This window comes from Microbacterium sp. NPDC055903 (assembly GCF_053615555.1).
On the sequence record NZ_JBSHCA010000001.1, the window covers coordinates 545,222 to 600,628 of the forward strand.

At 69.8% G+C, this 55,407-nt stretch carries 57 protein-coding genes and 1 tRNA gene (2 of these 58 only partly in view); 24 read left to right on the forward strand and 34 right to left on the reverse strand.

The genetic code is table 11. The features are described from left to right. The 3 genes in view from ACWGJP_RS02505 to sigJ are tightly spaced (at most 50 nt apart) and all read right to left on the reverse strand, a layout consistent with a single transcriptional unit that may run on beyond the window. On the reverse strand, positions 1-1,150 hold the 5' portion of the coding sequence (locus ACWGJP_RS02505) for an MFS transporter (protein WP_452328170.1). 305 nt of this gene lie to the left of the window's left edge; the window shows 1,150 of its 1,455 coding nt (coding positions 1-1,150); the start codon lies at positions 1,148-1,150; its stop codon lies beyond the left edge, outside the window. Further along, complete coding sequence (locus tag ACWGJP_RS02510) at positions 1,147-2,490, reverse strand: M20/M25/M40 family metallo-hydrolase (RefSeq protein WP_452328171.1); 1,344 nt, start codon at positions 2,488-2,490, stop codon at positions 1,147-1,149. Before ACWGJP_RS02510 ends, ACWGJP_RS02505 begins: the two co-directional genes overlap by 4 nt. Before the next feature lie 50 nt (positions 2,491-2,540). Continuing rightward, positions 2,541-3,410 carry an RNA polymerase sigma factor SigJ gene (gene sigJ / locus ACWGJP_RS02515; RefSeq protein ID WP_452328172.1) on the reverse strand — a complete coding sequence of 290 codons (870 nt, stop codon included), beginning with the start codon at positions 3,408-3,410 and terminating at the stop codon, positions 2,541-2,543. 320 nt (positions 3,411-3,730) lie between these two features. Here sigJ and ACWGJP_RS02520 point away from each other — a divergent pair, with 320 nt between their 5' ends. The 5 genes from ACWGJP_RS02520 to ACWGJP_RS02540 all read left to right on the forward strand — a co-directional run bounded on the left by ACWGJP_RS02520 (position 3,731) and on the right by ACWGJP_RS02540 (position 7,578). Next, positions 3,731-3,949: a hypothetical protein gene (locus tag ACWGJP_RS02520; protein ID WP_452328173.1), complete on the forward strand. Its 219-nt coding sequence runs from the start codon at positions 3,731-3,733 to the stop codon at positions 3,947-3,949. Continuing rightward, positions 3,946-4,692, forward strand: a complete 747-nt coding sequence (locus ACWGJP_RS02525) for an SDR family oxidoreductase (protein WP_452328174.1) — start codon at positions 3,946-3,948, stop codon at positions 4,690-4,692. The genes ACWGJP_RS02520 and ACWGJP_RS02525 overlap by 4 nt, the downstream gene beginning before the upstream one ends. Before the next feature lie 46 nt (positions 4,693-4,738). After that, positions 4,739-5,560 (forward strand): acyl-CoA thioester hydrolase/BAAT C-terminal domain-containing protein, encoded by an 822-nt coding sequence (locus ACWGJP_RS02530; protein WP_452328175.1) that lies wholly within the window; start codon positions 4,739-4,741, stop codon positions 5,558-5,560. A gap of 202 nt (positions 5,561-5,762) precedes the next feature. Then, positions 5,763-6,563, forward strand: coding sequence for a 23S ribosomal RNA methyltransferase Erm (gene erm / locus ACWGJP_RS02535; RefSeq protein ID WP_452328176.1), 801 nt, complete (start codon positions 5,763-5,765; stop codon positions 6,561-6,563). A gap of 4 nt (positions 6,564-6,567) precedes the next feature. Beyond that, complete coding sequence (locus tag ACWGJP_RS02540) at positions 6,568-7,578, forward strand: FUSC family protein (RefSeq protein WP_452328177.1); 1,011 nt, start codon at positions 6,568-6,570, stop codon at positions 7,576-7,578. 4 nt (positions 7,579-7,582) lie between these two features. On the opposite strand, the gene ACWGJP_RS02545 is transcribed toward ACWGJP_RS02540, so the two are convergent. Further along, the gene (locus tag ACWGJP_RS02545; protein WP_452328178.1) at positions 7,583-8,065 is read right to left on the reverse strand and encodes a MarR family winged helix-turn-helix transcriptional regulator; all 483 of its coding nucleotides are present in this window, start codon (positions 8,063-8,065) and stop codon (positions 7,583-7,585) included. A 39-nt stretch (positions 8,066-8,104) separates the two neighbouring features. Here ACWGJP_RS02545 and ACWGJP_RS02550 point away from each other — a divergent pair, with 39 nt between their 5' ends. Together ACWGJP_RS02550 and ACWGJP_RS02555 are read left to right on the forward strand one after the other, a co-directional pair. Next, a complete protein-coding gene (locus ACWGJP_RS02550; RefSeq protein WP_452328179.1) occupies positions 8,105-8,995 on the forward strand; it encodes a DMT family transporter in 891 nt (296 codons plus the stop codon). A 16-nt stretch (positions 8,996-9,011) separates the two neighbouring features. Beyond that, positions 9,012-9,284, forward strand: coding sequence for a thioredoxin domain-containing protein (locus ACWGJP_RS02555; RefSeq protein ID WP_452328180.1), 273 nt, complete (start codon positions 9,012-9,014; stop codon positions 9,282-9,284). Between the two features lie 22 nt (positions 9,285-9,306). Here ACWGJP_RS02555 and ACWGJP_RS02560 read toward each other — a convergent pair whose 3' ends face one another. After that, a complete protein-coding gene (locus tag ACWGJP_RS02560; RefSeq protein ID WP_452328181.1) occupies positions 9,307-10,236 on the reverse strand; it encodes a LysR family transcriptional regulator in 930 nt (309 codons plus the stop codon). Positions 10,237-10,306: 70 nt separating this feature from the next. On the opposite strand from ACWGJP_RS02560, the gene ACWGJP_RS02565 reads away from it, so the two are divergent. Beyond that, a complete protein-coding gene (locus ACWGJP_RS02565; protein WP_452328182.1) occupies positions 10,307-12,037 on the forward strand; it encodes an L-aspartate oxidase in 1,731 nt (576 codons plus the stop codon). Positions 12,038-12,062: 25 nt separating this feature from the next. Here the strand turns inward: ACWGJP_RS02565 and ACWGJP_RS02570 are convergent, their stop codons facing one another. The 5 genes from ACWGJP_RS02570 to ACWGJP_RS02590 form a co-directional block, all read right to left on the reverse strand. Beyond that, a complete protein-coding gene (locus ACWGJP_RS02570; RefSeq protein ID WP_452328183.1) occupies positions 12,063-12,443 on the reverse strand; it encodes a VOC family protein in 381 nt (126 codons plus the stop codon). A 97-nt stretch (positions 12,444-12,540) separates the two neighbouring features. Beyond that, positions 12,541-12,927 carry a hypothetical protein gene (locus ACWGJP_RS02575; protein WP_452328184.1) on the reverse strand — a complete coding sequence of 129 codons (387 nt, stop codon included), beginning with the start codon at positions 12,925-12,927 and terminating at the stop codon, positions 12,541-12,543. 112 nt (positions 12,928-13,039) lie between these two features. Next, positions 13,040-14,443, reverse strand: a complete 1,404-nt coding sequence (thrC, locus tag ACWGJP_RS02580; protein ID WP_452328185.1) for a threonine synthase — start codon at positions 14,441-14,443, stop codon at positions 13,040-13,042. Positions 14,444-14,535: 92 nt separating this feature from the next. Continuing rightward, positions 14,536-15,024, reverse strand: coding sequence for a methylated-DNA--[protein]-cysteine S-methyltransferase (locus ACWGJP_RS02585; RefSeq protein WP_452328186.1), 489 nt, complete (start codon positions 15,022-15,024; stop codon positions 14,536-14,538). Positions 15,025-15,033: 9 nt separating this feature from the next. Further along, positions 15,034-16,206 (reverse strand): MFS transporter, encoded by a 1,173-nt coding sequence (locus ACWGJP_RS02590; protein ID WP_452328187.1) that lies wholly within the window; start codon positions 16,204-16,206, stop codon positions 15,034-15,036. 56 nt (positions 16,207-16,262) lie between these two features. On the opposite strand from ACWGJP_RS02590, the gene ACWGJP_RS02595 reads away from it, so the two are divergent. Then, the gene (locus ACWGJP_RS02595) at positions 16,263-16,820 is read left to right on the forward strand and encodes a Chromate resistance protein ChrB (RefSeq protein WP_452328188.1); all 558 of its coding nucleotides are present in this window, start codon (positions 16,263-16,265) and stop codon (positions 16,818-16,820) included. Position 16,821: 1 nt separating this feature from the next. Here the strand turns inward: ACWGJP_RS02595 and ACWGJP_RS02600 are convergent, their stop codons facing one another. Beyond that, a complete protein-coding gene (locus ACWGJP_RS02600; RefSeq protein ID WP_452328189.1) occupies positions 16,822-17,661 on the reverse strand; it encodes a helix-turn-helix transcriptional regulator in 840 nt (279 codons plus the stop codon). A 102-nt stretch (positions 17,662-17,763) separates the two neighbouring features. Between ACWGJP_RS02600 and ACWGJP_RS02605 the strand changes: the two genes are divergently transcribed. Next, entirely contained in the window at positions 17,764-18,711 is a 948-nt protein-coding gene (locus ACWGJP_RS02605; protein WP_452328190.1) for an SDR family oxidoreductase, read from the forward strand. A gap of 28 nt (positions 18,712-18,739) precedes the next feature. Here the strand turns inward: ACWGJP_RS02605 and ACWGJP_RS02610 are convergent, their stop codons facing one another. From ACWGJP_RS02610 to ACWGJP_RS02625, 4 genes are all read right to left on the reverse strand, one after another. Continuing rightward, on the reverse strand, positions 18,740-19,624 hold the full coding sequence (locus ACWGJP_RS02610; RefSeq protein ID WP_452328191.1) for an aminoglycoside phosphotransferase family protein: 885 nt from the start codon (positions 19,622-19,624) through the stop codon (positions 18,740-18,742). A gap of 94 nt (positions 19,625-19,718) precedes the next feature. After that, positions 19,719-20,846, reverse strand: coding sequence for a variant leucine-rich repeat-containing protein (locus ACWGJP_RS02615; protein ID WP_452328192.1), 1,128 nt, complete (start codon positions 20,844-20,846; stop codon positions 19,719-19,721). Then, a complete protein-coding gene (locus ACWGJP_RS02620; protein ID WP_452328193.1) occupies positions 20,843-21,064 on the reverse strand; it encodes a hypothetical protein in 222 nt (73 codons plus the stop codon). Before ACWGJP_RS02620 ends, ACWGJP_RS02615 begins: the two co-directional genes overlap by 4 nt. A 101-nt stretch (positions 21,065-21,165) precedes the next feature. Then, positions 21,166-21,732: a class I SAM-dependent methyltransferase gene (locus ACWGJP_RS02625; RefSeq protein ID WP_452328194.1), complete on the reverse strand. Its 567-nt coding sequence runs from the start codon at positions 21,730-21,732 to the stop codon at positions 21,166-21,168. Between the two features lie 158 nt (positions 21,733-21,890). Here ACWGJP_RS02625 and ACWGJP_RS02630 point away from each other — a divergent pair, with 158 nt between their 5' ends. The 5 genes from ACWGJP_RS02630 (at position 21,891) to hrpB (ending at position 29,934) form a co-directional block, all read left to right on the forward strand. Beyond that, the gene (locus tag ACWGJP_RS02630) at positions 21,891-22,889 is read left to right on the forward strand and encodes a restriction endonuclease (protein WP_452328195.1); all 999 of its coding nucleotides are present in this window, start codon (positions 21,891-21,893) and stop codon (positions 22,887-22,889) included. A gap of 833 nt (positions 22,890-23,722) precedes the next feature. Beyond that, the gene (locus ACWGJP_RS02635; RefSeq protein ID WP_452328196.1) at positions 23,723-24,160 is read left to right on the forward strand and encodes a MarR family winged helix-turn-helix transcriptional regulator; all 438 of its coding nucleotides are present in this window, start codon (positions 23,723-23,725) and stop codon (positions 24,158-24,160) included. A gap of 78 nt (positions 24,161-24,238) precedes the next feature. After that, positions 24,239-25,576 (forward strand): DUF222 domain-containing protein, encoded by a 1,338-nt coding sequence (locus ACWGJP_RS02640; RefSeq protein ID WP_452328197.1) that lies wholly within the window; start codon positions 24,239-24,241, stop codon positions 25,574-25,576. A 123-nt stretch (positions 25,577-25,699) separates the two neighbouring features. Beyond that, entirely contained in the window at positions 25,700-27,280 is a 1,581-nt protein-coding gene (locus ACWGJP_RS02645; RefSeq protein ID WP_452328198.1) for an SPFH domain-containing protein, read from the forward strand. Then, positions 27,277-29,934, forward strand: a complete 2,658-nt coding sequence (hrpB, locus tag ACWGJP_RS02650) for an ATP-dependent helicase HrpB (protein ID WP_452328199.1) — start codon at positions 27,277-27,279, stop codon at positions 29,932-29,934. The genes ACWGJP_RS02645 and hrpB overlap by 4 nt, the downstream gene beginning before the upstream one ends. Here the strand turns inward: hrpB and ACWGJP_RS02655 are convergent. Genes ACWGJP_RS02655 through ACWGJP_RS02675 form a run of 5 tightly spaced genes read right to left on the reverse strand, consistent with a single transcriptional unit; the run spans position 29,931 to position 34,336 of the window. Further along, positions 29,931-30,659 (reverse strand): ABC transporter permease, encoded by a 729-nt coding sequence (locus ACWGJP_RS02655; protein ID WP_452328200.1) that lies wholly within the window; start codon positions 30,657-30,659, stop codon positions 29,931-29,933. The genes hrpB and ACWGJP_RS02655 overlap by 4 nt on opposite strands. Next, positions 30,656-31,405, reverse strand: coding sequence for an ABC transporter ATP-binding protein (locus ACWGJP_RS02660; RefSeq protein ID WP_452328201.1), 750 nt, complete (start codon positions 31,403-31,405; stop codon positions 30,656-30,658). Before ACWGJP_RS02660 ends, ACWGJP_RS02655 begins: the two co-directional genes overlap by 4 nt. 30 nt (positions 31,406-31,435) lie before the next feature. Further along, the gene (locus ACWGJP_RS02665) at positions 31,436-32,188 is read right to left on the reverse strand and encodes an AAA family ATPase (protein ID WP_452328202.1); all 753 of its coding nucleotides are present in this window, start codon (positions 32,186-32,188) and stop codon (positions 31,436-31,438) included. Then, complete coding sequence (locus ACWGJP_RS02670) at positions 32,188-33,687, reverse strand: L-serine ammonia-lyase, iron-sulfur-dependent, subunit alpha (RefSeq protein ID WP_452328203.1); 1,500 nt, start codon at positions 33,685-33,687, stop codon at positions 32,188-32,190. The genes ACWGJP_RS02665 and ACWGJP_RS02670 overlap by 1 nt, the downstream gene beginning before the upstream one ends. Positions 33,688-33,742: 55 nt before the next feature. Beyond that, positions 33,743-34,336 (reverse strand): TetR/AcrR family transcriptional regulator, encoded by a 594-nt coding sequence (locus ACWGJP_RS02675; RefSeq protein ID WP_452328204.1) that lies wholly within the window; start codon positions 34,334-34,336, stop codon positions 33,743-33,745. Positions 34,337-34,443: 107 nt separating this feature from the next. On the opposite strand from ACWGJP_RS02675, the gene ACWGJP_RS02680 reads away from it, so the two are divergent. Together ACWGJP_RS02680 and ACWGJP_RS02685 are read left to right on the forward strand one after the other, a co-directional pair. Next, positions 34,444-34,875 carry an Ohr family peroxiredoxin gene (locus tag ACWGJP_RS02680; RefSeq protein WP_452328205.1) on the forward strand — a complete coding sequence of 144 codons (432 nt, stop codon included), beginning with the start codon at positions 34,444-34,446 and terminating at the stop codon, positions 34,873-34,875. Between the two features lie 24 nt (positions 34,876-34,899). Then, positions 34,900-35,475 carry a hypothetical protein gene (locus ACWGJP_RS02685; protein ID WP_452328206.1) on the forward strand — a complete coding sequence of 192 codons (576 nt, stop codon included), beginning with the start codon at positions 34,900-34,902 and terminating at the stop codon, positions 35,473-35,475. 98 nt (positions 35,476-35,573) lie between these two features. Here ACWGJP_RS02685 and ACWGJP_RS02690 read toward each other — a convergent pair. Together ACWGJP_RS02690 and ACWGJP_RS02695 are read right to left on the reverse strand one after the other, a co-directional pair. Next, positions 35,574-35,646 (reverse strand) — tRNA-Arg (locus tag ACWGJP_RS02690). Between the two features lie 76 nt (positions 35,647-35,722). Further along, positions 35,723-36,286: an asparagine synthase gene (locus ACWGJP_RS02695; protein WP_452328207.1), complete on the reverse strand. Its 564-nt coding sequence runs from the start codon at positions 36,284-36,286 to the stop codon at positions 35,723-35,725. A gap of 93 nt (positions 36,287-36,379) precedes the next feature. Here ACWGJP_RS02695 and ACWGJP_RS02700 point away from each other — a divergent pair, with 93 nt between their 5' ends. Further along, the gene (locus ACWGJP_RS02700; protein ID WP_452328208.1) at positions 36,380-37,213 is read left to right on the forward strand and encodes an SDR family NAD(P)-dependent oxidoreductase; all 834 of its coding nucleotides are present in this window, start codon (positions 36,380-36,382) and stop codon (positions 37,211-37,213) included. Between the two features lie 3 nt (positions 37,214-37,216). On the opposite strand, the gene ACWGJP_RS02705 is transcribed toward ACWGJP_RS02700, so the two are convergent. The 6 genes from ACWGJP_RS02705 to ACWGJP_RS02730 form a co-directional block, all read right to left on the reverse strand. After that, positions 37,217-38,077, reverse strand: a complete 861-nt coding sequence (locus ACWGJP_RS02705) for a hypothetical protein (RefSeq protein ID WP_452328209.1) — start codon at positions 38,075-38,077, stop codon at positions 37,217-37,219. Further along, positions 38,074-38,319, reverse strand: a complete 246-nt coding sequence (locus ACWGJP_RS02710; protein WP_452328210.1) for a hypothetical protein — start codon at positions 38,317-38,319, stop codon at positions 38,074-38,076. The genes ACWGJP_RS02705 and ACWGJP_RS02710 overlap by 4 nt, the downstream gene beginning before the upstream one ends. 50 nt (positions 38,320-38,369) lie before the next feature. Beyond that, the gene (locus ACWGJP_RS02715) at positions 38,370-39,056 is read right to left on the reverse strand and encodes a GntR family transcriptional regulator (RefSeq protein WP_452328211.1); all 687 of its coding nucleotides are present in this window, start codon (positions 39,054-39,056) and stop codon (positions 38,370-38,372) included. A 94-nt stretch (positions 39,057-39,150) separates the two neighbouring features. Beyond that, on the reverse strand, positions 39,151-40,020 hold the full coding sequence (locus ACWGJP_RS02720; RefSeq protein WP_452328212.1) for a sulfurtransferase: 870 nt from the start codon (positions 40,018-40,020) through the stop codon (positions 39,151-39,153). 89 nt (positions 40,021-40,109) lie between these two features. Then, positions 40,110-40,553, reverse strand: coding sequence for a Fe-S cluster assembly sulfur transfer protein SufU (sufU, locus tag ACWGJP_RS02725; RefSeq protein WP_452328213.1), 444 nt, complete (start codon positions 40,551-40,553; stop codon positions 40,110-40,112). After that, on the reverse strand, positions 40,550-41,857 hold the full coding sequence (locus ACWGJP_RS02730; RefSeq protein ID WP_452328214.1) for a cysteine desulfurase: 1,308 nt from the start codon (positions 41,855-41,857) through the stop codon (positions 40,550-40,552). The genes sufU and ACWGJP_RS02730 overlap by 4 nt, the downstream gene beginning before the upstream one ends. A 113-nt stretch (positions 41,858-41,970) precedes the next feature. On the opposite strand from ACWGJP_RS02730, the gene ACWGJP_RS02735 reads away from it, so the two are divergent. From ACWGJP_RS02735 to ACWGJP_RS02750, 4 genes are read left to right on the forward strand one after another with little or no spacing between them, the layout of a single operon-like run. Continuing rightward, entirely contained in the window at positions 41,971-42,858 is an 888-nt protein-coding gene (locus ACWGJP_RS02735) for an RNA polymerase sigma-70 factor (RefSeq protein WP_452328215.1), read from the forward strand. Continuing rightward, positions 42,855-43,301 carry a hypothetical protein gene (locus ACWGJP_RS02740; RefSeq protein WP_452328216.1) on the forward strand — a complete coding sequence of 149 codons (447 nt, stop codon included), beginning with the start codon at positions 42,855-42,857 and terminating at the stop codon, positions 43,299-43,301. Before ACWGJP_RS02735 ends, ACWGJP_RS02740 begins: the two co-directional genes overlap by 4 nt. A gap of 44 nt (positions 43,302-43,345) precedes the next feature. Further along, positions 43,346-44,104, forward strand: coding sequence for an SDR family oxidoreductase (locus ACWGJP_RS02745; protein ID WP_452328217.1), 759 nt, complete (start codon positions 43,346-43,348; stop codon positions 44,102-44,104). After that, entirely contained in the window at positions 44,101-44,862 is a 762-nt protein-coding gene (locus ACWGJP_RS02750; RefSeq protein WP_452328218.1) for an SDR family oxidoreductase, read from the forward strand. Before ACWGJP_RS02745 ends, ACWGJP_RS02750 begins: the two co-directional genes overlap by 4 nt. A gap of 73 nt (positions 44,863-44,935) precedes the next feature. Here ACWGJP_RS02750 and ACWGJP_RS02755 read toward each other — a convergent pair whose 3' ends face one another. From ACWGJP_RS02755 to ACWGJP_RS02765, 3 genes are all read right to left on the reverse strand, one after another. Continuing rightward, positions 44,936-45,256, reverse strand: a complete 321-nt coding sequence (locus ACWGJP_RS02755; RefSeq protein ID WP_452328219.1) for a DUF7882 family protein — start codon at positions 45,254-45,256, stop codon at positions 44,936-44,938. A 142-nt stretch (positions 45,257-45,398) separates the two neighbouring features. Then, on the reverse strand, positions 45,399-46,337 hold the full coding sequence (locus tag ACWGJP_RS02760) for a helix-turn-helix transcriptional regulator (RefSeq protein WP_452328220.1): 939 nt from the start codon (positions 46,335-46,337) through the stop codon (positions 45,399-45,401). A 4-nt stretch (positions 46,338-46,341) separates the two neighbouring features. Then, positions 46,342-46,683: a DUF6804 family protein gene (locus tag ACWGJP_RS02765; protein WP_452328221.1), complete on the reverse strand. Its 342-nt coding sequence runs from the start codon at positions 46,681-46,683 to the stop codon at positions 46,342-46,344. A gap of 80 nt (positions 46,684-46,763) precedes the next feature. On the opposite strand from ACWGJP_RS02765, the gene ACWGJP_RS02770 reads away from it, so the two are divergent. After that, positions 46,764-48,272, forward strand: a complete 1,509-nt coding sequence (locus tag ACWGJP_RS02770) for a DUF222 domain-containing protein (RefSeq protein WP_452328222.1) — start codon at positions 46,764-46,766, stop codon at positions 48,270-48,272. Positions 48,273-48,408: 136 nt separating this feature from the next. Continuing rightward, positions 48,409-50,568, forward strand: a complete 2,160-nt coding sequence (helR, locus tag ACWGJP_RS02775; protein ID WP_452328223.1) for an RNA polymerase recycling motor ATPase HelR — start codon at positions 48,409-48,411, stop codon at positions 50,566-50,568. Positions 50,569-50,634: 66 nt separating this feature from the next. Here the strand turns inward: helR and ACWGJP_RS02780 are convergent, their stop codons facing one another. The 3 genes from ACWGJP_RS02780 to ACWGJP_RS02790 all read right to left on the reverse strand — a co-directional run. Beyond that, entirely contained in the window at positions 50,635-51,675 is a 1,041-nt protein-coding gene (locus ACWGJP_RS02780; RefSeq protein WP_452328224.1) for an aldo/keto reductase, read from the reverse strand. A gap of 63 nt (positions 51,676-51,738) precedes the next feature. After that, positions 51,739-53,043, reverse strand: a complete 1,305-nt coding sequence (locus ACWGJP_RS02785) for a cellulase-like family protein (protein ID WP_452328225.1) — start codon at positions 53,041-53,043, stop codon at positions 51,739-51,741. Then, positions 53,040-55,407 carry the 3' portion of a DUF5107 domain-containing protein gene (locus ACWGJP_RS02790; RefSeq protein WP_452328226.1) on the reverse strand. The gene runs 887 nt beyond the window's last position, so only the last 2,368 of its 3,255 coding nucleotides appear in the window; the start codon falls outside the window, past its right edge; its stop codon occupies positions 53,040-53,042. The genes ACWGJP_RS02785 and ACWGJP_RS02790 overlap by 4 nt, the downstream gene beginning before the upstream one ends.

The following is a 55,407-nucleotide window of genomic DNA, read 5'->3' on the forward strand; positions in this document are numbered from 1 at the left end:
CCAGAGCACCGGAGCCGAGGCCGGCGATCACCATGTTCGTGACCGTCTGCAGGTAGGTGTCGTGGAACGGCAGGAAGAGGAGGTAACCGGCTCCCACGAGCAGCGAAGCGCCGATGAGGGTGAGACGCGGGGTGGTGAGCCTGGCGATCCACGGGTAGGCGAGCGCACCCGTGATCATGCCGATGAGGTACACCCCGATGAGCAGCGAGGTCATGAACCCGGCCGTCCCCAGCCCGTAGCCGTAGACCTCGGGATCCGTGCGCGCGAAGGTGGACAGCGGCGCCTGCGCGCCGAGCACGCTGACGCCGAAGAGCCCTGCGGTGAGGAACACCGGCCCGAGCGCGGGTGAACGGAACATCCGCACGTCGACCAAGGGATCGTCACAGCGCAGCTCCCACCGCACGAAGGGGATGACGAGCAGGAGGCCGATCACCACGACCGCCCACGACCAGGGGTTCGTGAGGCCCCCCTCGAGGCGCAGCAGGCTGAGCCCGCCGGTGAAGCAGAGCAGCGCCAGCGAGATCAGCACCAGGCCGACTGTGTCGAAGACGCCGCCGGTCTGATCCGGCGACTCCTTCACCCCGAACAGGATGACGAAGAAGCACGCGATGACGAGGATCGCCGGAACGAGCAGGACGACGGTGAGGGGAAGCGCATCGATCAGCGCACCGCCCAGGAGCGCTCCGCCGATCGCCCCGATCTCCAGGGCGGCGACGAGGATGCCCGCCGCTTTCGCCGTGATGACCGAGCGTCCTTCCATGCGCCGTGAGCGCGACCAGATGAGGGCGATCTCCAGGGGCAGCCAGACGACGTAGAAGCCCATCAGGGCCCATGCCACGAGGAAGACAGCGAACGAGTCGGTGAACGGCAGCACGAGCGCCGCAGCCCCCGTGAGAGCGGTGGAGACGAGAAGCATCCGCTTGTGCCCGACCATGTCGCCGAGCTTGGCCAGCGCCGGTACCACGAGGGCCGAGAGCATGAGCTGCGCGCCTTCGAGCCAATTCACGTCGGCATCGTGGATGCCCAGGTGCCTGGCGATGTCCGTGAGCATCGGAGTGTAGTAGCCCTGCAGCACTCCGCTGGTGAACTCGACGAAGGCGAGGAAGCCGACGACAGAGGCGAGCGCGCCGATCGACGCCGCGCGCGTCATCGCGCACCGCCGAGTCGTTCGATGAGCGTCCGATGGAAGATCTCGCCGCGCTCCAGCGACGCGATCTCGACCCGCTCGTCGATGCCGTGGATGCCGGCGCGCTGCGCGGCGGACATCCGCAGCGGGGCGAAGCGGTACACCTCGGGGAACAGGCGATGGAAGTACCGGGCGTCGGATGCCTGCATCATCACGTACGGCACGGCAGGAACGCCGGGGTACGCGACACCGAGCGCCTCGCCGATCAACGCGAACTGCGCATTGTCGGCGTGCGATTCCGGTGACGGGTCGCTGCCCTCGATGACCTCCACGCGCACCTTCTCATCGGCCACCCGCCGGCGGACGCGCTCGGTCACGCTCTCGACCGTCTCCCCCAGAGCGATCCGCAGGTTGAGGGTGGCGGATGCCTGTGAGGGGATGACATTGACCGCGGTGCCGCCATCCTGCATGGTGGCAGCGATCGTCGTGCGCACCATCGCGGCCGGCTCTGCACCCATCACGGCGAACAGCCGCGCGGTGAGGGGAGGGACCGCGCTCAGCACGCGCAGCAGCAGTCGCGAGGCACCGGTCGCCTGGGCGGCGAGCGCGCCGAGCATCCCGGTCACCGCTTTCGGAGCCCTTGGCCGGAACGTCGAAGGGCTCAGCCGGTTCACGGCGCGCGCGATCCGGCGCACCGCCGTGTACGCGGGTGGTGCCGATGCATGACCTGGTTCGTCGCGCACCGAGAGCCGCAGACTGACGATGCCCTTCTCCGCCAGGCCGATCATCGCCGCGTCGCCCTTGACGAACGACAGCGGTGCGTCGACGACGGCGCCGCCCTCGTCGATGACGAGCCACGGCCTGACCCCGCGGTCGTGCAGCGTCTGCGCGATCACCCGCGCTGCGTCGCCGTAGGTCTCCTCGTTGCCGCCGAAGGAGAGGTAGACGTCCCGTGGGGGCGTGAACCCGTCGGCGAGGAGGTTCTCGACCGCCTCGAGAACGACGATCAAGGGCCCCTTGTCATCGAGCGTGCCCCGCCCGAACACCCAGCCGTCTTCGACGCGGCCATCGAAGGGGGGATGCGTCCAGGGGTCGCTCTCGTCGACCGGCACCACGTCGTAATGCGCCATCAGCACGACGGGGTCGGCGGCGGCCTCCCCGCGCCAGTGGAACAGCAGACCGAAGTCGGTGTGCCGCTCCACGGCGAGGTGCTCGTGGGTCAGCGGATACAGCTCGGCGATGAGGTCGACGAAGCTCTCGAAGGGCTCCTTCCCCCGTGCGTCCAGCTCCGCCGAGACCGTCGGGATGCGGATCATCCTGGCCAGCCTCTCGGCGATGCCCGACCGTGCCGTCGATGCGCTCATTCGCACATCGTATCGACGGCGACGCCGATGCGGCGATGCTCGGCGGAGGCTCAGCGCCAGAGCGTCAGCTTGTCGGGATTGCGCACGATCTGCACCTCGGTGATGCGATCGCCATCGACGACGAGGGAGACGAGCGAGTCCGCACGCCCATCGACCGTGCCGAGGAACGCGATGCCGTCTCCGGCGACCACCGGCGACAGCATGAGCCGCGGCTCCAGCCGCGGGATCCCGAGCAGGAATCGGCCGACGCGATCCGCTCCGAGCACGGGCTTTCGCGCGGCCGAGACCTTGCCTCCGCCGTCGGAGCGGAGCACGACGTCCGGATCGAGGAGCTCGACCAGCCTGTCGAGCTCGCCGGTCTCGGCTGCTTCGGCGAACGCCAGGGCGACGGCATCGTGCTGCGCTCTCGTAGCGAGCCCGGCACGCCGCTCGCCCACCCGCCGGCGCGCCTGCGACGCCAGCTGGCGGGCAGCATCGGCACTGCGGCCGATTGTCTGCGCGACCTCGGCGAACGGCACCCCGAACACGTCGTGCAGCACGAAGGCCACCCGCTCCGCAGGCGTGAGCGCATCGAGGATGACCATGAGCGCCATGCCGACCGATTCGTCCTGTGCCACGCGGTCGAGCGGATCGACGGATGCCGGAGCAGCCCAGTCCCCCGGCACGGGCTCCGGCAGCCACTCGCCGACGTACTTCTCCCGTCGGGCCCTTGCCGAGCCCAGCATGTCGAGGCACACACGACCGGCGACCCGCGTCAGCCATGCGGCGGGATTGCGGATGGCCATCCGCTCGTCCTCCGACAGCCGGTACCACCGCACATAGGTCTCCTGCACGGCATCCTCGGCGTCGGCGACCGTGCCGAGCAGCCGGTACCCGAGCGCCATCATCGAGCGGCGTTCGCGCTCCAGCACCTCATCCATCGCGCCCATCCTCTCGCGATCGGTGGACGTCGGGGGCGAATGCTCACATTCCGCGTGGCTGCATCGTCGAAGAGTCATGAGCATGTTCTGGAAGCGCGCACTGCTGGCGCCGACCGCCGCGGTCGGCGCATACGTGGGCCTGTGGGCTGCGATCTGGCCCGAGGGCTTCTATCGCGCGTTCCCCGGCTTCGGCCGGATCTGGATCGCCGTCGACGGGCCGTTCAACGACCACCTGATCCGCGACGTCGGGGGGGCTCTATCTCGGACTCGCCGCGGCGAGCGCCGTCGCCGTCTTCGCCCGCGGCCCCGAGGCCGCCAGGGTGATCGGGGTCGCCTGGACCGTCTTCGGCGTGCCGCACCTGATCTACCACGCGTCGCAGTTCGGGGGGATGGCGATGATCGATGTGATCGGGAACGTCATCGGCCTCGGCGGGAGCCTCATCCTCGGCATCCTGCTCATGCTGCCGGGGCCGCGCGCGAGAAGATCGCACCAGAGCCGTCATGAGCAGGACCACGAAGAGAAGGAGAGCAGGATATGAGAATCGCCGTCGCCGGAGGAACCGGAGTCGTCGGGAGCCGCACGGTCGAGGCCGTCCGGGCAGCCGGTCACGAGGCGGTGACGCTGAGCCGCGCGAGCGGGGTGGACCTCGTCACCGGCGCGGGGCTGGTCGAGGCCCTCTCGGGAGCGGATGCCGTCATCGACACCTCGAACATCTCGACGCTCAAGGCATCCGCGGCCATCGAGTTCTTCACCGCCGCGACGGGCAATCTCGTCTCCGCCGCGGTGGAGGCCGGCGTGCAGCATGTCGTGCTGCTGTCGATCGTGGGTATCGACCGCATCCCCTACGACTACTACGCGGGCAAGGTCGCGCAGGAGAAGGTGCTCCAGGCGTCGTCCGTCCCCTGGACGATCCAGCGCGCCACGCAGTTCCACGAGTTCGCCGCCCAGATGTACGAGCGCGCGAAGCTCGGCCCGCTGCGTCTCGCGCCGAATGCCAGGACGCAGCCAGTGGCAGCACGGGAGGTCGGCGAACGCCTCGCCGCGATCGCCGTCGGCGCGCCGCGCGGGCGAGCTGTCGACTTCGCCGGCCCCCGCGAGGAGAGCCTGGCGGAGATGATCCGCGGCTACGCCACGGTCGAGGGACACCGCGGGTGGATTCCTACGGTCAACCTGCCGACGCGTCAGATGAAGGGGATGCGGGAAGGCCTCGCCCTCCCGGGCGCCGAAGCGGACCTCGGCCGCCAGACCTTCGCGGAATGGCTGGTCGGGCGCACGCGCTGACCCCCGGATGTCGACCGTCCACCGACCCGCACGGCAGGATGGAGGCATGCACGCGATCGCCGCCACCGACCGGTACGAGGCGTTGCCGGATGCCGAGGCGCCGACCGGCATCCTCGTGCTCGCCGGATCCAGCGGACGCGTCGAGACCGAGCGGGCGGATCTCCTCGCCCGCCACGGGGTGCGCGCGCACGCGATCCGATGGTTCGGCGGCGAAGGTCAGCGCCCCGTTCCGCATGAGGTGCCGATCGAGGCGTTCTTCGCCGAGCTCGACCGGCTGCGTGAGATGTGCGACCGGGTCGCCATCCTCGGCACCTCGTTCGGAGCGGAGGCGGCGCTCCTGACGGCTTCGCTCGCGGTAACGGATGCCGCCATCGCCATCGCACCCACGTCCGTGGTGTGGCCCGGCATCCACGAAGGACAGTGGTCCTCGCACTGGACCATCGCCGGCGAGCCGGTGCCCTGGGTGCCGTTCGTCTCGGACTGGGTCGCCGAGACCGACCCGCCGGAGTTCCGCCAGCTGTACGCGCGAAGTCTGGCGGCGGACACGGAGACGTCGGCGCGCGCCGCGATCCCGGTGGAGCGGATCGGCGGCGAGCTCCTGCTCGTCGCCGGCGGCGACGACCGGGTGTGGCCGAGCGTCACGTTCACCGAGCGGATCGTCGCGCGCCGGGCGGCTGCGGGCCTCGACACGAACGTCCGCACGCATCCGGATGCCGGACATCGCGTGCCTTTCCCCGGGGAGCGCGTTCCGACCGGCGGGCAGCGCATGGCGCGCGGCGGCGATCCGACGGCGGATGCAGAGCTCGGCGCGTCGGCCTTCGACGCCCTGCTGCGCATTCTCGGCGCGGACGGACGGCGCGCAGGGTAGGCTCGTCGGCATGGGAATGATCAAGAGTGCGCGCGTCGGCGCGCAGCAGCTGCTCTTCCGCGACCGCCGCGCCTGACGGCGCGTTGATGGTCGTATAGCTTCGCGCGTCGTCGTTCCGGATGCCCACGCACCCGGAGGCGCGATCTCGCGTGCCCGCGCACGCTCGCCAGCCGGGTGCTCCTTCCGATCCCAGGAGCGCACCATGCCCTCGCCCCGACCACGACCGACTTCCCATCTCGGTGGACGACACGAACTCGGCCAGAACTTCCTCGTCCACCAACCCACCCTGCAGCGCCTCGCCGCGTTGACCGCGGCCACACGCGGCCCGATCCTGGAGATCGGTGCCGGCGATGGCGCCCTCACACGGCACCTGATCCACCTCGGCCGTGATCTGCGCGCCATCGACATCGACGAACGCCGGGTCCGCCACGTCCGGGATCGTATCCCCGGCGTCGACGTACGGCACGCCGACGCGCTGCACCACCCGCTCGATCGCCCCGTGATCGTCGGCAACATCCCCTTCCACCTGACCACGCCCATGCTCAGACGCCTGCTGGATGCGGGAGGCTGGCGGCATGCCATCCTGCTCACGCAGTGGGAGGTGGCACGCAAGCGCGCCGGCATCGGCGGCTCCACGATGATGACCGCGCAGGCCGCGCCGTGGTTCGCCTTCCACCTGCACGACAGGGTGCCGGCCCGCGCCTTCCGCCCCATGCCCGCGGTCGACGGCGGCATCCTGTCGATCGAGCGCCGCCGCACGCCGCTCGTCGATGAACGGGATCGCCGCGCCTACGCACGCTTCGTCGGACAGGTGTTCCGAGGAACCGGCGGAGGAATGCGACAGATCCTCCGGGGAGGGGCGCATTCGGCATCCGCGATCGACCGCGCGCTCGGTGACGCGGGCATCCGCCGCAACGGCCTGCCGAGAGAGCTCTCGCCGCCGCAGTGGGCCGCCCTCTTTCATGCTCTCGTCGATCGGAGGCGCCGGACGGGGAGAGAATAGTCAGGTGAGTCTGTTCGCGTTCGGCCCGTCGCGCGGTCCACGCTGGCAGATCGGCCTTCAGGCGGCCCTCGGGCTCGCCGTCCCCATCGCGGTGATGACGCTGCTCGGCGAGCCCTCGCTCGGGTACGTGGCGGCATCCGGAGCGTTCACCGTGCTGTTCGTCTCCTCCGCTCCCGTCGTCGAGCGCGCCAAGACGCTGCCGTTCGTCGCGGCAGGTCTGGTGGTGTGCGCGGCGCTGGGTGTGCTCGTCACGCCCAGTGGTTGGCTGGTGACCGTCGGCGTGATCGTCGTCGCCATCGGGAGCGCCGCCACGGCCTTCGCCTTCCGGCTGGGGCCGCCGGGGCCGCTCTTCTTCGTGCTCGTCTTCGGCTTGTCCGCGCACGTGGTCGGCTCCTCGGCCGTGCTGCCTGGCACCTACCTCGCCGCTTTCACGGCGGGATGCGCCTTCTCCTATCTCGTGGCCGTCGCTCCGCTGGTCGTCCCGCGCGTCAGAGCGGTGCCCGCCCGTGCGCTGCGGGAGCTGCTCCCCGGCCCGTCCCTGGACGCGGATGCCAGGATGCTGCTGCTGCGGGTCGCGCTCGTGGCCGTCATCGGCTCCGCGATCGCGATGTTCGTCGACCAGGACCGCAGCTACTGGATCGTGGGCGCCGGCGTCGCCGTGATCGGGGTCGCCGCTGCCCGAAGGGCTGCTCTCCAACGCGGCCTGCACCGCCTGCTCGGCACGGTCGTCGGTGCGGGCGCCTATGCGCTGCTCGCCCTGCTGCATCCCTCCGGTCTCTGGCTGGCTCTGCTGCTGGGCGTCCTGCAGTTCAGCATCGAGCTCGTCGTCATCCGGCACTACGCCCTGGCCCTGGTGTTCATCACGCCGCTCGTGCTCCTGCTCACCGGTGCGGCCACGGGAGAGATCGGCGATATGTCGGTCGCCGTCGAACGGATCGTGGACACGTTGTTCGGCGCCGCGCTGGGCGCAGCGTCAGGGCTTCTGCACCCGCGCACTGGCACGAACTCGTCCTGAGCGATCAGCCCTCGGCGAGCTTGCGGAGCAGGGCCTCCAGCTGAATCCGCTCGCCAGCGGAGAGCGGGGCGAGCAGCTCCTCCTCGACGCTCAGATGCGCCGGATAGGCCTCGTCGATGAGTCGACGGCCGGATGCGGTCAGCGAGACGATACGGCCGCGGCCATCGTTCGGTTGAGCGTTCCGCGAGACGAGCCCCGCGCGTTCGAGTCGGTCGACGCGCTTCGAGGTCGCACCGGCGGTGACCATGGTGTGCCCGGCGATCTCCCCCAGCGGGAGGGCGAAGGGCTCGCCGGCTCGGCGCAGCGCGCACAGCGCGTCGAACTCGCCTTCGCCGATGCCGAAGCGCCGGTAGTTCTCGATGAGCACCGCCGTGAAGTCGTCCGTGATCCTGCGCATGCGCCCGATGATCGCCATGGGGCTCGGGTCGAGATCCGGGCGCTGGGCGCGCCACTGCTCGACGAAATGGGCGACGCGGTCTGTGCTCATCGTGCCATTGTACTTTCCATGGAAGCTATACTTGTTTCCATGGAAAATGAATTCGAGATCCGGCGGATCTGGCGCAGCATCCGATGGCCGCTCGTCGCCGCGGTCGGCCCGATCGTGTTCGGGTCGACCTACTGGGTCACGAGGAACTTCCTCCCCGCCGACTCTCCGCTGTGGGGATCGGCGATCCGCGCGCTGCCCGCCGGCCTGGTGCTGCTGCTCATCGCCCGCAGGCTTCCGCGCGGGGCGTGGTGGTGGCGCTCGATCGTACTGGGCACCCTGAACATGGGCGCGTTCTTCTTCCTCGTCTATGTCGCAGCGCAACTGCTGCCGTCCAGCGTCGCCGCGTCGCTCATGTCGCTGAGCCCGCTCGTGATCGCAGCCGCCGCCTGGCTGATCATCCACGAGCGCCCGACGATGCGCGTGGTGCTCGGCGCCGTCGTCGGCGCGGGCGGGGTTCTGCTCATCGTCGGCACCGCATCCGGACGCCTCGACGGCTGGGGCATCGCCGCATCGCTGGGCGCTATGGCGTTGTCGTCCGTCGGAGCCATCCTCACCAAACGCTGGGACGACGGGACGCCGGTGCTGACCGTGACCGCCTGGCAGCTCGTCGCCGGAGGGCTCGAGCTGCTCGCGGTGGCCGCCATCTTCGAACGCACTCCCCCTGCGATCACCCCGAGCGAGGCGATCGCCTTCGCCTATGTGAGCCTCGTCGCGACCGCGCTGGGCTTCTTCTGCTGGTTCACGGGATTCCGACACCTGCCGGCCGGCGTCGTCGGCGTGATCGGCCTGCTCAATCCGGTGACCGGCGTCGTGCTCGGCGTGGCCTTCGCCGGCGAGGTGCTCACCGCCTTCCAGGGGCTCGGGATCGTCCTGGTGCTCGTGAGCGTGCTCATCGTGAACCTGCGCCCCAGGGAACAGCTTCGCCAGTGACCGTGTTGCACCGGAGGTGGAACTGACCCTGGTGACCTCCGCGTTCTGCGGAGCATGCACGCGCACGCGCGCGGTTGTCGCGGATGCCGCACGGTTCCTGCCGGATGCCCGGATCACCGAGATCGACGTCGCGCAGGACCCTGATGCCGCCGAAGCGCTCGACATCACGCACACCCCCACGGTGATCATCCGCGATGCTGCCGGCGCACAGGTGTTCCGCGCCGAGGGGGTGCCCACCGTTCCTCAGGTGCTGGCCGCCGCCGTCATGGCGCTTCCAGCGAAGGCGTAGCCCGACGGCAAGGGCCCGCGCCTCAGTCGGCGAGCCGCAGCGTCTCCGGCGAGGCGGCGGCGAGATCTGCAGCGCTGGTGAGGATGAACTCCCGCATGGCGACGGCCGCTCTGGTGGGGTTCACATCCGACCGGTGGGCGATGCTGATGGTGCGGGTGAGCTGCGGAGCATCCAACCGCACCGAACGCAGCGCAGGACGGTCGACGAGGACGGTCGCGGGGACGACGGCGACGCCGAGGCCGCGCTCGACGAAGCGCAGCACGGCATCCATCTCCGCACCCTCGACGACGGGCTCGGGCTGAAGACCGGCGACCCGGAACGCCGTATCCGTCGCCGAGCGGAGGTCATAGCTCTCGGCGAAGGAGATCAGCGGAAGCTCCGCAAGACGCTCGAGGCCGATGGCTTTCTCGGACGACGGCTCTGCCGTTGCGGGGTATGCGACGACGAGCTCCTCGACGAGCAGAGGGGCGCGCACGAGGGCCTGCCCCTCCTGCTCGAGCCCCTCGGAGACGGTGATGAGCGCGAGATCGAGCGCACCGCCGGCGAGCTGCTCGATGAGAAGGTGCGAGCCGCCTTCGATGAGCTGCAGCTCGATGCCGGGATGCTCGGCATGGAAGGCCGCCATCGCCTCGGCGACGAGGCTGACGCAGAGCGTGGGCGTCGCGCCCAGTCGCACGCGCCCGCGCTGGAGCCCGGCGAGCTCCGCCATCTCGACACGGATGGCCTCGGCATCGGCCAGCATGCGCCTGGCACGCGGGAGCAGTGTGCGCCCCGCAGGCGTGAGGGCGATGTGCCCCCTCGCCCTGTGGAAGAGCTCGGCACCGAGCTCCTTCTCGAGCGACGAGATCTGTCGGCTGAGCGAGGGCTGCGCGAGGTGCAGGCGTTCGGCCGCACGGGTGAAGTGGGCGACGTCCGCAACCTCGACGAAGCCGCGGAGCTGTTCGAGGTTCATGCGTACAGGCTATCGTAAACAGACTAACAATGCATTGGAGTTATCGTCGGCGCGTTCCTACCGTGGAAGTATGACAGCCCGCGAACGACAGATCTCCACCACCGTCCTCATCATCGGCACCGGGGGCTCCGGCCTCCGCGCCGCCATCGAGGTCGCCGAGCACGGCGTCGACGTGCTCGCCGTCGGCAAACGCCCCCGCAACGACGCGCACACCTCCCTGGCCGCCGGGGGCATCAACGCGGCGCTCGGCACGATGGACGCCGAGGACAGCTGGCAGCAGCACGCCGCCGACACGATCACCGAGAGCTACCTGCTCGCCAACCCGCACACGGTCGAGGTCGTCACCCGCGGCGCCGAACGCGGCATCCAGGACCTCGAGCGCTGGGGCATGGACTTCGCCCGAGAGGACGACGGCCGCATCTCGCAGCGCTTCTTCGGCGCGCACACGTATCGGCGCACGGCATTCGCGGGAGACTACACCGGACTCGAGATCCAGCGCACGCTCGTCCGCCGGGCCGAGCAGTTGGACGTGCCGATCCTCGACGGCGTGTACATCACCCGCATCCTCGTGAAGGACGGCGTCGTCTTCGGCGCATACGGCTTCGATCAGTCCGACGGCACCCGGTATCTCATCCACGCGGATGCCGTGATCCTCGCCGCCGGCGGGCACAACCGGATCTGGCGGCGCACCTCCTCACGACGGGATGAGAACACCGGAGACTCCTTCCGCCTCGCCGTCGACGCCGGGGCACGCCTGCGCGATCCCGAGCTCGTGCAGTTCCACCCCTCGGGCATCATCGAGCCGGAGAACGCTGCCGGAACCTTGATCTCCGAAGCAGCTCGGGGCGAGGGCGGAATCCTCCGCAATGCCCTGGGAGAACGGTTCATGTCCTCCTACGACCCGGAGCGGATGGAGCTCTCCACCCGCGACCGAGTCGCCCTCGCCGCCTACACCGAGATCCAGGAGGGACGGGGCACCCCGAACGGCGGCGTCTGGCTGGACGTCTCGCACCTGCCGCGCGAGACGATCATGAGCCGTCTCCCCCGGGTCTACCAGACGATGCTCGAGCTTCAGATGCTCGACATCACGACGGATCCCATCGAGATCGCGCCGACCGCGCACTACTCGATGGGCGGGGTCTGGGTGCGCCCGGAGGACCACGGCACAGACGTCGACGGCCTGTACGCGATCGGAGAGGCATCCAGCGGGCTGCACGGCGCGAACCGGCTGGGCGGCAACTCGCTCATCGAGCTGCTGGTGTACGGCCGGATCGTCGGCCAGGCGGCCATGGCTCACGCCGCCGGCCTCGATACGCAGCAGAGGTCGGCGGAAGCCGTCGCCACCGCACGCGCGGAGATCGACGATCTGCTCGCCGCGGACGGCAGGGAGAACGTGCGCGCCCTGCAGCGGGCGATCCGCAACACGATGACCGAGCACGCCGGCGTCGTCCGCTCCGAGGAGGGGCTGAAGGCGGGGCTCGCGGAGATCGACATGATCGAGGGCCGCATGGAGGACATCGGCATCCACCCCGACATCGCGGGTTTCCAGGACCTCGCGCATGCCTTCGACCTGAAGGCCTCCGCACTCGCGGCGCGGGCGACCCTGGAGGCCGCCCTCGAGCGACGAGAGACCCGTGGATGCCACAACCGCAGCGACTTCCCCGACACCGACCCGACGCTTCAGGTGAACCTGGTGTGGTCGCCGTCGACGGGGGTCACCCGCGAGGAGATCCCTCCGGTGCCCGCCGAGATCGCCGCGCTCATGCGCGACGTCGACACCGCGGGCAAGCTCGTCGAGTGACGCGCCGGCTTCCCGAGAAGCCGGATCAAACGGAGAGGACGGAGAGGACGTTGCCCGCGGGATCGGCGAACCACGCGATGTCCGGCCCGCGACCGGCAGCCTTGCCTCGCGCGATGCCCTTCTCATCCTGCCCGCTGCCGTCGTAGCGCAGCATGTCCACGCCCTTGGCCGTGAGCTCATCGACCACCGCGTCGATGTCGGCGACGGGGAAGTTCAGCACGGTGAACGTCGCCGGCCGGTGGTCGTCCTTGGGATAGATCAGCACCGCCCCGCCCTTCGGCAGCTGCACCGAGAGCATGCCACCCTGCTCCACGACGGTGAGGCCCAGCACGCTCTCGTAGAAATCGCGCGAGGCGGCGATGTCATCGGTCGACATGCCGCTGAAGGCATCGGAGTTCTCGAACATCTCTGCTCCTCGAATGGGGACGCGGACCGGTTGCCCGCGTCATGACCTCACACTCTCACCGTGCGCCGCCGCTGTCCACGGGCCCTCGCTCGCCCGCTCATCGCCTGGCGGAGAGCACTCCTTCGGCCGAGGCCCAGGGCGCGGCCTTGGCCGCGGCGGACAACGGAGCGGGCCGCCCGCTGAGCACACGCAGCGCCCGGTCGGCGCGTGCATGCGCCGACCGGAGAGCCAGTCCGATCCCGCTGAGCACGGGCATCACGAGAAGGGCGGCCACGATCGGCATCCACACCTCGCCGTAGGAGTACGCGATGGTCAGTACGAGCGAGACGAGCCAGCATGCCACCGCCCCGGCGAGAAGCCCGCCCCGGTTCCACGCTGTCGCGATCATGGCTGCGATGGCGCAGAGCACCGCGGACACGAGACCGGTCGCGCCGACTACCTCGAGCACGCTGGTGACGTCGTTGATCACGAAAGCCGATCCCACCCGTAGTCCTCTTCCCGGCGCGCGCACGCGACGCCTCAGGGAAGAGATCGGAGATTCCGGCGTTCATCACGCGATACTCCCCACGGAGACCGAGAAGGCCCCCGAACAGAGGTCAGCGCAGGGCGTTCGCCTCGATGAAGGCGCGCAGCGCCGCCGCGTCGTCCGGCATCTCCGTGACGTGCTGGGGCGCGGCGAGCATGGCCTGCAGCTCCGGGGAGTAGTCCAGCTCGACGCCGATCGCCTCGCGGATCGTCTCGGCGAACTTCTGGGGCTTGGCCGTCTCGAGCACGAGCATCGGCACACCCGACTCGACGTACTCGCGGGCGACCTTCACGCCATCCGCCGTGTGCGGATCGATGATGTCGCCGGATGCCTCGTGCACCGCCCTGATGGTCTCGAGTCGGTCGGCGTGCGTGGAGGTGCCGCTGACGATCCCGAACTCCTCCTCGAATCGGGCGAGGTCGGCCGAGAAGTCGAAGAACCCCTGGCCGTCGAGGTCGCGCCAGGCGGCGAGCACCCGGTCGGCGTCGCGGCCCGCGAGCTCGAAGATGAAGCGTTCGAGGTTGGAGGCCTTGGAGATGTCCATCGACGGGCTCGAGGTGGCGAGCGTCTGGTCCGCGCTGCGGGGGCGGTAGATGCCCGTGCGGAAGAACTCGTCCAGGACGTTGTTCTCGTTCGTCGCCAGCACGAGGCGCCGGATCGGCAGGCCCATCTCGCGCGCGTAGAACCCGGAGAGGATGTTGCCGAAGTTGCCGGACGGCACGGTGACGCTCAGCTCGGTCCAGCCACCGGCATCCGTCGCGCGCAGCCATGCCCAGAAGTAGTAGACGACCTGCGCCGTGATGCGGGCGAGGTTGATGGAGTTGACCGCGCCCAGGTGCTGAGCACGCTTGAAGTCGAGATCTCCTGCCAGCTCCTTGACAAGGTTCTGGCAGTCGTCGAAGACGCCGTCGACGGCGATGTTGTGCACGTTCTCGTCGTCGAGGGAGAACATCTGCGCGCGCTGGAACGCGCTCATCCGGCCCTGCGGCGAGAGCATGAACACCGAGATCCGGTCCTTGCCGCGCAGCGCGTGCTCGGCGGCGGAGCCCGTGTCGCCGGAGGTGGCCCCGAGGATGTTGAGCACGGAGCCCTTGCGCTCGAGCGCGTACTCGACGACCTGGCCGAGGAACTGCATGGCCATGTCCTTGAACGCCAGCGTCGGCCCCTCCGAGAGCCCGACCAGCGTGATGCCGCCGTCGATGTCGCGCAGCGGCACGACCTCCTCGGGGAAGCTCTCGTAGGCGGCCTCGGTCATCCGGGCGAGGTCTTCACGGGGGATGTCGGTGGCGAAGAGGCCGAGCACCTCGGTCGCGAGCTGCGGATAGGTCAGCGCACGCCAGCGCTCCAGCGTCTCGCCGTCGACGGTCGGCATCGTCTCGGGGACCGCGAGGCCGCCATCGGTCGCGAGGCCTTCGAGCAGGGTGTCGCAGTACGGCAGCGGCTGCATGCCGCCTCGGGTGGAGATGTACTGCACGGGAGGCTCCTCGGTTCGTTCTCGACGCGGACCTCCATTCTCGCAGGTGCAGGAGCGCCGATGACACGGGGACACCTCGTCCGGTCGTGCAGTCAGAACAGGGCCGCCGGCAGCGCACCCTCGTGCTCGAGCAGCCAGCGCTTGGTCTGGAGCCCCCTGCCCGGCGGCCCGCCGGAGTACCCGCCCAGCCCGTCGCCTGCGACGACGCGGTGGCACGGGACGATGATCGGCAGCGGATTCGCACCCATGATCGCGCCGATCCCGCGCGCGGGAACACTCGTCCCGCTGCGTGCCGCGAGTTCGCCGTAGGTGACCGTCTCGCCGTGAGCGACGCCCTCGTGCAGCGCGGTCAGGACCGCGGAGGTCGCGGCCGTCTGCCTCCCGAGATCCACGGGGAGGGCGAAGCGCCGGAGGGCGCCATCGAAGTAGGCGGTGAGCTGCGCGATCGCCTCATCGATGAGCGGGTCGGCACCGGCATCCTCCGCACCGTCGATGCTCCAGCCCACTTCGACGATCGAGGCACCGTCGCTGCGCACGCCGAGCGTTCCGACCGGAGTCGTCAGCGAACCGAACGAGAGCATGCCCCGACGCTACTCCCGATCGCGGACACGCAGCCCGAACCAGCCGATCGCACCGGACGCGGCGGAGACCCCGGCGAGGACGGCGAGCGCTCCGGGCAGGGTCCACGCCGTGGCGAGCGCGCCGACGAGCAGCGGGCCGCCGGCGTCGCCGAGCTCGCGCCCCAGCTCGGCGTTGCCCATCGTGCGGCCCATCCGCTCGGCGGGAGTGACCGAGGCCAGATGCGCGAAGGCCAGAGGCGTGACGGTCCCGACCGCCGCGCCGAGCAGCAGAGCGCCGACGAGGAGCGTCGCCGGAACGGGCCAGGCGGCGAGCACGGCGACCATGAGCGCGATCACGAGCATCCCGACCGCCGCTCCGCCCCTCGTGCCGATGCGCCCCTCGTCCCTCAGCCGTCCGATGAGGGGTTGGGCGATCATCGATCCGACGGCCAGGAGGGCGACGGCAGCGGCTCCGGCGAGGGGGTGCAGGCCCAATCGCGTCGCGAGCAGCGGAAGGAATCCGACCGCGACGCCGAGCACCCCGGTCGTGGCCGCCAGCAGGAGCGTCGGGACAAGGAAGCCCCGATCCGTCGTCTGACGGACGAGATCCAGCAGCGTGTAGCGCGGACGCGGCACGACCGGCAGCTGAGGCATGGCCAGCAGCACCCAGACGGCGGCTACCGCGGCGACCACGGCCAGAGCGACGTACAGCGCCTGAATGCCCAGCGTATGCGCGAGGCCCACGCCGATCAGCGGACCGAGAACATAGCCGAGGCTCTTCCAGGCGCCGTAGCGGCCGAAGTACCGGCCGAGGCGCTCCGGGCCCGCCAGGCGCGCGACGGCCGCCGAGGATGCCGGGGAGAAGGCCGACGCCGCGGCGCCCTGGCCGAGCCGTGCGACGGCGAGCGCCGCCGGCGCCGCGCTGATCAGGGCGATCAGGGACGCCGCGACGAACGCGATGAGCCCCCCGACGATGACCGGCTTCGCGCCGATGCGGTCGCTCAGCGCGCCGAACAGCGGTTTGAGGATGACCTCGGCCACGTCGTAGAGCGCAAGGATGAGGCCGAGCCCGAGAAGCGACAGGCCGATGTCGTCGGTCTCGGCGCCGAGCACCGAGGCGACGCCGTGCGCGCCGAAGGCGGTCGTGAAGCCGGCGAGGTAGAGGGGCGCAACGCCGATCCCCGGGGGAGCTGTTCTGATCACATCTCTGAATGTAACAGACGCTACAATTAATAACGCTCGGGTGTTACGGTCAGAGGGTGAGCGAGATCATCGACTGGGTGCTGGCCGTCGTGCAGGTGCCTTCCGCGCCGTCACGACACAGGGTCGCGGTCTGGCGGGAGCTGCGCAGGGCAGGCGCCGTCCCCGTCTCGCAGGGCACGTGGGCGCTCCCCGGCTCCGAGCCCTTCCGCCCTGCGCTCGCACGCGCGGGCGCGCTCGCCTCCGAGGGCGGCGGATCGATCGCGGTCTTCGACGTCCACCCCGTCGACGACGAGGCCCGCGCACTCATCGAGGACGCCTACCGCTCGGCGCGCGCCGACGAATGGCGCGAGTTCATCGCCGACACCGAGAAGTACACCGATGAGATCGCCAGGGAGATCGCGACCGAGAAGTTCACCTTCGCCGAGCTGGAGGAGGAGGAGCAGAGCCTCGACCGCCTTCGCCGATGGCACCGCGAGATCCGCCGGCGCGATGTGCTCCTGCTCGCCGAAGCATCCGCCGCAGCGGACCGGCTGAGGGCGTGCAGCGATGCACTCGATGACTTCGCGGAACGCGTCTACGCCGCCACTCGCGGGCTCTCGGCATCCGGCGACTGACTCAGACGGTCCGCGAGCTCAGCGAGGACAGCAGTCGCAGCTTCTCATGGCTCGCCGACCCAGGCGCGGCCGTGTAGACGAGCAGGGAGTGCCCCTGTGCCGGATCGATGAGCGTCTGGCAGTTCAGGTCGAGCTCGCCCACCTCCGGATGCCGGAAGCGCTTCGCCTCGCGCGGACGTATGCCCACCTCCTGCCGCTCCCAGACCTCACGGAACTCGGGGCTGCGCTCCAGGAGGAGCTCCGCGTACGCCCTGGCGCGCGAGTCGGGACCTCGGCGGGCGATGACCTCTCTGAGACCGGCCGCCCACACTCTCGACAGGAAGTCGTGGTCCTCCGGCGGATACAGGTCACGGACCTCTGGCACGCTGAACCAGCGGAAGCCGATGCTGCGCTCCGGCCCGCTCCAGCGAGCCGCGTCACCGGTCAGTGCGACGCCGAGCGAGGTCTGACGCAGCGTCTCGCCGAGCTCCGAGACGATCTCGGCGGGTGTGTCGTGCAGGCGATCGAGGATCCGCAGCATCCCCGGGCTCACGTGCTCGCCGGACCGTCCGCCGTGCTCGGGTGCGTGACCGGCGAGGCGGAAGAGGTGGTCGCGCTCCTCCGCGGTGAGGTGCAGTCCCTGCGCGATCGACGCGATCATCTGCTCCGAGGGGATCGGCCCCTGTCCGCGTTCGAGGCGGGCGTAGTAGTCCGGCGACATGTGGCAGAGGGCGGCGACCTCTTCGCGCCGGAGGCCGTCGGTGCGGCGCCTGCTCCCCCGAGGCAGCCCGACGTCCTCCGGTTGCAGGATGTCGCGCCGCCTGCGGAGGAAGTCCGCGAGGGCCGTCCGATCGATCGCCATGCTGCGATCCTCTCACCGGCATCCGACCTCATCCACTGATCGGGAGGTCCTGGATCCGCCTGCGCCTGGGCAGCACAGTGGAGGGGACCACGAAGGAGCATCATGCCGAAGAAGATCGAGTTCGACGTCCCCGACTTGCACGGCCGTCGTGCCGTCGTCACGGGCGGCAGCGACGGCATCGGGCTGCGGATCGCGACACGACTGGCGCGTGCCGGCGCCGAGGTGGTGCTGCCCGTGCGCAACACGACGAAGGGCGACGCCGCCACGGAGAGCATCCGATCTCAGATTCCGGAGGCCTCGATCGAGACGGCACCGCTGGATCTGTCGTCGCTCGCATCCGTCGCCGCCTTCGGCGAGCGCATGCGCGACGCGGGACGGCCGATCCACCTGCTGATCAACAACGCGGGCGTGATGACCCCACCGGAACGTCAGTCGACGGCGGACGGCTTCGAGCTGCAATTCGGAACGAATCACCTCGGTCACTTCGCCCTCGTCGGGCATCTCCTCCCGCTGCTGCAGGCGGGGAGGGCCAGGGTCACCTCGCAGGTCAGCGTGGCCGCGAACGAGCGGCGGATCGACTGGGATGATCTGAACGCGGAGCGCTCGTACAACGGCATGAACTCGTACAGCCAGTCGAAGATCGCGTTCGGCCTGTTCGGGCTCGAGCTCGATCGGCGCAGCCGGGCGGAGGGCTGGGGCATCACGAGCAATCTCTCGCACCCCGGCGTCGCGCCGACCAGCCTGCTGGCCGCGCGGCCCGAACTGGGCCGGTCACGCGACACGCTCGGCGTGCGGTTCATCCGCTGGGGCTCCGCGCGAGGGTTCCTGTTCGGGACGCCGGAGTCGGCAGCGCTGCCCGCGCTGTACGCAGCGACGGCTCCGGATGCTTCCGGCGGGCGCCTCTACGGACCGAGCGGCTTCCGCAACCTCGGCGGCGCGCCGGCCGAGCAGACGATGTACTCGCGGCTGCGCAGCGCGGAGGAGGCGGCCCGGGTCTGGACCGTCTCGGAGGAGCTGACGGGAGTGCGGATCCCGCTCTCCTCCGCCTGATCCATGGGCGGGAGACGTGCCGCCGATCTCAGTTCGCCGCCCGTTCGGCGACGTCGCTGAGCACGGCATCCCGTGAGCGACCGTACTTGGTGAGCATCTCCTCGGGGGAGCTGATGAGGGTCTTCCACAGCGCCCACGCAGCGCCTCGCAACCACGCATCCTCTGGCAGCTCGAGCCGTGCGCGGAGGAGCTCGCGTTCGTGAGGGCTGCAGCTCAACCACGCGAAGGCCAGGTCGCAGGCCGGGTCTCCCACGCAGGTCTGCCCGAAATCGATCAGCGCCGCCAATCGGCCATCGTCGTCGAACAGCATGTTGCCCGGCGCGACATCGCCGTGGACCCACACCGGAGGCCCAGTCCACACGGTGGCCACGGCCGCATCCCAGAGCGCCCGGCATCCATCGGCGCGGCGCGAGTCGAGAAGAGAGAGCCGGTCGGGAACCTCCTCGGCGACCGCGCTCACGTGACAGCCGCGGTACGCGGATGCGCCGCCTGCCCATGGGCCTCCGGCCGTGTCGCAGGCCTGCAGCTGCCTCAGAGCATCGCCCACGCCGCTGATGGCACGCTCTCGTTCGGGCGTCTCCACCGCGGCGAATGTGCGCCCTTCGATCCACTCGCGCACGGACCACGGGCGGGTGAACGCCGCCGAGGGAGCGCCCGTCGCCACGACGCGGGGGATCGCGACGCGAAAGCGGGAGTCGAGGAGCGCGAGCGTCTGCTCCTCGCGGACGAGGCCGGGGACGTAGCCGTCAGCGCTCGGGAGGCGGACGGTCATCCGATCCCCCAGCCGGAAGGTGCGGTTGTCCCAGCCCTGCACATCCACCGGTCGGATCGGCAACTCCGACCACTCGGGGAACTGCTCCGAGACGAGGGAGCGAACCAGCGAAGGTGTGATCTCCTCAGAAGCAGCGGCCATCGCGCCAGCGTAGTGGACCGCCCCACACGCTCGTGCGCGGGTAGAGGGAGTGGGCCAGCGGAATCTCGCAGGGCCTTGATCGGATCTGAGAGCGTCAGCCGAGCGGAGCGTTGATCGTCGCCGCCCACTCCCGGATCTTCTGACGCTCGTTCTCCTGGCAGACGTACCCGTACCCGGTGGTGGAGCCGTCGTTCTCCAGCGTCCAGAGGTCGTAGTGGGTGAGTGCGAAGCAGTCCGCCATGACTTCCTCGCTGCCCTGGAACAGCCCTTGCTCGAGCAGAGTCTTGTAGTCGCCGTTGTTCTCGAGATAGCTCGCGTTGTCGGCGCGTTGGTAGATGTGCGCCAGTTCGTGCACGACGGTGAACTTGCTCGTCCATTCGCCGAGTTCGCTCTCGGGGAGCATGTGCACGGTAAGGGAGTCTTCTTTGGTGATGCAGCCCGTCGTGCGCCAGTTCTCTCGGTTGGCAGCCGTGCACGCGGTCGCTGCATCCCACTGGATGTCGACGAAACCCTTGCCTGCGGCATCCACGATTCCTTCGGTGACGGAACCGGTGGCGTTCGTGCGTCGCGCCTGAGCTTCGGCGACGCTGACCTCGAGTCCCTCTCGAAACATTGTCGTCTGCGCGGCGATCGCCTGCGCGGTGTACTCGTTCAGGTCGGGGTCGGCCATCTTCTCGTCCTGCCGGAAGAGCCACTCGAAGTCTGCGACGAGCCATGCGACGGGGGAACCGTCGAACTCGTACGAGAGCTCATCGATCCTCGCGCGCTCCTCGTCGTAGAGAGCGAGCTGCGCATCGACTCCTGTCCCTGTCGTGGGCGCGTCACCAGTCGAGGGGCGGTCCGTCGTGCTCGTCCCGCCGGAGAGGAGCGCTGCGCCGACGCCCGTGAATGCGACGAGGCACACGATCGCGACGACGACGAGGCAGCCGCACCCGGCGAGCCACCCGCCCACCCCGCGACGTCGAGGAGCAGGTCGGGCCGGCCATGGCGCCGCAGGTGACGTCGCGGGACCGCTCGGGTACGGCGGCGGGGGTGTCTGCTCTGGCGCAACGGCGGGATTGACGCTTCTGACCCAGTGAACGAGCTCCGCCGGTGCGGCCGGGTTCGCTGCGATCAGACCGTGCAGGTCCCAGCGTCGACCGGCGAGCTCAGTCAGCACGTGCGGGGGTGTGTTCGGGTCGCTTGCGGTCAGGTGCTCCGCGCTCGGGTTCCCGGCAGTCATAGGGAGATCGCCACCAGCGTGATGAGCGCGACGAGGATCCCACAGCCCAGACCGAGCAGCACGCCGTATCCCGTCCTCGACGTCCGTGCACCCGACGTGATCCGCTGCGCCGCCGATTTCACGGCCACCTCGGCGGTGGTCACGCTGAGGCGCGGTACCCACCCGTCCGAGAACATCCCGTAGGGCGGATACTGCGGCGCGGGGTACGACAGGATCATGACTTCCAACCGTACCTACGGACGGTCGAATGTCCTGCCACTCGAGCGGGTCAATGGATCCAGGTTTCTCGCGGTGAGCTTCGTCGTACGCGTCGCGGACGCTATGCGCGATGCGTCCGGGGCCCGGGGCGCGCCGGCCGTTCGCTTCGGCCCAGGTCTGATCTCGGACGGTGTCGGTCGTGCCGGTGCGTTAAAGAAGGCTTCGGCGTCCGGTGAGACCGGACACACGTGTCCCTTCTCACGGAAGTAGTTGTCAGCGAGTGAGACAAGTCCACCGCGTCATTCCGCGGACCTAGTAACGAGCGTCGGCAGCACTTTGTCGCACGAAACCTGTCAGTAATGACACGACGCGCTCCGATCGTCATGAGCTGATACTCCATGGTCGCTTCGCCGAACGACCGTATTACCCAGCGCTCGTCGAAGTACGAACCGCCGAAGTAGCCCCAGTTCGCGGTCGGGTGCGTAGAGGAGAGCATGAACCATCCACCCGGCCGCAAGATGCGACGGACCTCGGCCAGGACACGCGGACGATCGGTGAGGTGATGGATCACCAGTGCGCAGACCACGCCGTCTTGTGAGTAATCCCCCTGCTCGAAGAGCAGACCCGTGTCGGCATCCGCGCTTGAGGCTCCCGCCGCATCAGGCGCGGACGATCCGCACGCCCTCACCTGCGATCAGAAGCGCGTCAGAGCAGATCGAACGGTACTGCGAGAGTCTCAGGAAGCGGCACCCGACACCGACTAGGGACCGGTCCGGCACACCACTCGGAGTCTCGCGCTGCGAACGGCATTCGACGTCCGATCCTCGCGCTACGCTTCAGGGCATCATGTACACAGTTGACCAGGCTGCGCTCACCCAAGCGGTCAAGGCCGAAGCCCACGATGCCCTCATCGATGAGTTCGTCGCCTGGTGGGAGGGTGGGCTCGCGGCCCCGTACGAGGCCCGGCATGACTTGAGCATTATCGTGAGCACCGAGGTAGACCGGCGGGCTATATTCGAGTTTCAGCCACCGGCGCGACCCGCGAATGAGTACGGCATAGCAGCCCTCGTATTGGCGCTGAGCGCTTCCCTCGGCGCAATCTGGGGCTTCTCCATCGCCCCCATGCTGGGCGTGCTCCTTCTCATCCCTGCCGCGCTCTTTGCCTGGGGAGCGAAAAGCCTCTGGATCACTGACGAGAAGTACCAGCAGCACATCGACACTCAGCGGGTGCGTGACTACGAGGACTGGGAGCAATGGCGTGCCCGGTTCAAGGCTGACCTGGTCGAAAAGTTGATGGTCGAGGTGCATGAAGCGATGGCGGATGTAGCAGGGGTCCCCCGCAGGATCCGCGCGAAGTTCGTCGCCGAGAGTCAGCGGAACGAGGAACACAGTCGAGATCGGTGGCGTGTGGACTGGTGGGTCGCGCAACCCGAGTATCCGGCAGCCCCTGGTCGGCTGGAGAGCAGGCTCGAACACGATGCCTACGAGCAGTATTGTTCCCTGTGGATGCACAGCCTCGGCTGGCTCGATGCCAAGCCGACCCGGTACTCACGTGACGGTGGGATCGACGTGACAACGTCCCAGCACGTTGTGCAGTGCAAGCACTACGACCGCGGGCTCGTCAGTGAACCCGCGGTGCGTGAGATTTTCGGTGTGGCAACAGCTGAGGGGAAGCAGGCCGTGCTCATCACCTCTGGGCGCTTCACGAAGGGTGCGATGGCGTTCGCTGACCGGGCCAAAGTCGCCCTCGTACACCTCGACGAACTCAACGGCGCCGCGGTCGGACTGAACGCCGCGGGGAAGCGGCTGATGAGCGGCCCTGAGGGCGCTCAGGGGCGAGTCTGATCTGAGGCGTCCGTTCGCGGTCGCTCACACATAGGGCTCCCATGGTGGTGGAGCTGGTGACCGAAATCCTTGTCGTCCCGGATGGGATAACACGGGTCGACGACGAGTTGCACCGCTTCGCCTTGCAGGTTCGCTGGCGTGGTCCCGCACCGAGACTGGCCGCGGCGGGTACGCCGTCATGCACGGGAACCGTCACCTGTCCGCCGCCGGCAACTGGCGGTACTCCCCGACGGCGAGGTCAACCGGTTGTGCACGTCGCTGGAGACCTTCGGCGCTCTACGCCGCGCGTGGAGATGGGCTTGCCGAGGCGTATCTCCAACCATTTACGCTCGGTTTCGACAGCCTTCCCGACCCCGACCTTGTCGCGTGAAGCCTCGATGCGGATGCATGCCTGAAGCCAGGGATCCATTCCTGGCTCGATGTCCTCGACTTGCAGCGGTCGACGTCGAAGGCCCAGAGGTATCGGAGAGCATCGGCGTTGCATTGCGTCCAAGCTCGTCTACGGCGACATCGACCTCGCCGCCGCTTCCGACGCGTCCCGTAAGACTCCGACGCCTTCGTGAGACGCTCAGACAGCTTTCGTCAGACTCCGACACTTTTCGTGTGATCAGACGGGACACACGTCGCTCTCCGAAGAATCTTGTGACCAAACCGTTGCATTCGTTACCGCCCCGTTATACAGTGATCACACGGTGAATGTTTGCTGTGGCATCCACCGCATGTGATTGCAGGACACTCTTGGTGCAAGGGACAAGGGCCGGTCGGAAGCCTCTCCGACCGGCCCTTACTGCACGCACCGGGCTCGCGTCCGACCCTCCCGCTACGCTGGAGCGATGACCGACCGAACGGATCGCAAGCTCGCGCTCGATGCATGGGAAAGCCTGTTCCGCGCGCAGCACGAGCTGTTCATGGCGATGGTCGCCGACTTCGACGACTCCGGGCTCGGACAGGGCGAGTACGACGTTCTGCTCACCGTCACGCGCAGCCCCGCGATGACCGCGCGGCTGCGCGATGTCACGGCCAACATGCTCATCAGCCAGCCCAGCGTCTCCCGGCTGATCGACCGGATGGTCGCCCGCGGCCTCGTTACGAAGTCGCCGGACCCACAGGACGGGCGCGGCTCGCTCATCACCGCGACAGATGCCGGCGCACGAGCGTTCCGCCGCGTCGCGACGGTGCACGGCCGATCCATCGCCGAGCGGATGGCGACCCTCAGCGACGACGAGCTGCGGACACTGATGGAGCTCACCGAGAAGCTGCGTCGTTCTTAGAATCTATATTCGAAAGTTCTCCTGAGAAAATTCGAATATTTGTTTGACATCGGCGGGCAGTCAGCGTACCGTTGGTTCATGGCAACGAAGCATCTCGACAACCTGCACGAGGCGGTCTCCCGCCTCGATGGGGTGTGGGCGGATGCTGAGGGCGCAGCCGACCTCGAACGCGCCGGCCTGATCGCCGCCAACGAGACGCTCGGAGCGCTGCGCCGCCTCATCGATGGCCTCCATGCCGAAGTCGCGGCGGCCATCGCGCATGATTCCCGAGCCGAGCTCGGCGCGGACTCGCTCGCGAAGCAGCAGGGGTACCGGTCCCCCGCACAGCTGATCGCCGCGACGTCCGGTGGCTCTGCGGGCGAGGCGTCCCGCCTGATCAGCGTGGGAACGGCGACGGCCCCGCGCGCCGATCTGCTGGGCGCGCCGCTCCCGCCGAAGCACCCCGCGGTGCACAGCGCCCTCGCTCGCGGAGAGCTCAGCACCACCTCCGCCGGTCTCATCATCGCGCTGCTCGACCCTGTTCGATTCGCCGTCGATGCCGAGGCCCTGGCCGATGCCGAGACGGTTCTGGTCGGGAAAGCGGCCCGCCTCTCGCTCGACGACGTGCGCACGCTCGTCGCCAGAGCGGAGGCCGACCTCAACCCCGACGGCGTCGCACCCCGCGAAGAAGACGCCCGCGCGAGGAGATCGGTGACGATGTTCGAACGCGACGGCTCCTTGCATCTGAACGGCATCGTCGATATCGGGTCCGGGGCGGCGATCAACGGGTACGTCTCGGCGGCGTTCGCCGCCCGCAAGAACCTCATCGACGCGGATGCGGGCGACGCCGACCGACGCACGGTGGCGCAGCTGCAGGCCGATGCGCTGTCGGCGCTCTGCGCGCATGCACTCGGCTGCGACCGCAGAACGCCCGCGATCGCGGGCGCGAGCGTCGTGGTCCGCATCGCCCTGGGCGATCTCATCTCCGGAGAGGGCACCGCTACCGTCGACGGATTCGCTCAGCCGATCAGCGCCGGCGCCGCTCGCCGCATGGCCGCCTCCGGTGGAGTCATCCCGTGCGTGCTCGGCACCGACAGCGAGGTCCTCGACTGGGGGCGCGAGAAGCGGTTCTTCACCCGCGCACAACGCCTCGCCCTCGTCGAACGCGACGGCGGATGCGCGATGTGTGCCCTTCCTCCGGAGATGACCAGAGCGCACCACATCGACTGGTGGCAACGGGACGCCGGACCCACCGACCTTGACAACGGCGTCCTGCTCTGCGAATCCTGCCACCATCGCATCCACGACAACGCGTGGGAGATCCGCGTCGACGGCACGGGCATCGCCGCGCACGTCTGGTTCATCCCGCCACGATCCGTGGACCCCGATCGCACCCCGCGACTCGGCGGACTCGCCCGATACAGCCTCGCGGCATGATGTGGCGCGGTCACGAACGGGGCGCTCCTGCCCGTCGCCGACCAAGCGGCGTCGCGGCGCCATCTGGCATAGTCGAAGCGTGTAGTCTCCGCGAGATTCGCGGGTTGACAGGGAGGTACATCCATGGAGATCGCTGGCATCGTCGGCATCCTCGTCCTCGTCGGGATCGCCGTCGTGATCCTGATCGTCGTCGGCCTGATCGTGCTGCTCTTCGCGCGCAGCTGGATCAAGGTCGCCCGCGCCGACGAGGCGTTGGTCATCTCGGGACGCAAGCAGAAAGTGCAGCGCACGGTCGTCGCCGTCGACGGCACGACCCGCGGCGAGACGGAGGAGTCCCCCGTCACGGTCATCGTCAACGGCAAGTCGCTCGTCAACCCCATCACGCAGCGCCACGAGATCATCTCGCTGCGCTCGCGCCAGGTCTCCCTCAACGCCGAGGCCCAGTCGCTCGACAGTGTCACCCTGAACGTCGACGGCGTCGCGATCGTGAAGATCGGCTCCGACCCGCTCTACGTCCGCCGCGCCGCAGAGCGCTTCGCCTCGCAGGACAAGGCCATCGAGCAGTTCACCACCGAGCAGCTCGAGGGAGCCCTGCGCGGCATCGTCGCCACCCTCTCCGTCGTCGAGCTCATGCGCGAGCGCAAGAAGTTCTCCGACCAGATCGCCGCCGACGTCTCGCAGGAACTCGCCGAGCAGGGCCTCATCCTCGACTCTTTCCAGATCAAGGGCATCACCGACAAGGTCGGCTACATCCAGTCCCTCGGTGCACCGGAGATCCAGGCGAAGCGTCAGCAGGCCGAGATCTCGCAGACCAACGCCGACCGCGCGATCAACCAGAAGAACATCGCCAACCAGGAAGCCAACCTCATCGAGCAGACCGCGCTCGACACGAACACCGCCAACGCGAACGCCGGCATCGGCCGCGCCCGTGCCGAGGCAGAGCAGGCCGAGCAGCTCGCCCGCGCCCAGGCCGAGCAGGCCGTGCTCCAGCAGCAGGCCGAGAACAAGCAGGCCCAGCTCGACGCCGATGTCAAACGCGTCGCCGACGCGCAGCGCTACGAGGCGGAGACCCGCGCCCAGGCCGAGCTCTACACCCGCGAGAAGGCCGCAGAGGCCGCCGCGATCGAGCAGGTCAAGCAGGCCGAGGCGCGCACCCGCATCGCCGAGCAGCAGGCGCAGGCCGACAAGGCGAAGGCCGACGGTGAGGCGGCAGCCGCCGTCGCCCGCGCGACCGGTGAGGCAGACGCGCTGCGCTCCCAGGCCGAGGCCGAGTCCGAGGCCCGGCGCCTCCGCGCCAACGCCGAGGCCGACGCGATCCGCGCCGAGGGTGAGGCACGTGCCGCCGCCGTCGAGGCAGAGGCGAAGGCCATCGCCTCCAACCAGGACGCCTTCCTCTCGCAGCGCGTGCTCGAGGTGCTGCCGACCATCATGGGCGAGTTCGCCAAGGGCTACGCCGCGATCGGCAACGTGTCGATCATCGGCGGTTCCGGCGACGGTGCATCCGAGCTCGTCGGGGCGGACAGCGCCAAGGCGCTCAAGTCGGTGTTCGACAGCGTGAGCTCGGCCACCGGCCTCGACCTCGCCGCGATCATCCAGGGCCAGGCCGTCGGACAAGGCATCGGCGCCGGCATCGCCAAGGCACAGACCGAGGCCCAGCCGGCGAAGACCCAGACCGCTCCCCCGCCCCCGCCCGCCTCGGCGTGATCCGGGAGTTCGACACCCGCACGATCGGCGAGGGCCTGGCGTTCACCCAGGCCCTCGCCGATCTGCATGGTGCGCTCGATGCCGGCACGTCGGTGGTGATCAGCTCGCCACCCGGCACGGGCAAGACCACGCTCGTTCCCCCTGTGCTCGCCAACCGCTCCGGTGGCAGGGTCATCGTCACCCAACCGCGCCGAGTCGCCGCACGAGCGGCCGCGCGCCGCCTGGCGCAGCTCGATCGCTCGAACGTCGGCGACAGGGTCGGCTTCACCGTCCGCGGCGAGCGCAGAGCGTCCGCTGTGACACGCATCGAGTTCGTCACCGCGGGCGTGCTGCTGCGCCGGATGCTCGCGGACCCCGGCCTCGACGGCGTCCAGGCCGTGATCCTCGACGAGGTGCACGAGCGCGCCCTGGAGACGGACCTGCTCATCGGTCTGCTCGGCGAGGTACGGGTGCTGCGCGACGATCTGACCCTCATCGCGATGTCCGCCACCCTCGACGCCGCTGCCGTCGCAGACGTGCTCGGAGACGGCATGACATCGGCGCCCGTCGTCACGCAGACGCTCCCGGCCTTCCCGTTGGACGAGCGCTGGGCTCCTCCACCCGCGCCGCGCCTCGACGAGCGCGGGGTCACCCGCACGTTCCTCGACCATGTCGCCCGCGTCACAGCGGGCGCGGCACACGAGCTGGCGCGGTCCGATCCGCGCGCGGACGCGCTCGTCTTCGCACCCGGAGCCCGCGAGGTGTCCGAGATCGCCCGGCGCACCCGCGATCTCGCGCCCGACTGGGACGTGCGCGAGCTGCACGGCCGCATCCCCGTCTCCGAGCAGGATGCCGTCATCGGCGGCCGCCGTGCCGACGAACCACCCCGCATCATCGTCACGACCTCCGTCGCCGAGTCCTCGCTGACCGTGCCCGGCGTCCGCCTCGTCGTCGACACCTGCCTCTCCCGGACGCCCCTGCGAGATGCGGCGCGCGGCATGACAGGCCTCGTCACCGTCCCGACCCCGCGCGCCTCCGCCATCCAGCGGGCAGGACGCGCCACCCGGCAGGGGCCCGGCACCGTCATCCGCTGCACCGATGAGCGCACGTTCGCGGCTGCGCCGGCAAGGCCGTCGCCCGAGATCGCGGTCGCCGATCTCACGGATGCCGCGCTCCTGCTCGCCTGCTGGGGCGCACCGGCAGGAACCGGGCTTCGGCTGCTCGACGCCCCACCGTCCGCGACGATGGACGATGCGCTCACCACGCTCCGAGCACTCGGGGCGATCGATGCCGAGGGACGCGCGACGAGCGAAGGACGCGAGCTCGCCCGAATCCCCGTGGACCCGCGCCTGGCCAGGGCTCTGCTCGCCGGGAGCGCGGTCATCGGCGCCCACGTGGCAGCAGAGGTCGTCGCGCTGCTGAGCGGCGACGTCAGGATCGCGGATGCCGACATCGCGACCGCACTCCCCGGGCTGCGGCGCGGCCACGCCCCGGAGTCTCAGTCCTGGACGAGGGAAGCACGTCGCCTGCTCCGCTTCGTGCCGACAGCTGACGCCTCCGCGAACGGTGACAACCCCGCTGACGCCGATACCGCCACCACCACGGCCGCTACTACCACCCGGGGAGAGCCGAGTCACCAGGTGCGCCGCGCTCGAGCATCCGACACCGATGAAGGCGCAGAGGGCCTCATCGTCGCGCTCGCGTTCCCCGACCGCATCGCGCGTCGGGTGGAACGCACCGCGCACGGGGCGAGCTTCCTGCTCGCATCGGGCACCCGCGCTGGCGTGACGGGCGCCCTCGCGGATGCCGAATGGCTCGCCGTCGCCGAGGTCGCCCGCGCCGAGGGACGCGCCGCAGCGGGCACCGGAGCGGTCATCCGCGCCGCCGCCGTCCTCACCGAGGCGCAGGCCGAGCGAGCGGCGGCGCACCTCGCGACGGACCGCGTCGAAGCCGAGTTCACCGACGGTCGGATCGTCGCCCGCCGCGAGCGGAGGATCGGCGCCATCGTGCGCTCCTCGACGCCGGTGGGCGTGCAGGCCGCCGGCGGTTCGGCGGATGCCGTGCGCCGCGCGATCGAGCGTGAAGGCCTGTCGTTGTTCCGATGGTCGGATGCCGCCGCCGATCTGCGCCGTCGGCTCGCGCTGCTGCACCGCGAGCTGGGCGCGCCATGGCCGGATGTCTCCGAGCCGGCGCTCCTCCGATCCCTGGACTCCTGGCTCGCCCCCGAGCTGGAGGAGCTCGCCGCAGGACGACCGGCCGCGAAGATCGACCTCGCCGCCCCTCTGCGCCGGCTGCTCCCCTGGCCCGAGGCCGCCGAGCTCGACGCACTCGCTCCGGAGCGCCTCCTCGTGCCCAGCGGATCTCGCGTGCGGATCGCGTACCCGGAGCCGGACGGCGATGTCACCCAGCCCGTGGTCGCCGTGAAGCTGCAGGAGTGCTTCGGCTGGTCCGAGACGCCGCGCCTGGTGGCCGGTCGCGTACCCGTTCTCTTCCATCTCCTCTCCCCCGCAGGACGGCCGCTCGCCACCACCTCCGACCTGGCGTCGTTCTGGTCGGGGCCGTACCACCAGGTGCGTGCCGAGATGCGCGGCCGGTATCCGAAGCATCCCTGGCCGGAGGACCCGTGGGCCGCCGTTCCGACGAGGCACACGAAGAAGCGCGCGGAGCAGTCCTAGCGCGTGCGGCGACGCAGTGTCAGCGAGGCGAGCACGAGCGCTCCGACGGCGAACGCCGCGACGACCAGCATCGGGCCGAGCAGATCGTCGTCTCCCGCGGTGACGGCGTTCACGGCGTCGATCGCATAGCTCAGCGGAAGCCAGTCGGAGATGGCGTGCAGCACATCCGGCATGGCATCGCGCGGCATGAAGAGCCCGCCGAGGATGATCTGCGGGAAGACGAGCAACGGCATGAACTGCACCGCCTGGAACTCCGTCCGCGCGAAGGCGCTGGCCAGCAGCCCCAGCGCCGTCCCCAGCAGCGCATCGATGACGGCCACCAGCCCGAGCTGCCAGAGCGGGCCTTCGACCTCCAGCCCGCAGACGCCGACGGCGAAGGCCACAGTCACGACAGCCTGCAGCACGGCCATCAGGCCGAAGGCGAGCGCATAGCCGAGGATGAAGTCGGCCTTCCCGAGCGGCGTCGTCATGAGCCGCTCCAACGTGCCGGAGCGACGCTCGCGGAGGGTCGTGATGGACGTGATGAGGAACATCACGATGAAGGGGAACAGCGCGAGGATCGCCCCGCCGAAGCGATCGAAGACCCCTTCCTGATCGCTGAACAGCCAGGCGAACAGCCCCACGAGGAGGCTGGGGGCGATGAGCATCAGCGCGATGGATCGAGGATCGTGCCGCAGCTGCGTCAGCACACGACCCGCCGTCGCCAGCATCCGGTTGCCGTTCACCCGTCTGCCCTCCGCCGCAGGCGAGGATGCTCCAGCGAGTCGCGCTCGATGAGGGCGAGGAAGCCTTCCTCGGCGTCGCGTGCACCCGTGTCGGCCAGCAGCTCGGCCGGTGTCGTCTCGGCGATGACACGTCCCTCGCGCAGGAGCACGAGCCGATCGCACCGCTGCGCTTCGTCCATGACGTGACTCGAGACGATCAACGTGACGCCGCGCTCGGCGAGCCCGCGGAACAGCTCCCACAGCTCCGCCCGCAGCACGGGGTCGAGTCCTACGGTCGGCTCATCCAGCACCACGAGCTCCGGTGAACCGACCAGTGCCATGGCGAGCGAGACACGGCTCAACTGCCCGCCGCTCAATGCATCCGCGCGCTGCGCGCTCTGCGCGCTGAGGCCGACGTCGGCGACCACGCGATCGACGTCGGCGCGCGATGCCCCGAGCAGCCGGGCGATGTAGGCGACGTTCTGCCGGACCGTGAGGTCGCCGTACACCGCCGCACCCTGCGTGCCGTAGGAGACGCGGTGGCGCAGCGCGCGGGATCCGCCTGGTTCGCCGAGCACACGGACCCGGCCTCCATCGACACGCTGCACGCCGACGATGGCGCGCATGAGGGTGGTCTTGCCGCAGCCGGACGGACCGAGCAGACCCGTGATCCGTCCGCGCGGGACCGTCAGGTCGACGCCGTCGAACACCCGTCGGCGGCCGCGGCGCACCCGCAGATCAGAGATCGTGACCGCATCGTCCGTCATGCATGAATTATGCGCTCGGACGCCCGCGGATCACAGCAGGTGTCGCAGGTACCTTCCCGGCGCGTCGAGGAACGAGCGCCAGTGGCTCACGAGAGCGAGGTCCTCCCACTCCGCCGGCCGCATCCCCCACTCGCCAACCTCGATGATCTTCGCCCCTGGCATCGCCGCGAGCACGGGCGAGTGGGTGGCGCAGAGCACCTGCCCGCCGTCGTCGACGATCCGCTGCAGCACGGCGATGAGCGCCAGCGTGGACTGGAACGACAGCGCCGCCTCCGGCTCGTCCAGGCAATAGAAACCGGGCTCGTCGAAGCGACTGTCCAGCAGTGCGAGGAACGACTCGCCGTGGCTCATCTCGTGGAAGGGCACATCGGGGCCTCTGGTCGAGGGATTCTGCTCGAGGTAGGTGTAGAACGAGTGCATCGTCTCGGCGCGCAGGAAGAAGCCCCACCGGTTGGCCCCCACGCCGCGTTGCAACCGCAGCCACTCCGACAGCTGCGACTCGGTGGCGCGGGTGGAGTGCATGGCCTGGCGCGAGCCGCCCTCGGGAGACAGGCCGTATGCGATCGCCACCCCTTCGACGAGGGTGGACTTGCCGCTGCCGTTCTCGCCGACGAGGAAGGTCACGCCCGGTGCGAGATCGAGGCCCTCGCGGAGCACCTGGGCGACGGCGGGGATCGTCGTCGGCCACCGGTGGCCCGGCTCGGGAGCGTCGTCTGCGGGACGCACGGCGACGACAGGCTGCTCCCGCCGGCGACGACTCCCCGGTTCCCAGATCGACGCCATCAGCACTCGATGACGTTCACGGCGAGCCCGCCCTCGCTGGTCTCCTTGTACTTCGTCGACATGTCGGCTCCGGTCTGGCGCATGGTCTCGACGACGGCATCCAGGGAGACGTAGTGCTGCCCGTCACCGCGCATCGCCAGTCGCGCGGCGGTCACAGCCGTCGCCGCGGCGATCGCGTTGCGCTCGATGCACGGGATCTGCACCAGCCCGCCGATCGGGTCGCACGTGAGACCGAGGTGGTGCTCCATCGCGATCTCGGCGGCGTTCTCGATCTGGCGGTTGGTTCCGCCCATGACCGCGGTCAGCCCGCCGGCGGCCATCGCGCAGGCCGAGCCGACCTCCGCCTGACACCCGCCCTCGGCGCCGGAGATCGAGGCGTTCGCCTTGAAGAGCGAGCCCAGAGCCGTCGCGGTGAGCAGGAATCGGCGGATGCCGCGACGGCGATTCGCCTCGGCGAGGGCGACAGGGTCGTCGAGCGCCCCGACCGCGATGAGCGAGGCCTCGGCGCCGAACCCGAGCAGTGCGCTGCCGACGAGCTCGCCGTACGGGGTGACGGCGTTGCCCGCTCCGAGCCCTGATTCAGCGAGGTAGCGCCACCAGTACATCGCGACAGCGGGGAGGATGCCGGCGGCCCCGTTGGTGGGCGCCGTCACCACACGCCCGCCGGCGGCGTTCTCCTCGTTGACGGCGAGGGCGAACGCCCCGAGCCATTCGCCGGGTATCTCCCTGCCGCCTTCGGCCTCGGCCTCCTCGAGTTGAGCGCGGATCGCCGCGGCGCGGCGCTTGACCTTCAGGATGCCGGGGAGCACGCCGTCGGCGCGGAGCCCGTTGTCGACGCACGCGGCCATCGCATCCCAGATCGCATCGAGGCCTGCGGCGACCTCCTCCTCGGAGCGCATCGCCGTCTCGTTGCGCCTGGCGAGCTCGGCGATCGTCAGCCCGTGCTCGTCGCAGAGCGCAAGCAGCGTCTCGGCATCCGCATACGGGAAGGGCTGGCGCGTGCCGTCCGTGAGACGCGCCTGCTCGCCCTCGCGGCGGATGAAGCCGCCCCCCACCGAGTAGTACGTCTCCTCCAGGATCACCGTCTCGTCCGCATCCGTCGCCGTGATGGTCATCGCGTTGGGATGCGCGGGCAGTCTCGTTCTCGGCGCGAAGACGATGTCCTCCTTCGCGAACGGAACCGGATGCTCGCCAGCGAGCATCAGTGGTTCGCCCGCCGGGTAGTCGGCCCAGGCCAGGCGCACATCTGCAGGATCACACGCCTCAGGAACGAGCCCGCGCAGGCCGGCGACGACCGCATCCGGCGTGCCGTGGCCGATGCCGGTGGCGCCGAGAGATCCGTACAGCGTGCAGATCACGCGCGCCACCCGATCGAGCGCGCCACCGTCCTTCAATCGCTGTGCCGCATCGAGGGCCGCACGCATCGGCCCCACGGTGTGGGAGCTCGAAGGCCCCACCCCGATGGAGAACAGGTCGAAGGCCGAGACGTACGCAGTCACGTCTCCAGGCTACGCCCGGTGGCGGACATCCGGCTGATGAGGAGCGAGGCCTCGATCATCTCCCGGCATCGCCGGAGACCACGGCGGAGAACGCCGCGGACAGCGAGACGGCGACCGCCTCCGGATCGCCCAGGTAGCCGTTCACCATCGCCCCGTCCCGGAGGATCATGAGCTGCCGCGCGACAGGCTCGGCATCGCGCGCCCCCGCCTCGTCCGCGATGCGTGCGAACTCGGCGAGCATCCAGCCGCGATGAGCATCGACGGCAGTGCGTACCGGATCCCCCTGGTCGGAGAACTCGGCGGCGGCGTTGATGAAGGCGCATCCGCGGAATCCGGGGCTGCAGCTGGCCTCGCCGATGCCCTCGGCGAGGGCGTGAAGTGAGCCGACGGGGTCCTCTGGATCATGGATGCTCGAGATCCACGCACGCTCCTGTTCGGCCTGCTGCTCGAGGTACGCGACGACGAGATCGCTCTTGCTGTGGAAGTGCCGGTAGAACGTGACCTTGGTGATGCCGACCTGGTCGATGATGCGGTCCGCGCTCGTCGCGCGGATCCCGTGGGCGTAGAAGAGCTCGTTCGCCGCGGCCAGGATGCGTTCACGGGTGGCAGACCCCCGGCTCGTCGTGCGCGTCTCCGTCGCGTCAGCCACCACGCCCGCCTCTCCTCGATCGGTTCACTTGCACTTGTGTACCAGGTAGTCTACCTTACCGATGTAGACGAACTAGTAACTCTACTTCGCAGAACCGAGGAGGAATCATGTCGACAACCCTGTACACCACCACCGCCACCTCGACCGGCGAGGGCCGCGCCGGCGGGCGCGCCACGACCGACGACGGCGTGCTCGACGTCGTTCTCGCCCTTCCTGCCGCGATGGGTGGCCCGGGAGGAGCGACCAACCCCGAGCAGCTGTTCGCCGCGGGCTGGGCGTCGTGTTTCCACTCGGCGTTGAAGCTGGTGGCGGCTCAGAGCAGGACGCCGATCGCGGACTCGACGGTCGCCGCAGAGATCACCGTCGTGAAGAACGACGACGGCGGACTCGGGCTGGCTGCCGCTCTGCGGGTGCACATCGGCGGCGGCATCGCTCAGGCGGACGCGGAGGCCCTCGTCGCCGCGGCGCACGAGGTATGCCCGTACTCGAACGCCACCCGCGGCAACATCCCTGTCGCGCTCTCCACGACCGTCGCCTGATCCCAGCGCCCGAAGAAAGTCATCATGAACACCTCCGCCATCGCACCAACGCCCGCCTACGCCCGCTCCCTGCGCACCCTGTACCTCATCCGCTTCGTCTTCGCGCTCGTCTGGGTGGGCGTCGTGTTCGTCACGTCGGCGCAGGCGACCGAGCCAGACGCGCTTCTCAGCGCGCTGCTGGTCCTCTATCCCCTCTTCGACGCCGGCGCCGTGCTGTGGCAGCTGCGCGCCGACCCCGACAAAGCGCGCTCCAAGGCCGCCGAATGGACGGGGGTCGTCGTGAGCGTCACGGTCGCCATCGCCCTCGGCGTCGCTTCTTCGATCTCGCTTCCCGCTGCCGTCGCGGTCTGGGGCGTGTGGGCGGTCATCGCCGGCACGCCGCAGCTGATCACCGCGATCCGCAACCGCCGGAACGGCGGCCAGGTCGCCCAGATGCTCTCCGGCGGCATCTCCTTGTTCGCCGGAGCCGGCTTCCTCTTCCAGGGGCTGCAGGGCGGCGGCATGATCGTCGGCGCCGCAGGCTATGCCGCGCTCGGCGCGGTGTTCTTCCTCATCTCCGCCATCGCGTTGAGCGTGAGGCTGAAGAGACCGAACATGTGACGGCGGCGGAACACGATTCCCGCGGTGAGCGTGACCCGTGAAAAGCAAGATCCCCGTCGCTCTCGCGACGGGGATCTCAATACTGTCTCAACACAGTGTGCGCCCGAAGGGACTCGAACCCCTAACCTTCTGATCCGTAGTCAGATGCTCTATCCATTGAGCTACGGGCGCATGACCTGGGCTGCTTTTCAGCTTTCCGGGCCGTCGTCCAGCGTACACGAGGTTCGACCCCGAAGTGAAATCGAGCTCAGGCCGACTCGGCCTCGCGCTTGCGCTTGGCCCGCTGCGCGGACGAGAGCGCCTGCAGATCGACGAGCCGAAGCGCCTGCATGCGGGCCTCGCGCATGGTCTCGTAGTCCGGATCCTGATCGGGACGCATGCCCTCGACCCTCAGCCGCCGGTCGAGGTTGTGACGCACGTCGGTCCATGCCGCCTCACGCGCCGCCTCGACGATCTCGCGCAGCGCATCCTCGTTCTCGGCCATCGCGCGCAGCCGCGACGCCACCCCGGCCGACTGGCGGGCCCTGCGGCGGAGATTCCGGACGTCGCGGTCTCGGTAGTCGTGGGTGCTCGCCGGATCGGAGTGCCGCCCCCTGGCGCGCTTGCGCAGCCGTGTCACGAGCGCCGCGGCGTCTTCGGACTCCTGCGCCATGGCCAGCAACGACTCGGCTGCATCGGCCATGTACTTCTCGGTGTCGAAGGCGCCGCCCTGGGCGATCGTGCCGACGAGGATGTGGTTGCGTACGGCGAGGCGCGTCGCGGCGGTCGCGATCGCCACGCCTTCCGCGATGGCATCCGCTGTTCGTCCCACGACGACCTCCCTAGCGAAAATCGTACCGGTACCGACCGACACGGCGGTCGGCCAGAATGAGAGCCGGATCACCCGACCATCCGAGGAGCAACGATGCGCCCACTCGAACTCCGAGACGGCACCACCGTCATCACGGGAGCCGCCGCCGGCATGGGAGCCGAGATCGCCAGACGGCTCGCAGCCGACGACGTCCGGCTCGCCCTGATCGACCACGACGCGGCAGGCCTCGACGCCCTCGGGCTGCCGGAGAGCGTCGCCACCCGCCACGTGGTCGATCTGCGCGACGACGCCGCGGTCGCCGCATGCGCGGCGGAGATCGTCTCCGCGCATCCCTCGATCACCGCGCTCATCACCTGCGCCGGATCGTCGATGCTCGGCAGTCTCGAACAGCTCACCCTCGAGGAGATGCGCTGGCTGGTCGACGTCAACCTCTGGGGCACCGTCTCCATCACCAAGGCACTGCTGCCCGCCATGCTCCGCAGCCCCGCCGCCCACATCACCCACCTCGCGAGCGTGTACGCGCTGGCCGCGCCGGCCGGACGCATCCCCTACGCGATGAGCAAGTTCGCCGTCCGCGGGTTCTCCGAGGCGCTGCGCCACGAGCTGGAGGACACCGCGGTGACGGTCGGCGCCGTCTATCCCGCGGGGGTGCGCACCGGCATCATCCTGCACGGACGCTACGCCGCCGCCCTCGACCCCGCCATCGCCGCCAGAGCCGCCGCCGCCCAGGCCGCGATGTACCACACAGATCCGTCCGACGCCGCAGCCACCATCATCCGCGCGACCGTCCGCCGCAGGGCGAGGACGATGGTCGGACGCGAGGCAGGCCTCATCGACGCCCTCGTCCGCGTGCTCCCCGTCCGGCACTGGAACCTCATGCGCCGCCCGCTTCGCGCAGCCACCGACACGACGACACCGGTCGGCTGAGCCTCAGCGCACCACTCCGACCCACACGCCGGACGCCCAGGCCTGCTGCTGCGCATCGCACCCCACAGAGCCCGGACAACCACGGACCACGGCCATGCAGTTCGCGAGGAACTCCGGGTCCGATCCGAACAGGCGCTGATACGACCCCGACGCCGTCAGCGCACCCCACACCCTGAACTGGTGGATGTGCGCGAGCTCGTGCGCCATCGCCCAGTTCAGCGCCCCCTCATCCCAGTCCGCGACGTCCGCGCGGTACTTGATGTAGCCGTCGCTGTTCGCGCAGGCCGGCGCCGAACCGCCAGCGCAGGACCCCGATTCGTACAGGCCGATCCCGGCGCCGCCGACCCGGTCGAGTGCGGCGCGCACGCGCGCATACCCCTCGGAACCGCTGGACGCCCAGAGCACGCCCGGTCCGGTGTGCGAGAGGGACCAGGCCTCCACCTCGCCGTCGACCTTCGCCGTGAGCCCGCGGATCGTCGCCGTGGCCGAGACGATGACTGCCGGATCGTCTCGCTCCTCGAGGACGGCGCTCTGCGCGGCGAGCGCCGCCGCACGGTGCGTTTCCGTGTCGATTCTGCCCTCCGCCTGCCCCAGGGCTGTGGCCAACGCGGCGAGCGCGTCGACGAATCCCGGTCGCTCGGCGAGAACGGCCGTGAGCGCGGACTTCTCCTCGGACGCCGCCGTGATCAGAGCCGCGAGATGCGCTCCGCGCGCCTCTGCGGCGTCCGCGCGTTCGACGGCTTCGACCGCACGCGCGTACACGTCGGCCCGCTCGGCGTCCAGCTCTGACGCCTTCGCGATGACGCCGAGCCCGAGCACGAGCGTCGCCGAGACCGTGACCGCGAGCACTCTGCGCAGGATCACTCGAGGAAGCCTTCGGTGTCGGCGAGCTGCTCCTCGAGGCTCCGGATGCTCGATCGCAGCTCGGTCAGCTCCTGCGCGGCCTGGCGGTTGCTCTCGATCGCATCGGCGCGTCGGTCCTGTGCCAGGGAGATCTCATCGCTGATCTGCTGGATCTCCTGCTCGCGCTGCAGATCGGCGATCACGACCGCACTCGCCCCGGCGATGAGCAGGAGCCCACCGAGCACGAACGCGAAGACCCGCATATCGCTCCCCAGTGCGAAAGGACGCCGGGTCCGAGCCCGACCGTCTCAATCTAGAGCACAGCAGGCTCGCCCGCGGCCCCCTCTTCACTCGAGGCCGTGCGGATGAGCCGCTGCTCCGCCTCACGCCGTCCGCGTGCGAGATGCTGCGGGACGAGCATCCGAAGGGCCTCCACGTCGCGGTCGGCGATGGCTGCGTAGAGGAGCTCGTGGTCCGCGGCCATCGCCACGAGGTCTTCGTACTGGCCGAACAGCCAGCGCAACCGGGTGCTGAAGACACCGACCAGCTCCCTGAGCATGTCGTTGTCGACCATCTCGGCGACCATCTCGTGGAAGGTCCCTGCGGCCTGGCGTCCCGCGGCCGTGTCGCCCGCGGCAGCGGCTGCCTGCTCCTCGTCGAGCATCGCCCTGAGCGCTGCGAGGCCCTCGTCATCGTGCCGTTCCGCGGCGAAGACGAAGACGAGCGTCTCGATGGCCTCGCGCACCTCGGCGAAGTCCTTGAGATCGGTCGGGGTGAACTCGCGGACGACGGCCCAGGTACGCGGACGGGCGACCACGATGCCCTCTCCGACGAGTGCGCGGATCGCCTCGCGCACCGGCAGCCGTGAGACATCGAGCTCGGCAGCGATGTCTCGCTCGATGAGACGCGAACCGGGCGCGCGTCGCCCCAGCATGATGTCGTCGCGCAGCAACCTCGTCACCCGCACGGATTCCAGTTCTGCGACCTCGACCCCCGTCATGCCTGGAATTCTGCCACTCAATGCGACAGGTATCCACTTTTGGTATGCCAGATCAGGACAAAAGTCGGATGCGAACCTTTGAATCACGCGCTAGTCAGGCGCTCGTGAGTCGCCCGTTCGGAAGGATTCCGACGGCGACAGGACGGCCACGCCTGTTCGACCACTCACTCCACGATCCCGTGTAGACGTGAGCGCGGATGCCTGATTGCTCCAGCGCGAGCGCCGTGTGCATCGCTGCGACTCCCGACCCGCAGTAGACCGCGACGGGCGTGCGGCCGTCGATTCCCGCCGTCGCGAAGATCCGGCGGAGAGCATCCGGTTCCCGCAACCGGCCGTCGCCCGTCACCGTCGCCATCGCGGGAAGGTTCACCGCACCGGGGATGTGCCCGCCGATCGGATCGAGCGAGGTCTGCGCGCCGCTGTACTGCTCCGGCGTGCGGACGTCCAGCAGCACCCCTCCGTCCAGGAACCGTTCGACGTCGTCGATCGCCACCCCGAGCGCGCCGGACTCGCCGAGGACGACGTCGCCGGGCTCCGGTCGGACATCACCGCCCTCCAGCGGGAGCCCTTCCGACACCCACGATCGGATGCCTCCGTCGAGCACCCGCACCTCCACACCCCTGCCCCGCAGCAGCCACCACAGCCGTGCCGCCGCCACGCTGCGATTGTCGTCGTACGCGACGAGGAGGTCGCCGTTGCGAACGCCCCATCCCCTCGCCGCCCGCTGGAGGTCCGCCAGCTCAGGAAGCGGATGCCTGCCCTGCTCGGGCTGTCCTCGGCGGGCCAGCTCGCGATCGAGGTCCACGTAGACGGCACCGGGAAGATGCCCCTGGACGTACTCGGGCCGCCCCTCCGGACGATCCAGGCGCCAGCGCACGTCGAGCACGCGCACGGCCGGGCCCTGCGCATGCTCGGCACGGTGCTGCAGGTGAAGCAGCTGTGCCGGACTGACGAGATCGCTCATGGCACCCAGCATCCGCGGCACGCGACGGCGACGTCATCTGGGCACGAAACGCCCGTTCATCAGACGACACACGACGTCATACGCCGGGGTCAGGAGAGCTTGTGGATCGCATCCTCCGCCGCCACCCACGCGAGCATCGCGCACTTCACGCGCGCGACGTAGCGGGACACCCCGCCCAGCGCCGCGGCGTCGCCAAGCAGCTCGGGGTCGGGTTCGATCTTGCCTCGCGAGCGCATCGCCTCGCGGAACACCTCGATGCGATGCTCGGCCTCCGCCACCGGCATCCCCTCGACGAGCTCGGCGAAGAGCGACGCCGAGGCCTGCGAGATGGCGCAGCCGTGCCCCTCCCACGTCACCGCCTCGATCGTGCCGTCCGCGGCGCGATGCACCTGGAGGGTGATCTCGTCGCCGCAGGTCGGGTTCAGCTGGTGCGATTGGGAGGGCACGGCATCCCGCAGACCGAAGCCGTAGGGCGCGCGCGAGTGATCGAGGATCAGCTCCTGGTACAGGTTCTGCAGATCGGACGAGCTCACGAGATCCTCCCGAAGAAGCCGATCGCATCGGCGACGCCGGCGATGACGGCATCCACCTCGTCGGCGGTGTTGTAGAGATAGGTGCTCGCGCGGGTCGAGGAGGTGACCCCGAGTCTGCGGTGCAGGGGCTGCGCGCAATGATGGCCGACGCGCACCGCGATCCCTCTGTCATCGAGGAACTGGCCGAGGTCGTGCGAGTGGATGCCTACGACGTCCACGCTCGCCAGCCCCACCCTCGGCGCCGCGATGCCCTCGCCGAGCACCCGCACGCCATCGATCGCACCGAGCCCCTCGACGAGGCGAAGGCCGAGTTCAGCCTCGTGCGCAGCGATGCGCTCCATGCCGATGCCCTCGAGATAGCGGACCGCCGCAGCGAGCCCTATCGCCTGAGATACCCGCTGCGTGCCCGCCTCGAAGCGCTGCGGCGGCGGCAGATACTCCGCCTCCGTCGTCGTGACGGTCGTGATCATGGAGCCGCCGGTGAGGAAGGGCGGCATCGCCTCGAGCAGCGCACGACGCCCGTAGAGGGCGCCGATGCCGGTGGGGCCGAGCATCTTGTGGCCGGAGAACACCGCGAAGTCGACGTCGAGGGCACGCACGTCCAGCGGCAGATGCGGCACCGACTGGCATGCGTCGAGGAGGAACAGCGCGCCGACCTCGCGCGCGGCGGCGACGAGCTGCTCGACGGGGTTCACGACACCGAGCACGTTGGAGACATGGGTGGCCGCGACGAGCCTCGTCCGAGCCGTGATGTACGAGGAGAGCTCGTCGATGCGCAGCGCGCCGTTATCATCCAGCGGGATGACCCTCAGCGTCGCGCCGGTGCGCGCGGCGAGCTCCTGCCAGGGGATGAGGTTCGCGTGGTGCTCCATCTCGGTGGTGACGATCTCGTCGCCAGGTCCGATCCTGAGCCCGGCTGCCGCCTCTCCCCCGCGCCCGATGCTCGCGTTCGAGATCGCGTAGGCGACGAGGTTCACCGCCTCGGTGGCGTTGGAGGTCCAGACGATCTCGTCATCGTCGGCTCCGACGAAACGGGCGACGGCGGCGCGGGCATCCTCGAAGGCCTCCGTCGCCTCTGCGGCGAGGGTGTGCGCGCCGCGGTGCACCGCCGCATTGAGGGTGAGGAGATAGTCGCGCTCGGCGTCGAGGACGGCGAGCGGCCGCTGAGCGGTGGCGCCGGAATCGAGGTAGACGAGCGGACGACCGTTCACCTGGGCCGACAGGATCGGGAAATCGGCGCGGAGCGCTGCGATCTCGGCATCCGTCAGCGCACCGGTCGCGGTCGAGGCTGCGTTCGTGCTCATCCCTCCAGTCTCCCACCTGACGCCCCGCGCGGGGTTGTCACACCACGGCCCCCTGCGCTGTCACAGCTGAGGTACGCCGACGGCGTACGCTGAGCGACGACACGGGAGCGCGGATGAGGACCGAGGAACTGGACGAGGCCGTCACGGCGTTCGATGAGCATCGACGGCGCCTCTTCGGCATCGCTTACCGGATGCTCGGCACGGTGGCCGACGCCGAGGACATCGTCCAGGAGACGTGGATCCGCTGGCAGGCGGCCGATCGCGACGGCATCCGCGAACCTGGCGCCTTCCTCGCCACGATCGCCACCCGTCTCTCCATCAACGTCCTGCAGTCCGCGCATGCCAGACGCGAGACGTACATCGGTCCGTGGCTGCCCGAACCTGTCGATACGAGCGACGACCCGACGCTGGGCGCCGAGAAGGCAGAGGCGCTGCAGTACGCCGTGCTCATCCTGCTGGAGAAGCTGACGCCCACCGAACGCGCCGCTTACGTGCTGCGCGAGGCGTTCGACTACCCCTACCCGCGCATCGCCGAGGTCATCTCCACAACCCCCGTCAACGCCCGCCAGCTCGTGAGCCGCGCCCGCAGCCACCTCGCAACCGCCCGCAGCACAGCAGCCACGGACACGGACACGGATCGACGACGACTCCTGGAAGCGTTCCTGACGGCTGCGCAGAACGGCGACGTCGGCGACCTCGAGCGCCTGTTCGCCGAAGACGTCGTCAGCTACACGGACGGGAACGGCGTGAAGCTCGCCGCCCGGATCCCGGTCTCAGGACGCCGCAGGGTCGCGGCCTTCGTCGCCGCGTTCGCCGGTCACTTCTGGACCGGCAAGCGCATCGACTGGGTCGAGGTCAACGGCCAGCCGGCCGCCACCTTGACGACGGGTGATGAGGTCACCACCCTCGTCACCCTCACCGCGGGGGCGCACGGGATCGAGCAGCTCCTCTGGGTCATGAGCCCCGACAAGCTCGGCAGGGCCGCGGTGGCACACGCATGAGAGGAGCAGCGCCGGCCGGGCGGCTCCGGCGACGACGCGATGCATCCGCGCCCGATGACCTCATCAGCCGACTCGCCGACGCCCTCGCCCGTCGCGACGGCGCGGATCTGCGGGCTCTGCTTCATCCCGGCGTGCTGCTCGTGATCGATACCGGCGGCATAGTCGGCACACCCCGCGAACCGCAGCGGGGTCGCGTCGCAGCCGTCGAGGGGATGCTGGAGCTCGCCTGCTCGGCGGAGGTCTCGATCGCGTCCGTCAACGGCGTGGACGGCATCGTCGTCCGGCAGGGCGCCACGGTGGTCGGCGTCGTCTCCGCCGAGCGGGACGGTGCGTCGCTGCGCACGATCTGGATCGTGCGCAATCCCGCCAAGATCGGCGCCTGGAACCGGGAGCGGTCGGATTCGCCTTCACCTGTCACAGGCGAGGAGAGCACCCGGTCATAGCTGTCGACACCGCATCCCCGGTGCTCCTGACAGAAAGGCTGGACATGACGAAGATCGTCGTCATCGGAGGCACGGGCCTCATCGGTTCCAAGGTCGTCGCGAAGCTCGCCGCTCACGGACACGAGGCGATCGCGGCCTCGCCGGGAACGGGCGTGGACTCCATCACGGGTGAAGGCGTCGCCGAGGCACTCGCGGGTGCCGGCGTCGTGGTCGACGTCTCGAACTCCCCCTCGTTCGAGAAGCAGGCCGTGCTCGACTTCTTCACGACCTCGACCTCGAACCTCCTGGCCGCGGAGAAGGAAGCAGGCGTCGGGCACCACGTCGCCCTCACGATCGTCGGCACGAACCGCCCGCAGAACATCGACTACTTCCATGCCAAGGCCGCGCAGGAGAAGCTCATCGAGCAGTCCGGGGTGCCGTACTCCTTCGTGCACGCCACGCAGTTCTTCGAGTTCATCGGGAGCATCGCGGCGACCGTGGCCGCCGGTGACGAGATCCGCCTTCCCGGTGCGCTGATCCAGCCGATCGCCGCCGAGGACGTCGCCACCGCGGTCGCGCGCACCGCGGCGGGCTCGCCGTTGAACGGCGGGATCGAGATCGCCGGCCCCGAGGTGTTCCCGATGGACGACTTCATCCGCCGCGGCCTCGCCTTCCGCGGCGATGCGCGCACGGTCGTGCAGGACCCGCAGGCGCAGTACTTCGGAGCGCACATCGAGGAGCGGACTCTGCTGCCGGTCGACGGAGCACAGATCTTCCCGACCACGCTGGCCGAGTGGCTGCCCGCGAACCCTCCCCGGTCATGAGGATCGTCGTCGTCGGCGGCACCGGTCTCATCGGATCGCGGGTCGTCGCGCAGTTGAGGGCGGCCGACCACGATCCGGTGGTGGCGTCACGGGCTACCGGTGTCAACTCCTTCACGGGTGAGGGCCTGGCCGATGCCCTCGCCGGTGCGGAGGCGCTGATCGACGTCTCCAACTCGTCCTACCTCGACGAGGCGGGCGCGGAGGAGTTCTTCGCCGAGTCCACGATGAATCTGCTCAGCTACGGCGCCGCGGCCGGCATCCGCCACCACCTTGCGCTGTCGGTCGTCGGAACCGATCGGCTCGCGAGGGCCGAAGGCGGATACTTCCGCGCCAAGGCGACGCAGGAGCGGCTGATCGTGGAATCGGGCCGGGACTATTCGCTGGTCCACGCGACCCAGTTCTACGAGTTCATCCGCAGCATCACCGATGCAGCGACACGTCGCGGTGTGGTCCGTCTCGCCGAGGCGCTGATCCGCCCGATGGCGGCCGACGATGTGGCCGCCGCTGTGGTCTCGGTGGTGCAGGAGCGGCCGCTGCTGCGGGTGCAGGAATTCGGCGGTCCGGAGGTGTTCCGGCTCCAGGAGCTCGCGGAGAGGGAGCTGAGATTCCGGCACGACGAGCGCGAGATCGTCGCGGATCCGCTGGCGACCTACTTCGGAGCATCCCTCGGTGAGCGCGACTTGCTGCCCGGAGCGCACGCCAGGCTCTCCGAACGCACATTCCGCGAGTGGCAGTCCGCTGCGGGCGAGCAACGCTGAACAGGAGGCGGGGCGACGGGATCGTTTGGTCGCCCCGCCCCGCGCGTGAGACCGAGCGGCGGAGGGAGCCAGGTCAGCCGGCGTCCTCCGCCGGTTCGAGGTGCTCATCCACGAGCATGATCCCTCCGCTCGAGTTCGCGGAGTTCGCGAGGTCCTCGATCCACGTCCGGCTCAATGCGGGTGTCTGCGGCTCGCCGAACACGAAGCGCAGCGGGATGGACGGATGCAGCCAGATCGTCGTTCGTCCCTCCGGGTCGCCGTCTGGATGCCGCCACGACAGCGTGAAGCTCTCGTTCCGTCGCAGCTTGGTCGCCACGACGACCTTCAAGTGCGCGAGCGCGCGATCCTCGATCGAGATCGGCTTGCTCTCGCCGCCGTAGTACAGCTGACCCATGGTTCTCCTCATCGCGATGCCAAGGGTCGGCATCTCGCTCGAGGCTATGCGTGCTTCATCCGCCGCATGCGCCGGCGGCGCGAGGACAGCCGCGAAGCGTGCGCAACCGTGCGCGTCGCGTCATCACTCCGAGGCCCATCGCTCATCGGGCCGCGCGACGCGTGCCGCTCGGCGCCGTCCCGTACTGCTCCCGGTAGTAGCCGGCGAAGCGGGACGGATGCGAGAACCCCCAGCGCCGGGCGACCACCGCGATCGGGTCCTCGGTCTCCTTGAGGTCGCGGTGCGCACCCGCGAGTCGTGCGCGGCGCAGCTCCTCTCCCGGCGTCGTCTCCAAGGCGCGACGGAAGGCCATCTGCAGCCCCCGCGTGGACAGGTGCACCGCACCGGCGACGTCGTCGACGGTGATCGGCCTGGATGCGTTGTCGGCGATGAAGTCGAGCGCACGGCGCACGAGCGCCGGTGCCGCCCTCGTCTGCGGCGAGCGCTTCATCGTGTCCCGGAAGGTCGTGGGAAACGTCGCCAGCGTCGTCCAGAGCGCGTGCCGCTGGAGCGAGGCCCTGAGGATGTCATCGTCTGCGGCACTGCCCGTCAGGGCCTGGAGGACGTAGTCGAAGGTGCGCTGCCAATGAAGGGCGTCCGAGGGGCGGTCCGGCATCGCTCCGGTGACGGAGAGCACGAGTCCTGCGTCGCCGGACATCTGCCTGGCGAGTTCCTGCGCGAGCATCCTGTCGAAGATGAGCGCCTGCACGACAGCCGCGCCGTCCCACTGCGCCTCGACCGCACGCCCATCGGTGATCCACGGCGTGCCCGCTCCGTCCTCGCCATCGACGGTGCGCACGTGGGATCCGCCGCCGTGCACGCGGCAGACGAGGACCTGTCCATGCGGGTCGACCGACGAACGCACCCCCGCGGCGAGTTCGTACTTCACGATGGACAGACCTGGCAGCTGCGCAGAGGTCCAGTCGAAGCGGAACCGGCTCGGGTCGACCCGGTCGAGACGAGCCGACGGCACATAGCGCTGCCACGTCTCCTCGACGCGCCGCACGTCGCGGGAGTGGAATCTCACCAGTACGTCGGACAAGGCGCTATCCCTCTGACCGTTCGTTCTTGATCAGCGCCCCCGCCGTGATGAACAGCAGCGCGCCGACGACGCCGGCGCCTCCCCAGACGACGGGGTCGACCTCGAAGGGGAAGATCGGGTTCCAGAACACGGCGACGGCCACGAAGACGACGGTCCACCACCATTGCTTCGCCTGCACGGCGAACCACGCGACGATGAGGGCAAGGATCGCCACGACGTAACGGATGATCGTCGCGCCGAGGTCGACGGTGAACACCGGCGACAGGAACAATGCGATCGCGGCCAGGATGCCGGGTGCGAGGGCATTGCGCTGGAGCTGGGGTTCGGAAGAGCGCGTGGCGTGCATGGCTCCAGTGTTTCACGAGAATCCTTCATCGTCTTTTTGTTCTTGTATCAATGTCGGTGGCCCCTTGTTCAATAGAAGCTATGAACGATCTTCTGCACAGGATGCGAGCCGTCGAGGCCTCCCTCGATGCGGCGGCGCGCTCCGCCTTCGCCGCAGACGCCGTGCAGGACCTCACCGACGCCGAGACGGCGGAGCTGCTGACGATCACCGGCCGCATCCAACAGCGGCTCGAAGGAGTGCAGATCGAGGCCGTCGATGTCGTCTCGACCCGCTCCGACCGATATCGCGACGAGCGCATGAGCACGGCGTACGGATGCGCGAGCGCAGTGGACCTCATCCGGATGCTGCTGACCACCGATGCTCGCGCCGCGACGCGGCTCATCCGGGCCGCCGGTCTCGTGCATCGGATGCGGTCGGTGACCAGCGGCGAGCATCTCCCGGCGCGATTTCCTGCGCTCAGGGAGGCGATGACCGCCGGCGACCTCGGCATCGCAGGGCTTCTCGCGGCCGCCGAGCCCGTCGTGCACGCCGCGAGACGCATCGGCGAGGAGGATCTGCTGCGCGTGGACGCCGAGCTCGCGCTGCTCGCCGCCGGCTCCGACCCGGAGTCTCCTGGAGGCGCTGACGATCACGCAGCGACCCCGCATCCAAAGGCCCTCCCCGAGGAGCTCGCGGTGTACGCGAAGGTCATGATCGCGTACCTCGACCCGGACGGCCCGAATCCCGCATCCGAAGAGGACGCGATGCAGGGCAGGTTCCTCCGCGTGGGGCCTCTCAAGAACGGCGTCCACCCGGTGCGGGGCGCGCTGCTGCCGGAGGTGGCGGCGCAGCTCGCGCTCCTCCAGGACAGCGTGCTCAATCCGAGGACTCCAGCGGTTCCGGCGCCGGACGCACCATCCGTGCCCGGCGCCACAGGCAGCGGCGTTCGCTTCGAACTCGCCGACGACGGCGTCGACGACGCCGAGGAGTCGGCCTTCCTCGACACGCGCACGCGTGCCCAGAAGCAGCACGACGCGTTCGCTTCGATACTCACCGTCGCCGCCGGAACCGATCTCTTCCCCCACCTCGGCGGGGCCGCACCCACACTCGTCGTGACGGCGACCGCTGATGATCTGACCAGAGGGGCGGGGTGGGCGACGTTGCCGAGGACCGGCGAGCGCGCGGCACTGTCGACCGCCTACCAGGCGGCATGCGCCGGCGGCGTCCAGCGCGTGCTGTTCGACGACCACGGGCGTATCGTCGCCCTCGGCACGTCGGCGCGGATCTTCACGGCGCTCCAGCGCAGGGCGATCGTCGTTCGCGACGGCGGCTGCGTGATCCCCGGGTGCACGGTGCCTGCCAGCTGGTGCGAGATCCACCACGTCCGCGAGCATGCGGCCGGTGGCCCCACGCACACGGACAACGGGGTGCTGCTGTGCTGGTTCCATCACCGCACGCTGCATCTGAGCGAATGGCGCATCCGGATGGATCGTGGTGTCCCGGAGGTCCGTGGCCCCGCCTGGTGGGACCCGCATCAGCATTGGCATCGGGCGCGCTCACCGCATCGGCCGCGTTCACCGGGCGATCGACGACAGGCGGTGCCGGGATGAGCTCCGCCGCGCCGGACCCGGCTACGGAGGCCGGACGCTCCTGCCTGCACTTCCAGGATACCGCGGGGATGGGGGCTTGCGGCAAGGGCCCCCACGGGGCGCATACTGGTCGATCGCGGCGCCGGGAGACACCGGCGTGCGCGAGATCGGAGCCGCTGTGCACACCCGTTTTCCGACCGCTTTCCACCTCCCCGAGCGCCTCTCCGCCAAGGCCGATCCTGCTCTGATCGGCGAGGACGACCTGCACTTCGCGCGCATCCGCGACGCTCTCAGAGAGGCCGTCGCCACCGCCTCCACGAGACTCGACGCGCTGCGGCACGCCCCGGCCGGCGTCGGCGGCTCCGCCGTCGAGCGCGACCTCGAGATCCATCGCCTCAACTCCCGCCTGACCGCCCTGCAGCGCTACGACATCGACCTGTGCCTGGGAAGGATGGTCCCGTTCAACGGCCCACCCGTCTACATCGGACGCCTCGGGCTCACCGACGCCGCAGGCGACGCGCTCCTCATCGACTGGCGCGCACCGGCCGCCGAGCCTTTCTTCGCCGCCAGCCACGGCGATCCAGCCGGGCTCGTCAGCCGCCGGCGGTACCGGTGGACGAACCGCCTGATCAGCGACTACTGGGATGAGGTCTTCTCCCCCGACGCGCTCACCAACCCGGCCGCGCTCGACGACCAGTCCGCGTTCATCGCCAGTCTCGGCGCCTCACGGTCGCCCAGAATGCGCGATGTGCTCGCCACGATCCAGGGCGACCAGGATGCCATCATCCGTGCGGACGCCAAGGGTCCGCTCGTCGTCGACGGCGGCCCTGGCACGGGGAAGACGGTCGTCGCGCTGCACCGCGCCGCTTATCTGCTCTACGCCGACCCGCGCATCGCCGCTGGCGGCCGCATACTCGTCGTCGGCCCGCACGAACCGTACCTCGCCTATGTGGACGACGTGCTGCCGAGTCTCGGAGAGGACGGCGTGCGCACCTGCACGCTCCGCGATCTCGTCCCCGAGCAGGTGGACGGGCGGGAGCAGGATCCTCGCACATTCGCGCTCAAGGCGGACGCACGCCTGCTCGGCGCCGTCGACCGCGCCGTACGCCTGTACCGGCGGCCACCGGAGAACGACCTCATGATCGAGACGGACTGGATCGACATCCCGCTGTACAGAGACGATTGGGAAGACGCCTTCGACGCCGTGGAACCGGGGACGGCCCACAACGACGCCCGCCCGCAGGTCTGGAACACGCTCGTCGAGATCCTGGCTCACCGCGCCCGCGTGCCGCAGCGCCTGCTCGCTCCGGTGCTTCGCGGCGACGAGCGACTTGTGAACGCCTTCGACCGCGCCTGGCCGCTGCTCGACCCGACCGCTCTGGTCGCCGCCCTGTGGACGGACACCGCGTTCCTGATGCGATGCGCGCCGTGGCTCGGCAGCGGCGACGCCGAACACCTGCAGCGATCGGTCGGCACGGCCTGGACCGAATCCGACCTCCCCTTCCTCGACGCCGCGCACCGCCTCTTCGGCGATCCGAAGGCGGAGGGCATCCGGCGAGATCGCACGGCCAGGATCGCCGAAGAGCGCGAGTATCGCTCCCATGTCGCCGACTACCTCGTGTCCAGCTCGGACGACGATCTCGGCATCATGTCCATGCTCACCGGCGAGGACCTGCGCAACTCCCTGGACGACGTAGACGCGCTTCCCGCGACAGCCGTGGATCCGCTGGCCGGGCCGTTCGCGCACATCGTCGTCGACGAGGCGCAGGAGCTGAGCGATGCGCAATGGCGGATGCTGCTGGCGCGGTGTCCCTCCCGCAGCTTCACCGTCGTCGGCGATCGCGCGCAGGCCAGGCACGGCTTCACGCAGAGCTGGGCCGAGCAGCTGGAGCGCGTGGGGCTCGGCCCTGCGCGCCTCGCCTCCCTCACCGTGAACTACCGCACGCCAGAGGAAGTGATGGCCGAAGCGGAGCCCATCATCCGCACGGCGATCCCTGACGCGAACGTGCCGACCTCGATCCGCTCCAGCGGTCTTCCCGTGCGCCGCGGCACGCTCGACGAGCTCGACGACGTCCTGGCCTCCTGGCTCTCCGCGAATGAGGACGGCACGGCCGCCGTCATCGGCGTGGACCCGCCGCGCACTCCCGAGCGCGTGCTCTCACTCACTCCCGAGACGGCGAAAGGCCTCGAGTTCGATTTCGTCGTCCTGCTCGATCCTGCCGCCTGGGGCGACGGCATCGAAGGCGCCGTCGACCGGTACGTGGCGATGACCCGATCGACGCGCGAGCTGGTGCTGCTCGACGCTCCTCGCCCTTAGGCAGGACGCACGAAGGGCGCTCACTCCGCACATGCGGCGTGAGCGCCCTTCGGCATAGGACGTGGCTCAGACCACGGCACCGCCCGGCTGCGCGGCGAACGCGTCGAGCGCGGCGATGACCTCGTCATCGAGCACGGCCTGGCTGGCGAGGATCGCGTCGTCGATCTGGCCGGTGCGGGATGCTCCGATGATCGCGGTGGTGACCACCGGGTCACGCAGCACCCAGGCCACCGCGAGCTGGGGGATCGAGAGCCCCGTCTGCTTCGCGATGCCGTCGATGCCGCGGATGCGCTGCAGATAGTCCTCGGTGAGCGCCGAGCCGTTCAAGAAGTGACTGTTCGCCGCGCGGGAGTCGGCGGGGACGTCGCCGTCGATGTACTTGCCCGTCAGCAGCCCCTGAGCCAGCGGCGAGAACACCGCGCTGCCGACCCTGCGCTCACGCAGCCACGGGAACAGCTCGGTCTCGGGCGTGCGGTCGAACAGGGAGTACCTCGGCTGGTGCAGCAACAGGGTCACGTTCTGCGCGGCGAGCAGCTCGTAGGCGCGCTCGGCGAGCGGCGCCGGATAGTTCGAGATCCCCACGTAGAGCGCCTTGCCGCTGCGGACGATGTCGGCCAGCGCCGTCATGGTCTCCTCGAGCGGCGTATCAGGGTCGACCCTGTGCGAGTAGAACACGTCCACGTAGTCGGTCTTCATGCGAGCGAGGCTCTGCTCGAGCGAGCGGAACAGGTACTTGCGCGACCCGCCGTCGCCGTACGGCCCGGGCCACATGTCGTAGCCGGCCTTGGTCGTGACGAAGAGCTCGTCACGGTAGCGATCCAGCCCGCTCTCCAGCACCTTGCCGAACGTCGCCTCGGCGGAGCCGTAGGGCGGGCCGTAGTTGTTCGCGAGGTCGATGTGCACGACGCCGCGGTCGAACGCGTGCAGCACGATCTCGCGCTGCACGTCGAACGAGCGGTCCCGCCCGAAGTTCTGCCAGAGCCCGAGCGAGACGCGCGGCACCTGGACGCCGCTGGCGCCGGCCCTCTGGAAGGGCACATCCGAGTACCGGGACGGGGCGGCCTCGTAGGCGCGCGGAAGGCGGGGGTCATCGGTCGCGATGGGCATGGTGCTCCTCAGCGGTGAAAAGGGATGCGGTCAGACTATCTCCGCGGACGGACACGACGGCGTTCAGGCCGAGAGGATCCGCGCGTTCTGCGCGATCTGCCAGTCGCGCAGCGCCCACATCGGATGATGCGGCGCCGCGTTGGAGCAGAGCACCACACCCCAGACACCGCGCGCGAGCGCCGTCGAGATGCCGTGCTCGGCGAGCGCGCGACCGATGGGCCCCTCCTCGAAGTCGCCGAGCAGCGGGGTGTAGCCGACCCAGCCCTCACCGATCACCGCGGGGATGCGCTGCGATCTCGCCCATTCGGCGATCGCGATCACCCGCGACTCGATCTCGCGCCGCATGACCTCGCGATAGACGCCGTACTCCTCCAGCAGCCAGGTGTCCCAGGCATCCGCGTCGATCCAGTCGTAGCCGTAGATCATCTGGTCCGTGACGACGGTCGCCCGGTACTTCCACTCGGCCGCGCGCCCGTACTCCTCGACGGACGGGGCATCGGCCCTCAGCAGCGCACGGAGCTCGGCGTTGGGGAATCCGTCGCTGCCCTCCGAGCGGATGTCGATGCGCTTCTGCAGGGCATCGAGCACTCCATAGCTGTACACATGGAACTGGGCAGCCCCCAGACCGTCGGGAACCGTGTGCATCGCCAGGTGCGGCGGCTTCCCATAGCTCGCCGTGACGAGGAGGTCGAGGTGCCGCTCCTGCAGCCAGCCGACCTGGGCCGTCCCGCCGTCGGCGAGCGCGGGCAGGATCGAGAAGTCGACCTCGTTGTGCAGCTCGACCATCGCGATGCGCTCGCGGTGACCGTGCGCGGTGAGGAAGTCGATCAGGGCGTCCCAGGCCCGCGCGAGCACGCGATAACGCTCATCCAGCGGCACGGCGTCGATCGCTTCGAACCAGCGCGGGGACGCCGCGAATGAGGTGGACTGCTGATACTCCCAGCTGGCGAGGATCACGACGATGCCGTGGCGCTCCGCCGCGTCGAAGAGCTCGCGCAGCCGGGTGCGCACGTCGATCGCATAGCCGCCCGGCGCGTCGTACCAGCGGGTCCGGCGCCCGTAGAAGCCACCGTCCGGCGCGGGGCCGAGACCCTCGATCTCGAGCTCGCCGGCGAGATCGTCCAGCCCGAGGCCGCCGAAGAGCAGCAGCGGCGCGGCGCAGATGCGGATCGCGTTGTACCCGAGCGCCGCCGCCTCGGCGGCCGCGGCATCGATGTCGGCATAGGGCTCGCCCTCCCCCGCTCTCGTGTACCAGGAGAAGTCCCAGAGCGAGATCGCCAGCCGCGACGGCAGGTGCGCGGGGATCGCCCCCGTGGGCGCGTCGAAAGTCTCTGCGACCGTTCCGGAGCCGAGATAGCGCTGCGTCATGCTCCCATCCTCCCCGCTTCGACCTGCAGCGCTCGCCCTTCGACGGCGAGCGCTCGCAGCACGGCTGCTGACGCGCGGCGGGCCGCCGCGGTGTCGACGTCGAAGACCATCAGCTCGGGCAGGGACGTCGCGAAGTAGTCCACGGCATCCCGCTCGCGCTCGAGATCGTCGGCCCGACGCTCCAGCGCCGTCCAGACGGCGTCGGCCTGCTCCGCCTCCGCGAGGCGCAGATGTGCGACCCCACGCCACCTGTCCCTCTCGTCGACGGGGCGCTCGGCCACCGCCAGCGGCGTCGCCGTCCTGGCCTGCTGCCACGCGGCACGCGCCCCCGCATGATCGCCCTGCGCGGCCCGTGCGTCACCGAGGAGCACGAGGCGCTCGGCGTAGGGCTCGGCAGGGTGCCTGCCCTCCCCGAGGTTCGCGGGGATCTCGATGCCGCTCTCCAGCAGTTCCACGGCCTCCGCGGAACTCCCCTCGGCGAGCAGCTCGGCGGCGAGCGCGCACGCCGCCCGGTCGTATGCCGCGATGACGCGCCCCTCGCCGCCCTCGAACGGCCGGAAGACCCGCGAGGTGAGGATGCCCCAGGCATCCTGCACCCGATCGACGTCGAGCAGCGCGACCACGTGGGCGAGGGCGAGGTCGTCCCTCTCTGCCAGGAGCGCCGGCCTGGCCTCCATCCGTTCGAGACGCTCTCTGGGCGTCGCACCGGCGATCCGGGCCAGCAGATCCCGTTCGAAGACGAGACGCGCGTCGTCGCCGAGCTCCAGGGCGCGCGCGTACGCCTCGTCGGCGGCGACGACGTCGCGGCTCGTGCGCATCACGGCGATGGCGAGGTTGCGCCAGGCGACCGGGTCCTCGCTGCCGGCGTCGATCGCGCCGCGGAGCGCGGTCAGGGCGTCCTCGTCGCGCCCGGCATCCAGCAGCCACATGCCGCGCAGCGCGAGGACGACACGGTGGGCATCTCCCGCCGCCGTCAGCGCGTCGACGTGGTCGAGCCCTGCGGGGAATGCGAGGTCCGTGGCGGTGCGGCCGAGCTCGGCGAGCTCCGCCTGAGCGAGTGCGTCATCGTCGATCGCCAGGGCCCAGGATGCGCGAAGCACACGGCGCATCGGCTCCGCGTTCCCGAAGGCGGCCGCCCTGCTCGACGGAGCCGTCGCGGTCGCCGCGAGGGCGAGGCCGTGAGCCCCCGCCCTGGCCAGCTCGCACGCCGCTTCCAGCACGGTGCGCGGATCGGCCGGCGCGTCGATGGCGCCCTCGAGGCCCAGCACATCGGCGAGAACCGCCGTCGCCGCATCGAGCGGATCCGCAGAACGCAGCATACGCAGCGCCTGCTCGGCGTCTGCGTCGCGCCCGAGCGCATGCAACGCGAGGACGACCAGCCGGCGCGCCTCGGGGATGGCCGAGGCGGACTCCGCGAGCGCGAGCGCATCGGCGGGGCGTCCCTCCCGCAGCGCGATGCGCGCCCGTCCCAGCTGCGCAGGTGCCGCCCAGACGGCGTTCCAGCCGGCGCGGGCGAGATGCCGGTCCGCAGCGGCGAGATCGCCCTGACGCTCGCGGACGAGACCGAGCATGTACAGCGCCTCGCCATCGCGCGGGTTCAGGTTGCGACGCGTCTGCCGAGCGATCGCACGCTCCAGCAGCTCCGCCGCCGTCTCGTACTCCGCGCGGCGCAGGTGCCAGGCGGCGAGCGCCGTCGCGGCTCGTGTGTCGGACGCATCCCGCGCGAGCGCCTCGCGCAGATAGGGGACCGCGGACCGGGTGGGGTGCCGGTACTGGTCGAGATGCGTCGCGGTGAGGAAGAGCTCGTCCTCGGAGGAGATGTCCTCCGGCGCCGGAGGCGCCGTGGCCACCCACGGCTCGGCGGCGGCGGCGGCGCGATCCTGCCAGACGAGCGGCGCCGCTCCCGCCGCGCGCACGATGACCTCGACGATGCGCGAGGCGGACTCGTGGGAGAACGGCGCATCCGGAGCGAGCGCGACGGCCCGCTCGTACTCGCCCTCCGCGGTGCGGATCGTGATGACCGCATCGAGCGCGCGGGTGGCGATGACACCGGCGCGCGAGCCGTCCGGCGTGACCGCGATGGCGGCATCCGTGCTGGCCTGCCTCGCTGCGCCGATGGCGTGGATCGGGAACCAGTACTGGCTGAAGCGCTTCGTCTCCCCCGGCACGAGCCAGGCGAAGTCCGGCTGATTGTCGGTGTACACGCCAGCCATGAGCTCGACGTAGGGGCCATCCTCATCCGTCAGCTGCGCATCCCAGGCTCGACCGATCTCGCCGGTGCCCCAGGTCCACTGCTTCTTGCCCGGCGAGATCGCCCGATCGGCCCAGTGCACGAAGCCGGCGTCTGCCGCGTGATCGTAGCCG

Excerpts from the sequence above, each read along its gene's own strand:
- ACWGJP_RS02510 (WP_452328171.1), bottom strand. The coding sequence starts at position 2,490 with ATGAGCGCATCGACGGCACGGTCGGGCATCGCCGAGAGGCTGGCCAGG.
- sigJ (WP_452328172.1), bottom strand. The coding sequence starts at position 3,410 with ATGGATGAGGTGCTGGAGCGCGAACGCCGCTCGATGATGGCGCTCGGG.
- ACWGJP_RS02525 (WP_452328174.1), top strand. The coding sequence starts at position 3,946 with ATGAGAATCGCCGTCGCCGGAGGAACCGGAGTCGTCGGGAGCCGCACG.
- ACWGJP_RS02530 (WP_452328175.1), top strand. The coding sequence starts at position 4,739 with ATGCACGCGATCGCCGCCACCGACCGGTACGAGGCGTTGCCGGATGCC.
- erm (WP_452328176.1), top strand. The coding sequence starts at position 5,763 with ATGCCCTCGCCCCGACCACGACCGACTTCCCATCTCGGTGGACGACAC.
- ACWGJP_RS02545 (WP_452328178.1), bottom strand. The coding sequence starts at position 8,065 with ATGAGCACAGACCGCGTCGCCCATTTCGTCGAGCAGTGGCGCGCCCAG.
- ACWGJP_RS02550 (WP_452328179.1), top strand. The coding sequence starts at position 8,105 with ATGGAAAATGAATTCGAGATCCGGCGGATCTGGCGCAGCATCCGATGG.
- ACWGJP_RS02560 (WP_452328181.1), bottom strand. The coding sequence starts at position 10,236 with ATGAACCTCGAACAGCTCCGCGGCTTCGTCGAGGTTGCGGACGTCGCC.
- ACWGJP_RS02565 (WP_452328182.1), top strand. The coding sequence starts at position 10,307 with ATGACAGCCCGCGAACGACAGATCTCCACCACCGTCCTCATCATCGGC.
- ACWGJP_RS02570 (WP_452328183.1), bottom strand. The coding sequence starts at position 12,443 with ATGTTCGAGAACTCCGATGCCTTCAGCGGCATGTCGACCGATGACATC.
- ACWGJP_RS02585 (WP_452328186.1), bottom strand. The coding sequence starts at position 15,024 with ATGCTCTCGTTCGGTTCGCTGACGACTCCGGTCGGAACGCTCGGCGTG.
- ACWGJP_RS02600 (WP_452328189.1), bottom strand. The coding sequence starts at position 17,661 with ATGGCGATCGATCGGACGGCCCTCGCGGACTTCCTCCGCAGGCGGCGC.
- ACWGJP_RS02605 (WP_452328190.1), top strand. The coding sequence starts at position 17,764 with ATGCCGAAGAAGATCGAGTTCGACGTCCCCGACTTGCACGGCCGTCGT.
- ACWGJP_RS02610 (WP_452328191.1), bottom strand. The coding sequence starts at position 19,624 with ATGGCCGCTGCTTCTGAGGAGATCACACCTTCGCTGGTTCGCTCCCTC.
- ACWGJP_RS02615 (WP_452328192.1), bottom strand. The coding sequence starts at position 20,846 with ATGACTGCCGGGAACCCGAGCGCGGAGCACCTGACCGCAAGCGACCCG.
- ACWGJP_RS02620 (WP_452328193.1), bottom strand. The coding sequence starts at position 21,064 with ATGATCCTGTCGTACCCCGCGCCGCAGTATCCGCCCTACGGGATGTTC.
- ACWGJP_RS02630 (WP_452328195.1), top strand. The coding sequence starts at position 21,891 with ATGTACACAGTTGACCAGGCTGCGCTCACCCAAGCGGTCAAGGCCGAA.
- ACWGJP_RS02635 (WP_452328196.1), top strand. The coding sequence starts at position 23,723 with ATGACCGACCGAACGGATCGCAAGCTCGCGCTCGATGCATGGGAAAGC.
- ACWGJP_RS02640 (WP_452328197.1), top strand. The coding sequence starts at position 24,239 with ATGGCAACGAAGCATCTCGACAACCTGCACGAGGCGGTCTCCCGCCTC.
- ACWGJP_RS02645 (WP_452328198.1), top strand. The coding sequence starts at position 25,700 with ATGGAGATCGCTGGCATCGTCGGCATCCTCGTCCTCGTCGGGATCGCC.
- ACWGJP_RS02660 (WP_452328201.1), bottom strand. The coding sequence starts at position 31,405 with ATGACGGACGATGCGGTCACGATCTCTGATCTGCGGGTGCGCCGCGGC.
- ACWGJP_RS02665 (WP_452328202.1), bottom strand. The coding sequence starts at position 32,188 with ATGGCGTCGATCTGGGAACCGGGGAGTCGTCGCCGGCGGGAGCAGCCT.
- ACWGJP_RS02680 (WP_452328205.1), top strand. The coding sequence starts at position 34,444 with ATGTCGACAACCCTGTACACCACCACCGCCACCTCGACCGGCGAGGGC.
- ACWGJP_RS02685 (WP_452328206.1), top strand. The coding sequence starts at position 34,900 with ATGAACACCTCCGCCATCGCACCAACGCCCGCCTACGCCCGCTCCCTG.
- ACWGJP_RS02700 (WP_452328208.1), top strand. The coding sequence starts at position 36,380 with ATGCGCCCACTCGAACTCCGAGACGGCACCACCGTCATCACGGGAGCC.
- ACWGJP_RS02710 (WP_452328210.1), bottom strand. The coding sequence starts at position 38,319 with ATGCGGGTCTTCGCGTTCGTGCTCGGTGGGCTCCTGCTCATCGCCGGG.
- ACWGJP_RS02715 (WP_452328211.1), bottom strand. The coding sequence starts at position 39,056 with ATGACGGGGGTCGAGGTCGCAGAACTGGAATCCGTGCGGGTGACGAGG.
- ACWGJP_RS02720 (WP_452328212.1), bottom strand. The coding sequence starts at position 40,020 with ATGAGCGATCTCGTCAGTCCGGCACAGCTGCTTCACCTGCAGCACCGT.
- ACWGJP_RS02730 (WP_452328214.1), bottom strand. The coding sequence starts at position 41,857 with ATGAGCACGAACGCAGCCTCGACCGCGACCGGTGCGCTGACGGATGCC.
- ACWGJP_RS02735 (WP_452328215.1), top strand. The coding sequence starts at position 41,971 with ATGAGGACCGAGGAACTGGACGAGGCCGTCACGGCGTTCGATGAGCAT.
- ACWGJP_RS02740 (WP_452328216.1), top strand. The coding sequence starts at position 42,855 with ATGAGAGGAGCAGCGCCGGCCGGGCGGCTCCGGCGACGACGCGATGCA.
- ACWGJP_RS02745 (WP_452328217.1), top strand. The coding sequence starts at position 43,346 with ATGACGAAGATCGTCGTCATCGGAGGCACGGGCCTCATCGGTTCCAAG.
- ACWGJP_RS02750 (WP_452328218.1), top strand. The coding sequence starts at position 44,101 with ATGAGGATCGTCGTCGTCGGCGGCACCGGTCTCATCGGATCGCGGGTC.
- ACWGJP_RS02755 (WP_452328219.1), bottom strand. The coding sequence starts at position 45,256 with ATGGGTCAGCTGTACTACGGCGGCGAGAGCAAGCCGATCTCGATCGAG.
- ACWGJP_RS02765 (WP_452328221.1), bottom strand. The coding sequence starts at position 46,683 with ATGCACGCCACGCGCTCTTCCGAACCCCAGCTCCAGCGCAATGCCCTC.
- ACWGJP_RS02770 (WP_452328222.1), top strand. The coding sequence starts at position 46,764 with ATGAACGATCTTCTGCACAGGATGCGAGCCGTCGAGGCCTCCCTCGAT.
- ACWGJP_RS02780 (WP_452328224.1), bottom strand. The coding sequence starts at position 51,675 with ATGCCCATCGCGACCGATGACCCCCGCCTTCCGCGCGCCTACGAGGCC.
- ACWGJP_RS02785 (WP_452328225.1), bottom strand. The coding sequence starts at position 53,043 with ATGACGCAGCGCTATCTCGGCTCCGGAACGGTCGCAGAGACTTTCGAC.